Origin of the sequence: Qipengyuania vulgaris, from assembly GCF_009827325.1 — a bacterium.
In the GTDB taxonomy this organism is placed as follows: Bacteria; Pseudomonadota; Alphaproteobacteria; order Sphingomonadales; family Sphingomonadaceae; genus Qipengyuania; species Qipengyuania vulgaris.
In genome coordinates, this window is record NZ_WTYC01000003.1 from 1 (window position 1) to 54,095 (window position 54,095).

Annotated in this window: 64 protein-coding genes (1 of these 64 running past the window's edge); 27 read left to right on the top strand and 37 right to left on the bottom strand. The window is 60.6% G+C overall.

Annotated elements, in window-relative coordinates; all coding sequences use genetic code 11:
• Positions 1-121: 121 nt before the first annotated feature.
• Together GRI69_RS06735 and GRI69_RS06740 are read left to right on the top strand one after the other, a co-directional pair.
• Positions 122-1,030 (top strand): tyrosine-type recombinase/integrase, encoded by a 909-nt coding sequence (locus tag GRI69_RS06735; protein ID WP_160726971.1) that lies wholly within the window; start codon positions 122-124, stop codon positions 1,028-1,030.
• Positions 1,031-1,036: 6 nt separating this feature from the next.
• Positions 1,037-2,230 (top strand): IS91 family transposase, encoded by a 1,194-nt coding sequence (locus GRI69_RS06740; RefSeq protein WP_160726970.1) that lies wholly within the window; start codon positions 1,037-1,039, stop codon positions 2,228-2,230.
• A 557-nt stretch (positions 2,231-2,787) separates the two neighbouring features.
• Here the strand turns inward: GRI69_RS06740 and GRI69_RS06745 are convergent.
• On the bottom strand, positions 2,788-3,783 hold the full coding sequence (locus tag GRI69_RS06745) for an adenosine kinase (protein WP_160727514.1): 996 nt from the start codon (positions 3,781-3,783) through the stop codon (positions 2,788-2,790).
• A 118-nt stretch (positions 3,784-3,901) separates the two neighbouring features.
• Here GRI69_RS06745 and GRI69_RS06750 point away from each other — a divergent pair, with 118 nt between their 5' ends.
• A complete protein-coding gene (locus GRI69_RS06750) occupies positions 3,902-4,588 on the top strand; it encodes an EI24 domain-containing protein (RefSeq protein WP_160727515.1) in 687 nt (228 codons plus the stop codon).
• Entirely contained in the window at positions 4,581-5,009 is a 429-nt protein-coding gene (locus GRI69_RS06755; RefSeq protein ID WP_160727516.1) for a hypothetical protein, read from the top strand. Before GRI69_RS06750 ends, GRI69_RS06755 begins: the two co-directional genes overlap by 8 nt.
• A 6-nt stretch (positions 5,010-5,015) precedes the next feature.
• On the opposite strand, the gene GRI69_RS06760 is transcribed toward GRI69_RS06755, so the two are convergent.
• From GRI69_RS06760 to GRI69_RS06815, 12 genes are all read right to left on the bottom strand, one after another.
• Complete coding sequence (locus GRI69_RS06760; protein WP_160727517.1) at positions 5,016-5,375, bottom strand: HesB/IscA family protein; 360 nt, start codon at positions 5,373-5,375, stop codon at positions 5,016-5,018.
• Positions 5,375-5,878, bottom strand: a complete 504-nt coding sequence (locus GRI69_RS06765; RefSeq protein ID WP_202391899.1) for an SUF system Fe-S cluster assembly protein — start codon at positions 5,876-5,878, stop codon at positions 5,375-5,377. Before GRI69_RS06765 ends, GRI69_RS06760 begins: the two co-directional genes overlap by 1 nt.
• A complete protein-coding gene (locus tag GRI69_RS06770; RefSeq protein ID WP_160727518.1) occupies positions 5,875-7,092 on the bottom strand; it encodes a SufS family cysteine desulfurase in 1,218 nt (405 codons plus the stop codon). Before GRI69_RS06770 ends, GRI69_RS06765 begins: the two co-directional genes overlap by 4 nt.
• Positions 7,089-7,844 carry a SufD family Fe-S cluster assembly protein gene (locus GRI69_RS06775; protein ID WP_160727519.1) on the bottom strand — a complete coding sequence of 252 codons (756 nt, stop codon included), beginning with the start codon at positions 7,842-7,844 and terminating at the stop codon, positions 7,089-7,091. Before GRI69_RS06775 ends, GRI69_RS06770 begins: the two co-directional genes overlap by 4 nt.
• On the bottom strand, positions 7,841-8,236 hold the full coding sequence (locus tag GRI69_RS06780) for a hypothetical protein (RefSeq protein WP_160727520.1): 396 nt from the start codon (positions 8,234-8,236) through the stop codon (positions 7,841-7,843). The genes GRI69_RS06775 and GRI69_RS06780 overlap by 4 nt, the downstream gene beginning before the upstream one ends.
• Positions 8,233-8,982 carry a Fe-S cluster assembly ATPase SufC gene (gene sufC / locus GRI69_RS06785; RefSeq protein WP_202391900.1) on the bottom strand — a complete coding sequence of 250 codons (750 nt, stop codon included), beginning with the start codon at positions 8,980-8,982 and terminating at the stop codon, positions 8,233-8,235. Before sufC ends, GRI69_RS06780 begins: the two co-directional genes overlap by 4 nt.
• Complete coding sequence (locus tag GRI69_RS06790) at positions 8,975-9,493, bottom strand: endonuclease domain-containing protein (RefSeq protein ID WP_160727522.1); 519 nt, start codon at positions 9,491-9,493, stop codon at positions 8,975-8,977. Before GRI69_RS06790 ends, sufC begins: the two co-directional genes overlap by 8 nt.
• Positions 9,490-9,738: a hypothetical protein gene (locus GRI69_RS06795; protein ID WP_160727523.1), complete on the bottom strand. Its 249-nt coding sequence runs from the start codon at positions 9,736-9,738 to the stop codon at positions 9,490-9,492. Before GRI69_RS06795 ends, GRI69_RS06790 begins: the two co-directional genes overlap by 4 nt.
• Entirely contained in the window at positions 9,735-11,216 is a 1,482-nt protein-coding gene (gene sufB / locus GRI69_RS06800) for a Fe-S cluster assembly protein SufB (protein WP_160727524.1), read from the bottom strand. Before sufB ends, GRI69_RS06795 begins: the two co-directional genes overlap by 4 nt.
• Positions 11,213-11,623, bottom strand: a complete 411-nt coding sequence (locus GRI69_RS06805) for an RrF2 family transcriptional regulator (protein WP_160727525.1) — start codon at positions 11,621-11,623, stop codon at positions 11,213-11,215. The genes sufB and GRI69_RS06805 overlap by 4 nt, the downstream gene beginning before the upstream one ends.
• Before the next feature lie 118 nt (positions 11,624-11,741).
• The gene (locus tag GRI69_RS06810; protein ID WP_160727526.1) at positions 11,742-12,650 is read right to left on the bottom strand and encodes an AraC family transcriptional regulator; all 909 of its coding nucleotides are present in this window, start codon (positions 12,648-12,650) and stop codon (positions 11,742-11,744) included.
• A gap of 17 nt (positions 12,651-12,667) precedes the next feature.
• Complete coding sequence (locus tag GRI69_RS06815) at positions 12,668-14,473, bottom strand: DUF885 domain-containing protein (protein ID WP_160727527.1); 1,806 nt, start codon at positions 14,471-14,473, stop codon at positions 12,668-12,670.
• 337 nt (positions 14,474-14,810) lie between these two features.
• Here GRI69_RS06815 and GRI69_RS06820 point away from each other — a divergent pair, with 337 nt between their 5' ends.
• The 4 genes from GRI69_RS06820 (at position 14,811) to GRI69_RS06835 (ending at position 19,833) form a co-directional block, all read left to right on the top strand.
• Positions 14,811-15,839, top strand: coding sequence for a quinone-dependent dihydroorotate dehydrogenase (locus GRI69_RS06820; RefSeq protein ID WP_160727528.1), 1,029 nt, complete (start codon positions 14,811-14,813; stop codon positions 15,837-15,839).
• A gap of 11 nt (positions 15,840-15,850) precedes the next feature.
• Positions 15,851-17,551 carry a gamma-glutamyltransferase gene (gene ggt, locus GRI69_RS06825; RefSeq protein ID WP_160727529.1) on the top strand — a complete coding sequence of 567 codons (1,701 nt, stop codon included), beginning with the start codon at positions 15,851-15,853 and terminating at the stop codon, positions 17,549-17,551.
• Between the two features lie 96 nt (positions 17,552-17,647).
• Positions 17,648-19,450, top strand: a complete 1,803-nt coding sequence (locus tag GRI69_RS06830) for an AMP-binding protein (RefSeq protein WP_160727530.1) — start codon at positions 17,648-17,650, stop codon at positions 19,448-19,450.
• A 2-nt stretch (positions 19,451-19,452) separates the two neighbouring features.
• Positions 19,453-19,833, top strand: coding sequence for a cupin domain-containing protein (locus tag GRI69_RS06835; protein ID WP_160727531.1), 381 nt, complete (start codon positions 19,453-19,455; stop codon positions 19,831-19,833).
• A gap of 18 nt (positions 19,834-19,851) precedes the next feature.
• On the opposite strand, the gene GRI69_RS06840 is transcribed toward GRI69_RS06835, so the two are convergent.
• Genes GRI69_RS06840 through GRI69_RS06855 form a run of 4 tightly spaced genes read right to left on the bottom strand, consistent with a single transcriptional unit; the run spans position 19,852 to position 22,312 of the window.
• Positions 19,852-20,322 carry a hypothetical protein gene (locus GRI69_RS06840; RefSeq protein ID WP_160727532.1) on the bottom strand — a complete coding sequence of 157 codons (471 nt, stop codon included), beginning with the start codon at positions 20,320-20,322 and terminating at the stop codon, positions 19,852-19,854.
• 15 nt (positions 20,323-20,337) lie between these two features.
• Entirely contained in the window at positions 20,338-20,865 is a 528-nt protein-coding gene (locus tag GRI69_RS06845) for a hypothetical protein (RefSeq protein ID WP_160727533.1), read from the bottom strand.
• A gap of 58 nt (positions 20,866-20,923) precedes the next feature.
• Positions 20,924-21,895, bottom strand: a complete 972-nt coding sequence (thiS, locus tag GRI69_RS06850) for a sulfur carrier protein ThiS (RefSeq protein WP_160727534.1) — start codon at positions 21,893-21,895, stop codon at positions 20,924-20,926.
• A 12-nt stretch (positions 21,896-21,907) separates the two neighbouring features.
• A complete protein-coding gene (locus GRI69_RS06855; RefSeq protein WP_160727535.1) occupies positions 21,908-22,312 on the bottom strand; it encodes a MerC domain-containing protein in 405 nt (134 codons plus the stop codon).
• A 141-nt stretch (positions 22,313-22,453) separates the two neighbouring features.
• Here GRI69_RS06855 and GRI69_RS06860 point away from each other — a divergent pair, with 141 nt between their 5' ends.
• From GRI69_RS06860 to rpsI, 4 genes are all read left to right on the top strand, one after another.
• Positions 22,454-23,476, top strand: coding sequence for a COX15/CtaA family protein (locus GRI69_RS06860; protein ID WP_160727536.1), 1,023 nt, complete (start codon positions 22,454-22,456; stop codon positions 23,474-23,476).
• Complete coding sequence (gene cutA / locus GRI69_RS06865) at positions 23,473-23,799, top strand: divalent-cation tolerance protein CutA (protein WP_160727537.1); 327 nt, start codon at positions 23,473-23,475, stop codon at positions 23,797-23,799. The genes GRI69_RS06860 and cutA overlap by 4 nt, the downstream gene beginning before the upstream one ends.
• A 177-nt stretch (positions 23,800-23,976) precedes the next feature.
• A complete protein-coding gene (gene rplM / locus GRI69_RS06870; RefSeq protein ID WP_160727538.1) occupies positions 23,977-24,456 on the top strand; it encodes a 50S ribosomal protein L13 in 480 nt (159 codons plus the stop codon).
• Entirely contained in the window at positions 24,456-24,980 is a 525-nt protein-coding gene (gene rpsI, locus GRI69_RS06875; RefSeq protein WP_160727539.1) for a 30S ribosomal protein S9, read from the top strand. The genes rplM and rpsI overlap by 1 nt, the downstream gene beginning before the upstream one ends.
• A 92-nt stretch (positions 24,981-25,072) precedes the next feature.
• Here rpsI and GRI69_RS06880 read toward each other — a convergent pair whose 3' ends face one another.
• The 4 genes from GRI69_RS06880 to GRI69_RS06895 form a co-directional block, all read right to left on the bottom strand.
• Entirely contained in the window at positions 25,073-25,270 is a 198-nt protein-coding gene (locus tag GRI69_RS06880) for a hypothetical protein (RefSeq protein WP_160727540.1), read from the bottom strand.
• A 65-nt stretch (positions 25,271-25,335) separates the two neighbouring features.
• A complete protein-coding gene (locus GRI69_RS06885) occupies positions 25,336-26,196 on the bottom strand; it encodes a metallophosphoesterase family protein (RefSeq protein ID WP_160727541.1) in 861 nt (286 codons plus the stop codon).
• Positions 26,186-27,043 carry a diacylglycerol/lipid kinase family protein gene (locus GRI69_RS06890; RefSeq protein WP_160727542.1) on the bottom strand — a complete coding sequence of 286 codons (858 nt, stop codon included), beginning with the start codon at positions 27,041-27,043 and terminating at the stop codon, positions 26,186-26,188. The genes GRI69_RS06885 and GRI69_RS06890 overlap by 11 nt, the downstream gene beginning before the upstream one ends.
• A 39-nt stretch (positions 27,044-27,082) precedes the next feature.
• Complete coding sequence (locus GRI69_RS06895) at positions 27,083-27,346, bottom strand: hypothetical protein (protein ID WP_237452990.1); 264 nt, start codon at positions 27,344-27,346, stop codon at positions 27,083-27,085.
• A gap of 201 nt (positions 27,347-27,547) precedes the next feature.
• Here GRI69_RS06895 and GRI69_RS06900 point away from each other — a divergent pair, with 201 nt between their 5' ends.
• Positions 27,548-27,838, top strand: coding sequence for a UrcA family protein (locus tag GRI69_RS06900; RefSeq protein ID WP_160727544.1), 291 nt, complete (start codon positions 27,548-27,550; stop codon positions 27,836-27,838).
• 67 nt (positions 27,839-27,905) lie between these two features.
• Here GRI69_RS06900 and GRI69_RS06905 read toward each other — a convergent pair whose 3' ends face one another.
• The 3 genes from GRI69_RS06905 to GRI69_RS06915 form a co-directional block, all read right to left on the bottom strand.
• Positions 27,906-28,643 (bottom strand): LytR/AlgR family response regulator transcription factor, encoded by a 738-nt coding sequence (locus GRI69_RS06905; RefSeq protein WP_160727545.1) that lies wholly within the window; start codon positions 28,641-28,643, stop codon positions 27,906-27,908.
• The gene (locus tag GRI69_RS06910) at positions 28,636-29,850 is read right to left on the bottom strand and encodes a sensor histidine kinase (RefSeq protein WP_160727844.1); all 1,215 of its coding nucleotides are present in this window, start codon (positions 29,848-29,850) and stop codon (positions 28,636-28,638) included. The genes GRI69_RS06905 and GRI69_RS06910 overlap by 8 nt, the downstream gene beginning before the upstream one ends.
• Positions 29,851-29,949: 99 nt before the next feature.
• The gene (locus GRI69_RS06915; protein WP_160727845.1) at positions 29,950-31,467 is read right to left on the bottom strand and encodes a fumarate hydratase; all 1,518 of its coding nucleotides are present in this window, start codon (positions 31,465-31,467) and stop codon (positions 29,950-29,952) included.
• A 161-nt stretch (positions 31,468-31,628) separates the two neighbouring features.
• Here GRI69_RS06915 and GRI69_RS06920 point away from each other — a divergent pair, with 161 nt between their 5' ends.
• From GRI69_RS06920 to GRI69_RS06940, 5 genes are read left to right on the top strand one after another with little or no spacing between them, the layout of a single operon-like run.
• Positions 31,629-32,222: a protein-L-isoaspartate O-methyltransferase family protein gene (locus GRI69_RS06920; RefSeq protein ID WP_160727546.1), complete on the top strand. Its 594-nt coding sequence runs from the start codon at positions 31,629-31,631 to the stop codon at positions 32,220-32,222.
• Positions 32,223-32,240: 18 nt separating this feature from the next.
• Positions 32,241-33,731: a TolC family outer membrane protein gene (locus GRI69_RS06925; protein ID WP_337191040.1), complete on the top strand. Its 1,491-nt coding sequence runs from the start codon at positions 32,241-32,243 to the stop codon at positions 33,729-33,731.
• A gap of 51 nt (positions 33,732-33,782) precedes the next feature.
• Complete coding sequence (locus GRI69_RS06930; RefSeq protein ID WP_160727548.1) at positions 33,783-34,277, top strand: DUF2497 domain-containing protein; 495 nt, start codon at positions 33,783-33,785, stop codon at positions 34,275-34,277.
• 42 nt (positions 34,278-34,319) lie between these two features.
• The gene (locus tag GRI69_RS06935) at positions 34,320-36,428 is read left to right on the top strand and encodes a dipeptidyl-peptidase 5 (protein WP_160727549.1); all 2,109 of its coding nucleotides are present in this window, start codon (positions 34,320-34,322) and stop codon (positions 36,426-36,428) included.
• The gene (locus GRI69_RS06940) at positions 36,421-36,795 is read left to right on the top strand and encodes a (2Fe-2S) ferredoxin domain-containing protein (RefSeq protein ID WP_160727550.1); all 375 of its coding nucleotides are present in this window, start codon (positions 36,421-36,423) and stop codon (positions 36,793-36,795) included. The genes GRI69_RS06935 and GRI69_RS06940 overlap by 8 nt, the downstream gene beginning before the upstream one ends.
• Here GRI69_RS06940 and GRI69_RS06945 read toward each other — a convergent pair.
• Positions 36,792-37,088 carry a hypothetical protein gene (locus tag GRI69_RS06945; protein WP_160727551.1) on the bottom strand — a complete coding sequence of 99 codons (297 nt, stop codon included), beginning with the start codon at positions 37,086-37,088 and terminating at the stop codon, positions 36,792-36,794. The genes GRI69_RS06940 and GRI69_RS06945 overlap by 4 nt on opposite strands.
• 110 nt (positions 37,089-37,198) lie before the next feature.
• On the opposite strand from GRI69_RS06945, the gene GRI69_RS06950 reads away from it, so the two are divergent.
• Genes GRI69_RS06950 through xth form a run of 3 tightly spaced genes read left to right on the top strand, consistent with a single transcriptional unit; the run spans position 37,199 to position 38,815 of the window.
• On the top strand, positions 37,199-37,630 hold the full coding sequence (locus GRI69_RS06950) for a CBS domain-containing protein (RefSeq protein ID WP_160727552.1): 432 nt from the start codon (positions 37,199-37,201) through the stop codon (positions 37,628-37,630).
• Between the two features lie 31 nt (positions 37,631-37,661).
• On the top strand, positions 37,662-37,991 hold the full coding sequence (gene erpA, locus GRI69_RS06955; RefSeq protein ID WP_160727553.1) for an iron-sulfur cluster insertion protein ErpA: 330 nt from the start codon (positions 37,662-37,664) through the stop codon (positions 37,989-37,991).
• A gap of 38 nt (positions 37,992-38,029) precedes the next feature.
• Entirely contained in the window at positions 38,030-38,815 is a 786-nt protein-coding gene (xth, locus tag GRI69_RS06960) for an exodeoxyribonuclease III (RefSeq protein WP_160727554.1), read from the top strand.
• A gap of 62 nt (positions 38,816-38,877) precedes the next feature.
• Here the strand turns inward: xth and GRI69_RS06965 are convergent, their stop codons facing one another.
• The 9 genes from GRI69_RS06965 to GRI69_RS07005 all read right to left on the bottom strand — a co-directional run bounded on the left by GRI69_RS06965 (position 38,878) and on the right by GRI69_RS07005 (position 44,748).
• Positions 38,878-39,519 carry a cell wall hydrolase gene (locus GRI69_RS06965; RefSeq protein WP_237452991.1) on the bottom strand — a complete coding sequence of 214 codons (642 nt, stop codon included), beginning with the start codon at positions 39,517-39,519 and terminating at the stop codon, positions 38,878-38,880.
• 198 nt (positions 39,520-39,717) lie between these two features.
• Complete coding sequence (locus GRI69_RS06970; RefSeq protein WP_160727555.1) at positions 39,718-40,059, bottom strand: DUF1491 family protein; 342 nt, start codon at positions 40,057-40,059, stop codon at positions 39,718-39,720.
• Positions 40,056-40,514 carry a PaaI family thioesterase gene (locus GRI69_RS06975; protein ID WP_160727556.1) on the bottom strand — a complete coding sequence of 153 codons (459 nt, stop codon included), beginning with the start codon at positions 40,512-40,514 and terminating at the stop codon, positions 40,056-40,058. The genes GRI69_RS06970 and GRI69_RS06975 overlap by 4 nt, the downstream gene beginning before the upstream one ends.
• Before the next feature lie 20 nt (positions 40,515-40,534).
• Entirely contained in the window at positions 40,535-41,107 is a 573-nt protein-coding gene (hpf, locus tag GRI69_RS06980; RefSeq protein ID WP_160727557.1) for a ribosome hibernation-promoting factor, HPF/YfiA family, read from the bottom strand.
• Positions 41,108-41,184: 77 nt separating this feature from the next.
• The gene (gene dnaQ, locus GRI69_RS06985; RefSeq protein WP_160727558.1) at positions 41,185-41,874 is read right to left on the bottom strand and encodes a DNA polymerase III subunit epsilon; all 690 of its coding nucleotides are present in this window, start codon (positions 41,872-41,874) and stop codon (positions 41,185-41,187) included.
• A 30-nt stretch (positions 41,875-41,904) separates the two neighbouring features.
• Positions 41,905-42,519: a dephospho-CoA kinase gene (gene coaE, locus GRI69_RS06990; RefSeq protein ID WP_160727559.1), complete on the bottom strand. Its 615-nt coding sequence runs from the start codon at positions 42,517-42,519 to the stop codon at positions 41,905-41,907.
• Complete coding sequence (locus GRI69_RS06995; protein ID WP_160727560.1) at positions 42,516-43,367, bottom strand: shikimate dehydrogenase; 852 nt, start codon at positions 43,365-43,367, stop codon at positions 42,516-42,518. Before GRI69_RS06995 ends, coaE begins: the two co-directional genes overlap by 4 nt.
• A complete protein-coding gene (locus GRI69_RS07000) occupies positions 43,364-43,960 on the bottom strand; it encodes a Maf family protein (protein ID WP_160727561.1) in 597 nt (198 codons plus the stop codon). The genes GRI69_RS06995 and GRI69_RS07000 overlap by 4 nt, the downstream gene beginning before the upstream one ends.
• Positions 43,957-44,748: a pyruvate, water dikinase regulatory protein gene (locus GRI69_RS07005; RefSeq protein ID WP_237453009.1), complete on the bottom strand. Its 792-nt coding sequence runs from the start codon at positions 44,746-44,748 to the stop codon at positions 43,957-43,959. Before GRI69_RS07005 ends, GRI69_RS07000 begins: the two co-directional genes overlap by 4 nt.
• 373 nt (positions 44,749-45,121) lie before the next feature.
• On the opposite strand from GRI69_RS07005, the gene hemE reads away from it, so the two are divergent.
• From hemE to rho, 3 genes are all read left to right on the top strand, one after another.
• The gene (gene hemE / locus GRI69_RS07010; RefSeq protein WP_160727562.1) at positions 45,122-46,147 is read left to right on the top strand and encodes a uroporphyrinogen decarboxylase; all 1,026 of its coding nucleotides are present in this window, start codon (positions 45,122-45,124) and stop codon (positions 46,145-46,147) included.
• Between the two features lie 31 nt (positions 46,148-46,178).
• Positions 46,179-46,622 (top strand): CopD family protein, encoded by a 444-nt coding sequence (locus GRI69_RS07015; RefSeq protein WP_160727563.1) that lies wholly within the window; start codon positions 46,179-46,181, stop codon positions 46,620-46,622.
• A gap of 159 nt (positions 46,623-46,781) precedes the next feature.
• Positions 46,782-48,047 (top strand): transcription termination factor Rho, encoded by a 1,266-nt coding sequence (gene rho / locus GRI69_RS07020; RefSeq protein WP_160727564.1) that lies wholly within the window; start codon positions 46,782-46,784, stop codon positions 48,045-48,047.
• Between the two features lie 60 nt (positions 48,048-48,107).
• On the opposite strand, the gene GRI69_RS07025 is transcribed toward rho, so the two are convergent.
• From GRI69_RS07025 to GRI69_RS07035, 3 genes are all read right to left on the bottom strand, one after another.
• Complete coding sequence (locus GRI69_RS07025; protein WP_160727565.1) at positions 48,108-48,506, bottom strand: nuclear transport factor 2 family protein; 399 nt, start codon at positions 48,504-48,506, stop codon at positions 48,108-48,110.
• On the bottom strand, positions 48,485-50,038 hold the full coding sequence (locus tag GRI69_RS07030) for an FMN-binding glutamate synthase family protein (protein WP_419957066.1): 1,554 nt from the start codon (positions 50,036-50,038) through the stop codon (positions 48,485-48,487). The genes GRI69_RS07025 and GRI69_RS07030 overlap by 22 nt, the downstream gene beginning before the upstream one ends.
• An 80-nt stretch (positions 50,039-50,118) precedes the next feature.
• Positions 50,119-50,817 (bottom strand): dienelactone hydrolase family protein, encoded by a 699-nt coding sequence (locus tag GRI69_RS07035; RefSeq protein ID WP_160727567.1) that lies wholly within the window; start codon positions 50,815-50,817, stop codon positions 50,119-50,121.
• A 101-nt stretch (positions 50,818-50,918) separates the two neighbouring features.
• Here GRI69_RS07035 and GRI69_RS07040 point away from each other — a divergent pair, with 101 nt between their 5' ends.
• The 3 genes from GRI69_RS07040 to mnmG form a co-directional block, all read left to right on the top strand.
• The gene (locus GRI69_RS07040) at positions 50,919-51,182 is read left to right on the top strand and encodes a DUF6489 family protein (protein ID WP_160727568.1); all 264 of its coding nucleotides are present in this window, start codon (positions 50,919-50,921) and stop codon (positions 51,180-51,182) included.
• 13 nt (positions 51,183-51,195) lie between these two features.
• On the top strand, positions 51,196-52,470 hold the full coding sequence (gene mnmE / locus GRI69_RS07045; RefSeq protein ID WP_160727569.1) for a tRNA uridine-5-carboxymethylaminomethyl(34) synthesis GTPase MnmE: 1,275 nt from the start codon (positions 51,196-51,198) through the stop codon (positions 52,468-52,470).
• 73 nt (positions 52,471-52,543) lie between these two features.
• On the top strand, positions 52,544-54,095 hold the 5' portion of the coding sequence (gene mnmG / locus GRI69_RS07050; protein WP_160727570.1) for a tRNA uridine-5-carboxymethylaminomethyl(34) synthesis enzyme MnmG. It continues 302 nt past the right edge of the window; the window shows 1,552 of its 1,854 coding nt (coding positions 1-1,552); the start codon lies at positions 52,544-52,546; its stop codon lies beyond the right edge, outside the window.

The window sequence follows — 54,095 nt, forward strand, 5'->3', positions numbered from 1 at the left end:
CGATGCACGAACCCGCTTCGCGGGATGGTTGCTTGTGGTGAGGGTGATGTAGAACGACGGGCGTAGCGTCTGGTCCGAGAGAGGCAGACGATCGTGGCTCCTTCAACCGAGGAGTCGAACGATGAACGAGATTATTCCGATTGGGCCTGTCAGCCCGCTGCGCCAGCGGCTGATCGAAGATATGACCCTGCGCCGGTTCAGCCCGGAGACGCAGCGCAACTATCTGCGCGATGTCGGGCGGTTCGCGACCTGGCTGGGGCGCTCGCCCCACACCGCGACCGCCGAGGATGTCCGGCGGTTCCAGATCGAGCAGCGGGACGCCGGCATCCCGGCGCCGACCATGAACAGCATCGTGTCGGCGCTGCGGTTCTTCTTCACTCACACGCTCGACCGTCCCGAGCTTGCCCGTAAGCTGGTCCGCACCGCGCACGCCCGCAAGATCCCGGTGGTGTTGACGCAGAGCGAGGTGAAGCGGCTGCTCGATGCGACCACCTGCCTCAAGCACCAGGCCGCGTTGTCGGTCGCCTATGGCGCGGGTCTGCGCGTCGGCGAGGTCGCGGCGCTCAAGGTGCGCGATATCGACAGCAAGCGCATGCTGCTCAGGATCGAACGCGGCAAGGGCGGGCGCTATCGCAATGCCATGCTGCCCGAAGGGTTGCTCGTGCTGCTGCGCGACTGGTGGCGCGCGGGCCGGCAGCAGGGCGTGCTCCACGCCGATGGCTGGCTCTTCCCCGGTCGAGGCGCCATGCTGCCGATCAGCACACGGCAGCTCCACCGCGTCGTCGTCGAAGCCGCCGAGGCAGCCGACATCGCCAGGCGGGTCGGACCGCACACCCTGCGGCACAGTTTTGCGACCCACCTGCTCGAGGACGGGGTCGATATCCGCGTCATCCAGGTGCTGCTCGGCCACGCCAAGCTGGGCACCACCGCGTTCTACGCCCAGGTGGCGACCAAGACGATGCGGGCGGTGGTCAGCCCGCTCGATCGGCTCGCGCTCGCGGCACCGGACAAGAAGGCGCCAAGCGGCTGAGAGCCGGTGCGCGCCTCACTCGAGGTCGCCGATGTCTTGCGTGCCGCCGGGCCAGCTTATCGGGCTACCCATGCCGGGCATCTGAGCCTGCAGCAGCTCAAGGTCATGTCGGCGATCGAGCACTGCCGCACCGCCGCGCTGGGCGGGCATGTCGAGGCCTGCACCGACTGCGGGCACTGGCGGATCGCCTACAACTCCTGCCGCAACCGGCATTGCCCCAAGTGCCAGGGCGCCGCCGCACGGACCTGGCTCGCCGCGCGCGAGGCCGACCTGCTGCCGGTCGGTTACTTCCATGTCGTGTTCACGCTGCCCGCCGAGATCGCCGAGATCGCGTTCACCAACAAGGCGCTCCTCTACGACCTGCTGTTCAAGACCGCCTCGGAGACGATGCTGACCATCGCCGCCGATCCCAGGCATCTCGGCGCCCGGATCGGCATCACCGCCGTGCTTCACACCTGGGGTTCGGCCATGACCCACCATCCGCACATCCACATGATCGTGCCGGGAGGCGGCATCGCGCTGGACGGGGAGAGATGGATATCCTCCCGCCCGGCTTTCCTCCTTCCGGTGCGAGTGCTGGGTGCACTCTTCCGCCGCCTGTTCCTCACCCGGCTGCTGGCGCTGCACGATGCCGGTAAGCTCGCCTTCTTCAGCCAGCTGGCACCTCTTGCTGACCGGCGCGCGTTGCTGCGCCACCTGTCGCCAGTGCGCAAGAAGCGCTGGGTGGTCTATGCCAAGCCGCCGTTCGCCGGTCCCGAGGCAGTGCTCGCCTATCTGTCGCGCTACACCCACCGGATCGCCATCTCGAACAGCCGTCTCCTCCGGTTCGGCGAGAGCGGCGTCACGTTCCGCTACAAGGATTATCGCCGCTCCGCGCCAGACCGTCAGCAAGTGATGACGCTCAGCGCCGACGAGTTCATCCGCCGCTTCCTGCTGCACTGCCTGCCGCGCGGGTTCCACCGCATCCGCCACTACGGCCTGCTCGCCGCCAGCACCCGCAAAGCCCATCTCGAACGCGCCCGTCAGCTGCTAGCGATCGCACCGCCGGCGACGGACGAGCCCTCCATCGAACCGCCCGATCCGCGTCCGGCATGCCCTTGCTGCGGCGGGCGCATGGTCGTCATCGAGACGTTCCAGCGCTGCCACCTGCCGCGCGGTCCGCCATACCCGATCGTCCCATCCGGCATGCCCACGCCGTGATCCGGCACGGCCCGACACCCTCGCGCCCCGCCGCAGCCACGCTTCCGGCGACAAGGACGTCTGCATATCGTCCGTCCAAGAGCGGTCGTCCCATCGCCAAAATCGGACGGACGCGCTTCCCACGGCTGCTGTGTCTCCACAAAATCGGACAGGCTGCTCTCAGGCACGTCCGCTTATCGGCACCGTCAGCAGACGCCCGGACAAACCCGAAATCAAAATCCCCATAGCTCATCGCGTGCGGCCCGCGGGTTCGGGCACCGTCGACTTTCCGACGCCTCACGGCGTCCGAAACTCTAAACGTTTGCAGACGGTCAGGTTCTAGCTTGAATCAGTTTGAAAGCGGACGTTACGCCTAACCTAATTCTCCGGGTCTTCTCGCAATCGGACTTTCCTACACTATCGACCGCGCGCTATAGGTCGAACCGCTCTTTGAAATAATGCATCGCTCGCAAAAAAAGCCCCGCCTTCGCAGCGGGGCTTTCCTGTTTTCCGGGTGGCGCCTTTTCAAATTACCCGGCCCATATGCATGAAGTTGATCAACTTGCGCGGCGCGCAACTCAGCCGAGCTTCTCGGCCACCAGCGCGTTCAGATCCTTCTCGCTGCGCGCGCCGATGTGGCTGATGATCTCGCCAGCGCAGATAGCGCCCATGCGCAGGCAGGTCTCGAGGTTCTCCCCCCGGGTATGACCGGTAAGGAAGCCGGCAGCGAAGAGATCGCCTGCTCCGGTGGTGTCGACCACCTTGGCGATCGGTTCGGCGGGGACTTCGGCGCGCTCGCCATTGGCGATGGCTACTGCGCCCTTGGCGCTGCGGGTGGCGACGAGGGTGGGGACCTTGTCCTTCAGCGCGTCGAGACCAGCTTCGAAGTCGGTTTTGCCGGTCAACGTTGCCAGCTCGTGTTCGTTGACGAAGAGGATGTCGATCTTGCCCTCTTCGATCAGCGCGCGGAAATCGTCGCCGTGGCGCTCGATCACGAAGCTCTCGCTCGCGGTGAAGGCGACCTTGCGGCCAGCATCCCGCGACACGTCGATCGCGCGGCGCATGGCGCTGCGAGGCTCTTCGGGGTCCCAAAGATAGCCTTCGAGGTAGAGCACGCCCGCGCTGGCGATCAGCTCTTCATCGAGTGCGGCAGGCGGAAGGAATTGGGAAGCACCGAGGAAGGTGTTCATCGTCCGCTCGCCATCGGGCGTCACGAAGATCAGGCAGCGCGCAGTCGGCGGGTCGCCTTCGCGGGGCTGCGTGTCGAAATCGATTCCCACGGCGCGAATGTCGTGCGCGAAAATGTCGCCCAGCTGGTCTTTCGCGACCTGGCCGACGAAAGCGCATTGCGAACCCAGCGCCGCCATCCCGGCGAGTGTGTTCGCAGCCGATCCGCCTGAAATTTCCGTGGCGCGGCCCATCGCGTCGTAAAGCTCCTGCGCGCGCTCGGTATCGACCAGCGTCATCCCGCCCTTGGCAAGGCCGAGCTCTTCGATCAGTTCGTCTTCGCAGGGGGCCATCACATCGACGATGGCATTGCCGATCGCGACGACGTCGTAACGGGGGTCGGTCATGTATACTCCGGGAGGTAAGCGAAACGGGTAATGTGTCGGGCGCGGTTAGCGGTTCGTCGCACAAAGGCCAAGGGCGGCGTTGACTTGTCGGCGTGTACGGGCGATTCGAGCTTGCAAGATGACTTCGCTACCGCGCGCCCTTGCCCTGTCCTTCAGCCAGTTGGGCGATCCGGCGATCCTCAAGGTGCTAGGCAAGAGCCTGCTAATCACGCTGGCGATTTTCCTCTTGCTCGGTTGGGGCCTGAGCTTCGGATTCGAAGCGGCGCTGGAATGGGCCGGGCTTGAAGAGGGGAGCGATGCCGGAGCGCTGCTGGCCGTTCTCGCCACTCTGATCGGCGCGTGGCTGCTGTTCCGTTTCGTCGCCCTGTTCGTGCTGCAGTTCTTTGCGGAGGAAGTGGTCCGGGCGGTCGAGGCGAGGCATTATCCGGAAGCCGCGACCGCAGCACGGTCGCTCGGCTTTTACGAAGAGATGAGGAATGGCGTGCGCTCCACCCTGCGCGCCTTGCTCGTCAATCTCGTCGCGCTGCCGTTCGCGATCCTGCTGCTGGTGACCGGAATCGGAACCGCATTGCTGTTCTGGGCCGTAAACGCATTTCTGCTCGGTCGCGAGCTGCAGGACATGGTGTGGCTGCGGCATCGCAGGGATGTGGCCGAGATCGCACCTCTAGGCCGAGGCAGGCGCTTTCTGCTTGGCGGAGCAGTCGCGGCGCTACTCATGGTGCCGTTCCTCAATCTGCTCGCCCCGGTTCTTGGTGCAGCGAGCGCGACCCACCTTGTGCATCGCAGGAGAGCCACCCTTGCATAAGATCTTCGCCCTTGCGGCACTCTCCGCAAGCCTCGCAGGCTGCGTAAGCGCACCCAGGACCTATACACCGGCAGAACAGCGGCCCGTGACGAGTACTCGCCTACCTCCGCAACAGCCGGTGCGCCCTGCGCCTTCGACCGGTGCATTCATCGCGCCTAAGGTGATGAACCTGCCGGGTCTCGAGGGGGTTATCGGCCGGAACGCGACGGCACTCGCCAACATCTTCGGCCCGCCGAGGCTAGAGGTGAAGGAGGGCGACGCGATGAAGCTCCAGTTCAGCGGCAGCCCCTGTGTGCTTGATATCTATCTATATCCGCTGCGACCTGGAGCAGAACCCAGCGCCACACATGTAGATGCTCGGCGTGCAAGCGATGGCGAGGATGTGGACCGTGCGACCTGCGTGCGGGCTCTCCGGCGCTAGTCAGCTTCAGACCATGAAGCTTTCGCCGCACCCACAGGCACCCTTGGCGTTGGGGTTTTCGAAGACGAAGCCGGCGGAGAAATCATCCTCGACCCAGTCCATGATGCTTCCGATCAGGTAGAGCACGCTTGCCCCGTCGATGTAGAACACGCCGCCGGGAGTTTCGATCTTCTCGTCGAACTTGGCCTCTTCGGAAACATAATCGACCGAATAAGCCAGGCCCGAGCAGCCGCGGCGCGGCGTCGAGAGCTTGACGCCGATCGCATCCTCCGGCGCCTTGGACATCAGTTCGGCAATGCGTTCCTCTGCACGTGCCGTCAGGACGACAGCGGCCTTGGGTGCGGGGCGGGTGGTTGTTTCGACCATCAGAGCATCCCCAGTTCGAGACGGGCTTCGTCGGTCATCTTCTCGGGGCCCCAAGGCGGGTCCCAGACGAGATTGACTTCGGCATCGCGTACACCAGGTACGCTGGCGGCGCGCAGTTCGACTTCGCCGGGCATACTTTCGGCAACGGGGCAATGCGGCGTGGTCAGCGTCATGATGACGGTAACATCGCAATCGTCGTCTACTTCGACGCCGTAAATCAGGCCCAGATCGTAGATATTGACCGGAATTTCGGGATCGTAGATTTCCTTGAGCGCATCGACCACTGCCTGCTGCAGCTTGCCGCCCGCGCCCGAAGCACCTTCCTCTTCGGGTTTCTTGGCGAGGAAGCCTTCGAGATAATCGCGCTTGCGCTCAAGCTTCGCGCCTGCGGTCTCGTCGGGATCGACAGCGTCAGCAACGCGCGCCCGCGGGGGTTTGCCGACAATCGTATCGGCAGGCGAGGGGGCGGCGATGAAATCCTTGTCGTCGCTGGGTTTGTTCATCCGAAGATCCTCCGGGTCCTTTCGATTCCGCGCATCAGCGCGGCTATGTCATCTTCGTCGCTATAGAGGCCGAAACTGGCGCGGGTCGTGGCCGGAACGCCGAGGTGCTCCATCAAGGGCTGTGCGCAGTGATGTCCGGCGCGGATGGCGACGTGTTCTTCATCCAATATGGTGCCCAAATCGTGCGGGTGAACCCCATCGAGCGCAAAGGACACGATTCCGGCGCTTTCCTCAGGCCCGAACAGCGTCACGGCGTTCAGCTTGCGCAGCTCGGCGCGCAATTGTGCGGCAAGGGCCGCTTCATGTGCGAACAATCGATCCGGTCCGAACGCGTCGACATAATCGATGGCGGCATGCAGCGCGATTGCTTCGGTAATCATTGGCGTGCCCGCTTCGAAGCGCTGCGGCGGCGGGGCGTAGGTCGTGCCGTCGAATGCGACCTTCTCGATCATCGCGCCTCCTCCTTGGTAGGGGGGCATGTGGGCGAGAATATCCTCGCGAGCCCAAAGCACGCCGATACCGGTAGGGCCGTAAAGCTTGTGACCGGAGAAGACGTAGAAATCGCAATCCAGCGCGGCCATGTCGAGCTTCATGCGCGGGGCGGCCTGACATCCATCGAGCAGGATTTTCGCGCCGACCGAATGGGCGAGTTCGGCGGCCCTGCGCGCATCGAGCACCGAACCAAGTACGTTCGAAACATGTGCGAGCGCCACCAATTTGGTTCGCGGCGAGAGGAGAGCTTCCAGCCCGCCTAGATCGATCTGTCCATCAGCGGTCAGCGGGCAAACTTCGATTTCTGCTCCGGTGCGTTCGGCAAGCATTTGCCAGGGAACGATATTCGAATGATGTTCAAGCGTGGAAAGGATGATCCGATCGCCCTGACCGATGCGGGTCATGCCCCAGGCCGCGGCCACAAGGTTGATGGCTTCGGTCGCACCGCGCACGAACACGACCTCGTTCTCCGACCGCGCACCGATGAAATCGGCGACACGGCGGCGGGCTGCTTCGTAGCCAAGCGTCATCCGGGCCGAGCGACCATATACTCCGCGATGTACGGTCGCGTAGTCGCGGCCGAGCGCCCGGCTCATCGCGTCGACGACTACCTGCGGCTTCTGCGCCGATGCGGCGGTGTCGAGATAGTGCCAAGGCTTGCCAACTTCGGTGACAAGGCCGGGAAAATCCGCCTTCCGCGTAAGGGTGGCAGCTTCGCTCACAAGTGCTTGTCCAGCTTGTCCAGCGCGATCTGCATCAGCCGCTCATGCGTTTCCTCCTCATCGAGCCCCACCAGCGCATCGCCGATGAAGGCCTGGACCAGAAGGCGACGAGAAAGGTCGGGCGAAAGGCCGCGTGCTGCCATATAGAAGCGTGCGCTCTCGTCGAGTTGGCCCACGGTGGCGCCATGCGCGCACTTCACATCGTCGGCGAAGATTTCCAGCTGCGGCACGGCATTCACGCTCGCTCCCTTTTCGAGGAGCAGACCCTTGAAGTCCTGCGCCGCGTCGGTCTTCTGGGCGTTTCGCACCACGTCGATGCTGCCGAGGAAATTGCCGGTCCCCTTGCCCCAATGGACGCTGCGCACGGTCTGGTTGCTCGTTCCATCGGGTTCGGCATGGGTCACATGCGTAACGAATTCGCGGACGGTGTCGCGACCGCCGACGGTGATGCCGCCCATCTCGAAATGCGCGCCCCTGCCGAGCGTCACTTTCACTTCGACCCGGGCATATTCGCCCGAAGCAATGACGCCAAAAATCTCGCAGCGGGCATTCTCGCCGAGGTTCACACGCAACTGCACCAGTTCCGTTTCGCCAGAATCATCGTCGCTTATGACGATAAGTTCGCGCACTTTCTCGCCTGCCGCCACGTCGATCTGACGCCACGTTCCGAGATTGTCCGCGCGAAGCTTTTCCACCGCGGCATAGCGCCAGGCTTCATCCTTGCGGGTTGGTAGGTCGATCGTCCCGGTCATTCAGCTGCCCTCACGATAGCGATCCGGCGCCTGCCCTCGCGGTGGGCCTTCTCGATACACGGCTGAACCTCGTCCATCACTTCCTGCATCTGCGCCTTACGGTCTTCTACTGACACGTCGGAAGCCGCGATCGTGTCGAGTTCTTCCGCGCGGGGCGCGTAGCAGCCGATCATGGCACCGCAACGCAGCAGGTCGACGGCCTGATCGCCCGAACTCTGCTTCATGCGGCACGTCAGCTTGCCGTCTTCCTTCTTGTAGATTCCGCCCTGCCATTCATCGAAGACTTCATCAATGACAGCAGTTTCGCGCGCGACGTCTTCTTCGGTCGGGGTAGAAGTGGCCTCAGGAGCGCCCGATTGCGCGAGCAGGAGGGTGAGTGCAGCGATGATCATGCGGCCTCCATCACGGCGTCATAGCCTTCGCTTTCGAGTTGCTGCGCAAGTTCCGGTCCGCCGGTTCTGACGATCCTTCCCTTGCTGAGGATCGACACGCGATCGGGCCTCACCACTTCGAGCAGGCGCTGGTAATGGGTGATCAGCAGCACGCCCTTGTCGGGATTGCGCATGATTGCGTTGATTCCTTCGCCCACGACGCGCAATGCGTCGATGTCGAGACCACTGTCGGTTTCGTCGAGGACGGCAAAGGCGGGATCGAGAATGCCCATCTGGACCATCTCGGCGCGCTTCTTCTCTCCGCCGGAAAAGCCGACGTTCACGTGGCGCTTGAGCATGTCCATGTCGAGCTTGAGCAAAGCGGCCTTTTCCTTGGCCAGCTTGAGGAACTCGCCCCCCGTCAGCGGTTCTTCGCCGCGCGATTTCAGTTGTGAATTAAGCGCTTCACGAAGGAACTGAACATTCGAAACACCCGGGATTTCGACCGGATACTGGAAGCCAAGAAACAGGCCGGCGCCGGCGCGTTCGTGCGGCTCCATGTCGAGCAGGTCCTGCCCCCGAAAGGTGACTGATCCACCCGTCACCTCATATCCCGGTCGACCGCCCAGAACATAGGACAGCGTCGACTTGCCGGCGCCATTCGGGCCCATGATGGCATGGACCTCTCCGGCAGGGACTTCGAGACTTAGGCCGTCGAGGATTTGCGTGCCGCCGACTTCGGCGGTGAGATTGTCGATCTTAAGCATTGTCATTCCTGGTGTAGCGGGGCCGCGGCGCGCTGCTGCGCTGGTGCTCGCGGCGGGCCTGCTGCTTGTCGGCTATGCGGCTGCGCATGCCGAGGGTTATGCGTTCGAGAACCGCGTCGATATTCTCGAGAATTTCCTTGGCGGCGATCCGCATCACGCGGATGCCGACCGATTCAAGACTCTTGTCGCGGCGCCTGGCGAGAGCATCGTCCTGCCCGTCCTCGTCGATCATGATCGCCATGCCGAGATTGTGGCAGTTGAAATCGACGATCGCGCTGCCGACGACGGCGTGACGCTTGAAAGTGTATCGGCCCATGTCGGCCTTGGCGAAACGCTCTGCCAGCGCCTTGTGCGCTTCGGTCGAATAGCGGCGCATCTCGCGAGCCTGTTCGTGCAGGGCGTCGAGCCGCTTCTCCGAGATTTCCCACCCGCGGCCCTTCTTCTTGATCGAAGGGGCCTCGTCGGCGGTCTCGGACGGATCGCGAAGCTGGAGGGTCTTGCGGTCAGTCATTGGACGAAGGATCCTACCGAAGTCCAAACCACCGAGAGTGGCAGGTAGATGAAAATAACGATGCCGATCGCCTTCAGCATGATGTCAAACCAGAACATGCGCGGCTGAACCTCGCGATTGGTCCAGTAGCCTAAGACATAGCTGCGGCCCGTGCGCAGCTCCACGCTAATCCTATAAGCCAGAAATGCGGCTACCGCGGCGGGGAAACCAATCAAGAAAAGCATCGACAAGAGTCCGAGCATCACCCCACACTCCCCTCAAGCGAAATCGCCAGCAGTTTCTGCGCCTCGACGGCAAACTCCATCGGTAACTGCTTCATCACGTCCTTGGCAAAGCCGTTGACGATCAGCGCAATCGCCTCTTCCTCGTCCAGCCCGCGCTGCATGGCGTAGAAGAGCTGGTCGTCGCTGATCTTGCTGGTGGTCGCCTCGTGCTCGATCTGGGCCGAGGGGTTCTTCACCTCGATATAGGGCACCGTATGCGCGCCGCACTGGTCGCCGATCAGCAGGCTGTCGCATTCGGTGCGGTTGCGAACGCCGTCGGCATTGGCCGCAACGCGCACCAGTCCGCGATAGGTGTTGTTGCTCTTGCCTGCCGAAATGCCCTTGGAGATGATCGTCGAGCGGCTGCCCTTGCCGTTGTGGATCATCTTCGTGCCGGTATCGGCCTGCTGGTAATTGTTGGTCACCGCGACCGAGTAGAACTCGCCCACGCTGTTTTCGCCATTGAGTACGCAGCTGGGGTATTTCCACGTCACGGCGCTGCCAGTTTCGACCTGCGTCCAGCTGATCTTGCTCCGCGCGCCCTGGCACAGCCCGCGCTTGGTGACGAAATTGTAGATCCCGCCCTTGCCCTCGGCATTGCCGGGGTACCAGTTCTGGACGGTCGAATACTTGATCTCCGCGTCCTCCATCGCGACCAGTTCGACCACGGCGGCGTGGAGCTGGTTTTCATCGCGCATGGGCGCGGTGCAGCCCTCGAGATAGCTGACATAGCTGCCCTTTTCGGCAATGATCAGCGTGCGTTCGAACTGCCCGGTATTCTCCGCATTGATGCGGAAATAGGTGCTGAGCTCCATCGGGCAGCGCACACCTTCCGGGATGTAGACGAAGGTGCCGTCCGAAAAGACCGCGCAGTTGAGCGTGGCGAAATAATTGTCCTTCTGCGGCACGACCTTGCCGAGCCACTTCTTCACCAGATCGGGATATTCCTTGATCGCTTCGCTAATCGAAAGGAAAATGACGCCTGCCTTCTTCAACTCCTCGCGGAAGCTGGTGGCGACGCTGACACTATCGAACACGGCATCGACCGCGACCTTCTTGGCGCCCTTCACGCCCGCCAGGACTTCCTGCTCTCCAAGCGGGATGCCAAGCTTGTCGTAGACCCGCTTGATCTCGGGATCGAGTTCGTCGAGCGACTCTAGTTCCACCTTCTTCTTCGGCGCGGCGTAATAATAGGCATCCTGGTAATCGATTGCCGGATAGCCGAGCTTCGCCCAGTTGGGCTCGTCCATTTCCTGCCAGATGCGGAAAGCCTTGAGACGCCAGTCGAGCATCCATTCGGGCTCGCCTTTCTTGGCCGAGATGAAGCGAACCGTGTCCTCGTTCAGGCCCTTCTCGGCGAATTCGGTCTCGATGTCCGACGACCAGCCATGCTCGTATTCCGCAGCCTTCGCAGCGGCTTCCTTCGCTTCGCGGTCCTGGATGTCCACCTGTTCGTTCACGCTACTTCCTTTTCCTGCGCCAGTTGCGTCAGCGGGATACCCGCCAGCGCACCGCGCAGAGCTTCGTTGACCATCGGCCAGTGCGGCCTGATGCGACATTCGTGTTCCACCACGCATTCGGCACCTTCGATGCAGGCAGTGAGTGCGATCGGCCCCTCTACCGCCTCGACAATATCGGCAAGGCTGATCGCGGCGGCCGGGCGAGCCAGTTGCAGCCCGCCACCAGCGCCGCGCACCGACCGTAGCAGCCCTGCGCCAACCAACTTGCTCACCAGTTTCTGTACTGTAGGGGCCGGAAGCCCGGTTTCGGCTGCAAGATCCGACGCACTAACCCTGCCCCCACCGCAATGGCGGGCTGCCTGGCTCATCGTGACGACGGCATAATCTGCAAGGTTCGAAAGGCGCATAGTTTCAAATCGGACGAATTCGCTCCGATTAACCAGCTATGGGCCGAACCTTCAAAATTCAACGTAAAACCGCCAATTGCGAGTCGTTAGCAATTGGCGAAATTTGGGAAAGCGAGCTTTAGCTCTTTCCGAGGACCTCGTCCTGATTGCCGCCGAACAGGTCGACCGAGCCATAGCCCGGTTCGCCCAAAGTCTCTTTGACGACAGAATTCTCATTCGGCAGCAGGCGTTTCGGCGTCCGGCCGGTGAAGTGGCGTATTTCCTTGATCATGTGCGCCTGATCGTAAAACGCATCGCGAATCTCCGCCTCGAGTTGCGGGGGAAGGTCCGGCATGGCAAGCAAGGTTGCTGTCCGGATTGCGCGGTACCGCCGGATGAGCCGAACCGGCGGCTGACCGAAAAATCGTGTGACCAGTCGCTGCACCTGCCGCTCGGAATAGGGCAGGATATCATAGAGAGCGGCAATCTCTGGCTTGAAGGAAGACGAAAGCCAGTCAAGTGTCCGATCGATGACCTGCCTATGCCGTTCCGAAAGTGGCGAAAGCCCGTCGCGGACGATAGAGGCTAGCTCTTCGAGTGCCATCTGATCGGTAAGCGCTCCGGACCGAATGCCAGGCGCGATAGAATGAAGCCGTTCGGCCAGCGACTCGTCGAGTGCCTCTCGGGCTGATAGGGCGCGATCGCTGTATTCATCGACCGGAAGCCCGGTCAGCGCGGTCCAGCCGCGGAAATTGAGCGAAACCCCCATCATCACGGTATGCGGTTCGATCTCGAACCGGTGCGCCTGTGTGAAGGGGCACTGGAAGAAGGCGGGGAGGGCCTTGGCGGTAGTTCCATCGGCAAAATACATGGTGCCGCTGCCCTGCAGCAAAATGACGAGCTGCCCCGAGTAGGCAGGCATCATGTCTTCGACCGTCGAACCGCCCGACCGCAAGATGTAGAGCGAGTTAAGATAAGATGCGATGTCATCGGGCGATTTGACCCATTCGAAAGCGTAATTTTCCTCCCCCTCGTGCCCCTGTGCCATCTGCCCCGGTCCCCGCTTCAGCCCGCAGACCGCTCTTGCGCGATCCAGCTATCGACATTCTCTTCCATGATCGAGAGTGGCACCGGGCCGCTGGTGAGAATTACATCGTGGAAAGCGCGGATGTCGAAGTCTTCGCCCAGGGCGGTTCGGGCGCGATCGCGCAGTTCCATGATCTTCAGCTTGCCGATCATGTAGGCCGTAGCTTGCCCGGGATAGACGACGTAGCGCTCGATCGCCTTCCGGATATCGCCATCGGGATTGGGCGTGTTCTCGGTCAGATAGGCAATCGCTTCTTCCCTGCTCCAGCGCTTGTGATGGATACCGGTATCGACCACCAACCTGGCGGCGCGCCACAGCTCCATGCCCAGCCGTCCGAAATCGGAATAGGGATCGGTATAGAAACCCATGTCCTTGCCCAGTTCCTCGGTATAGAGACCCCAGCCCTCGCTATAGGCCGTCACTCCGCCGAAACGCCGGAACGGAGGCACATCGCCCAGTTGTGTCTGGATCGAAAGCTGCAGGTGATGACCCGGAAGACCTTCGTGATAGGCGAGGGCCTCGAGCTCGTTCTTCGACATGTCGTTCAGGTTGTAGAGGTTCACGTAATAGGTGCCTGGCCGCGAGCCATCGGGGGCGGGGCGCTGGTAGAATGCCTTGCCTGCGCTCTTCTCGCGGAACGCTTCCACCGGCTTGATGACCAGCGGGTCGGTGGGAAGCGTGTTGAAGTATTCCGGCAGCCTGGCCTCCATCGCATCGAGCTTCGCCTCTGCATCGGCCAGATAGGCTTCGCGGCTGTCGTAGAAGAAGCGGTCGTCGGTACGCGTGTACTGGAAGAAATCCTGCAGGCTGCCCTCGAAGCCGACCTGCTCCATGATTGCGCGCATTTCGCCGTGGATCCGGTCCACCTCGCGTAAACCGATATTGTGGATCTGGTCGGCGGTCAGGTCGGTGGTCGTGTAGTTGGCCAGCAGCGCCTCGTAATAGTCAGCGCCTTCGGGGAAGCGCCAGATGCCGTCATCGGTCGGGGCGATGGCCTGCTGGCGCTTCATCTCGGCGAGAAGACGCTGGTAGGCAGGGCGGGCGCTGCCATTCCATGCGGCTTCCGCCGCGGTGATCATTGCCGTCCTACCGTCAAGCTCTGCAACCTTCGAACGGAAATCTTCGAGAATCGCGTTGTCGTTTCCGGCGGCGAGCAGGTTCTCGATATCGGAGATAACGTAGGGGTATACCCAGTCGGGCGGCATGATGCCTGCTTCCGCCCGATCGCGCGATTGTTCTGTCAAAGTGTCCAGTCCCGGACCGATGCCCTCGATCCTGCTGACATAGGCTTCCGCATCAGAAGCATTCGTGACGCGGTGAATATTGATGAGGAAAGCCGGCAGCTGGCTTTGCGCACCGTTCATCTGGTCGAAGATATAGTCATAGTCGCGATAGGGGAATCGCGCCGCGCTGCGCTCGGCCATGGCATTGAACAGGCGGTAGCTCAGGGCATCTTCTTCCGAGAGCCCCGCCAAATCGAAGCTGGCGCGCATCCTTGCGGCGGTCGACTGCAACAACTCCTCTTCGCGCACTTCGGCCGCTTCCGAGAAATCTCCCCATTCCCCGTAATCCTCGTCCCGAATGCCGCGATAGGCCTTGCTCAATGGCGACAGTTCGAGTGACGCCTGATCATATTCCTCGAAGAGCGCTGCAAGCGATTCACTCTCGGCTTGCGACACCGTCGGTGCTTCAGCGGCATCGGCGGGCATATTCTGCGTTGTAGCGCAGGCCGATAGCGCCAGCGCCGACACACTCGAAGCGAAAAACTTGCTGAAAAGTCGCATATTTACCCTCACACATTATCTTTGGACGACGTCCAAGCATGTCGGCGGTCAGCAGTAAATAGTATAAATTCGACAACTGCCGCCCGATTGCGTGCGCATTGGGTAAAAAAAGGGCGGCCCCAAGGGAGCCGCCCTTTATAGGTGAGAACTCGTTGCATCGCTGCTTCGAGCCCTTCGGGTCGCAAAAATGGTGATACCGATTCTACGTTACAATTGATTGTATGCACGCGACATGGTTGTGCCGAGAAATGCATTTTGGCGGAATTTTACAATAGCGTCCCGCCGCAGGACAATCGGCGCGCTCGACACTGTCCCAGGCTTGGGTCATAGGCCCGCCATGCTGTTCGATCTCGCACGCCCCGCGCTGTTCGCCCTGGATCCCGAGACCGCTCATAGGCTGACATTGGCCGCCCTCAAGGTTGCACCGCTTGTTGCGGAAAAGGACAGGACTGCGCTCGAAACCGAAGTTGCGGGCATCCGCTTTCCCAACCCGCTTGGAATGGCTGCTGGGTTCGACAAGGACGGGGAGGTTCCGGACAAGCTCCTCGCGCTGGGTTTCGGTTTCGCCGAGGTCGGTTCGATCACCCCGCGCCCGCAGGCAGGCAACCCTAAGCCCCGACTTTTCCGGCTGGTCGAGGATCGCGCAGTCATCAACCGCATGGGGTTCAACAATGGCGGTTCAGAGGCTGCCGCTCGCCGTCTTGCGAGGCGCGCCGCCAAGCCGGGCGTGCTCGGCATCAACATCGGTGCGAACAAGGACAGCACGGATCGCATTGCCGATTATGCGGAAATGACGCGGGTCATGGCCCCGCTCGCCACTTACCTCGCAGTCAACATTTCCAGTCCGAACACACCGGGTCTGCGTGCCTTGCAGGACGAAAACGCGCTCATCGACCTGCTCGATGCGGTCTTCGAAGCCCGTGGGCCTGACGGACCGCCTGTATTCCTCAAGGTCGCACCCGATCTCGAAACCGCCGACATCGATGCCATCGCAAGGATAGCAGTCGACAAGAGACTCGGGGCGCTGATCGTCTCCAATACAACCATTTCGCGACCGGCTCTGCAGTCGACCCATGCCAATGAGGCAGGCGGCCTGTCCGGTGCTCCTCTTCATGATTTGGCGCTCCAGCGACTGCGCGATTTCCGGAAGGCGACTGGAGGCGAAATGCCGCTCGTGGGCGTGGGCGGAATTGTATCGGCGGAGCAGGCCTGGGTCCGCATCCGGGCGGGCGCCAGCCTTGTCCAGCTCTACAGCGCCATGGTCTACGAAGGTCCGGGTCTGCCGCGCAAGATTACAAGCAGTCTGGAGCGCCTGATGCGGCGCGACGGCTTTTCATCGATTGCGGAGGCGGTAGGAAGCGAATAGCGACACGCGTCATGTTTCGTATTACCGCCATACCACTCGCCGCGCTGTTCCTTTCTGCCTGCGCTACCGTACCCGCACAAACCGGCCCCTCTGCCTTTTCTGGTGCTGTCAGTGCTGCCGATCCGCGCGCGCAGGCTGCAGGAGAGGAGATACTGACCAAGGGCGGCAGTGCCACCGACGCGGCAATTGCGGTGATGCTGGCCCTTAATGTCGTCGAGCCCCAGAGTTCGGGCATCGGAGGCGGAGGCTTCCTTGTGCGGGGAGAGGCGGATGGCGACGTTACGACCTACGATGGACGGGAAACTGCCCCAGCCGGTGCGACACCGGACTGGTTTCTTGACGAAGAAGGAGGTGTGCCTCCCTTCATGGTTTCGGCCTTGAGCGGATTGAGCGTGGGCGTTCCGGGAAATATCGCACTCGCCGCCAAGGCGCATGACGCGCATGGCAAACTCGCATGGCCGGAGCTGTTCGCCCCCGCTATCCGCTTGGCGCGCGAGGGCTTCCTCATCAATCCTCGACTGAACAACTCGCTCTCCAGCGCAAAGAACCGCGCGGCCTTCGGCGAAACCGGACGGGCACTCTTTTTCGACGCTTCCGGCGAGCCGCTCTCCGTGGGCACCCGCGTGCGCAACGAGGAGCTGGCTCGCACTCTCGAGCGAATTGCCAACGAAGGTCCGGAGAGTTTCTATTCGGGTAAATTGGCACAGGAGCTGGCAGCCACGGTTGCTGCTGCAACCCCTCGCCCGGGAGCGATGACCCGCGGCGACATCTCCGCTTACAAGGCCAAGCAGCGCGATGCCGTGTGTACTCCATACCGCGAGTATCGGATCTGCTCGATGGGCCCGCCGACCTCCGGCGGAGTGGCGGTGCAGCAGATACTCGGACAGTTGGAACGTTTCGATCTTGCCGCACTCGGCGCGGACAATCCGGTGACATGGCACCTCTTCCTCGAGTCCCAGCGCCTCGCTTATGCCGATCGCGAACTCTATCTCGCCGACAGCGACTTTGTGCAGGTTCCGGTCGAAGGTTTGATCGCCGAGGATTACTTGGCGCAGCGCAGCATGCTGATGTCGAAAGACCGGTCGATGGCCACCGCAGAAGCCGGGCAGCCGCGCGGTGCCTCGATGACACTGGCCGACGGCGACGAGCCAGAGGAGAAGGGCACCTCGCATCTCGCCGTAGTCGACCGCGACGGGACTATGGTCAGCTACACTTCGACGATCGAAGGTGCCTTCGGCTCTGGGCTGATGGTTGGCGGGTTCTATCTCAACAATGAGCTCACCGATTTCAGCCGTTCGCCTGAAGTCGGCGGGAAGCCTGTCGCCAACCGGGTCGAGGGCGGAAAGCGCCCGCGCAGTTCGATGTCTCCGACGGTGGTTTACGATCCGCAAGGAGATCCATTCATGGTCGTCGGTGCGGCTGGAGGCAGCACCATCCCCGTGCAGACCGCGCGTAGCATTATCGCCGCGATCGACTTCGGGCTGGATGCCGAGGCGTCATTAGGCCTCCCTTTCACCATGGCCTTTGGAGACCAGATTTTGCTCGAGGAAGGCACCTGGCTCGAAGAAGCAGCCGAGGCCTTCCGCTCCCTCGGACACGCCGAGTTGCTGGTTCGCCCGGCCCCGGTCAAGGGCGGCGCTCTGCTGTATCGGCAGGGGCAATGGCAAAGCGCGCGCGATCCGCGTCTCGCGAGCCAGTTGGAAATGCCTTGAGGAGGCGGAGGCCTCTCTTGCCGTAGCGGCAGCGGGAGCTTAAGCATCCGCGCTCAGTTGGTCGCACAACAAAAACATAATCTTGAGGAGCCTGCCGTGCTGTCGGACATCGATTCCGCCAACAACCTTGTCGAACTCTTCCTGAAGCGCGGTGACGAACGGCCCGACCGCGCCTTCCTCGGCGCGAAGCGTGACGGAGCGTGGCAGACGCTTAGTTGGAGGGAAGCAGCCGAACAGGTTTGTCTGCTGGCGGAAAACCTCCGTACGCTAGGGCTCCAGGCGGGCGACCGGGTGTGCCTCGTTTCCGAGAACCGCCCCGAATGGTGCATCGCCGATCTCGCGATCATGGCAGCGGGCTGCATTACCGTTCCTGCCTATGTCACCAATACCGAACGCGATCATGTTCACATCCTCGACAATTCAGGTGCGAAGGCAGTCATTGTCTCGGACCAGAAGCTCTTGGGCCCCTTGCACGGCGCGCTGCAGGCAACCGGCATTGCCGATCATGTGATCGGCATCGAAGATCTCCACCGGCAGCAAGCGGGGAGCTTCAGCTTTTACGACTGGTCGAGAATGCTCGAAGGCGATGCTGTGACCGCGCGCAAGGCCGTCGAGGATCGTATTGCCAAGATCGGTCGCGGTGACACCGCCTGCATCATCTACACAAGCGGGACTGGCGGCGCGCCCCGCGGCGTGATGCAGCATCACGGGGCGATTCTCTGCAATATCGCGGGCGCGGCCGAAATCCTGATCGAGGATTTCGGTATCGACGACGAAGAGCGCTTTCTCTCCTTCCTTCCTGCCAGTCACGCCTACGAACATACTGGCGGACAATTCCTGCCGATCAGCGTGGGCGCTCAGATCTATTATTCCGAAGGCCTCGAAAAGCTGGCTAGCAATATCGAGGAAACCAAGCCGACCATCATGGTCGTCGTTCCGCGCCTGTTTGAAGTCTTGCGAACGCGTATCATGAAGCAGGTGACGAAGCAGGGCGGCCTAGCCGAGAAGTTGATGATGACCGCGCTGGAAGTCGGTGAACGACGGGCGCAGGGCAATCCGAAGTTCGGGGACGGGATCAAGGATGCGATCGTCGGCCGGCTGCTGAAACCGAAGATCCGCCAGCGCTTCGGCGGACGCATCAAGGCTATGGTTTCGGGCGGTGCGCCGCTCAACCCCGAAGTCGGCATCTTCTTCGAAGCGATGGGACTGACCATGTTGCAAGGCTATGGCCAGACCGAAGCGGGACCAGTAGTCGCCTGCAATCGGCCAAGCGCCGGAATCGCCATGCATTCGGTCGGTCCGGCCATGCGCGGAGTCGAGGTCCGGATTGCGGAGGACGGCGAAATTCTCTGCCGCGGCGAACTGGTGATGCATGGGTATTGGCAGAACCAGGCGGAGACCGAGCGCACGATCAAGGATGGCTGGCTGCATACCGGCGACATCGGACATCTCGACGAGAAGAACCGCATCGTCATCACCGACCGCAAGAAGGACATGATCGTCAACGACAAGGGCGACAACATCGCCCCGCAAAAGGTCGAAGGTATGCTGACGCTGCAGCCCGAAATCGGTCAGGCAATGGTCGCCGGTGACAAGCGCCCCTATATCGTGGGCCTGATCGTGCCCGATGCCGAATGGTCACTCGAATGGGCACGCGAGAACGACAAGAAGTTCGACATGGCAATGCTGCAGGATGATCCCGAATTCCGCAGTGCGGTGCGAAAGGCGGTCGACCGGGTGAACAAGGACCTGTCGGTGATCGAAAAGGTCCGCCAGTTCACATTTGCCGACGAAGGATTCACTATCGAGAACGAGGAAATGACCCCTTCAATGAAAATCCGCCGCCACAAGATCAAGGCCCGCTATGGGGTGCGGTTGGATGGGCTTTATCGCAGCTAACCATGCGAAATGTTAGAATAATAATCGCCGCCCCGCTCCTTCTTGGGAGTTGCGAAACCGTCCAACATGTTAGTGAGACGCTGCCCTCGGCACTCGAAGCGGGCTGGCAAGGCGAGCGTGTCTGCACACTCCAGCACCAAGCCGAAACCCACCGGGTGCTTCGTTGCACCTTCCCGCCTGGCGTGGGGCATGAACGCCATTACCACCCTCGTCACTATGGATATGCATTGAGTGGTGGCACTATGCGGCTGACCAGCGCAAGCGGGACGCGCACCGTGACACTCGCGGAACGATCGGACTATTCAAGCGATGGCGTGGATTGGCACGAGGTGGTTAATGTTGGCGAGACCACCGTGGTCTATCTGATTGTGGAAGAGTTATAAGTAGACGAGCGGCAAAAGCTACTTTTGCTGAATGCGCTTTCTAAAATGTCCAAGCTGTCCGCTCATTGCTTTGAACGCATTGGTGAGATCGGTTGCAAAATGTTCGGCTTCTTTTTCCCGTACAGCCCAACGGGTGAAACTAGCCACGTTGCTGCGGTAAGAATTGACGTCGAGCAACAACAGCCAATCACCGTTTTGCTCATGAGCGAGTGGGCCCACTCCGTGTGCCAAGAATTGGCGCTTGGGTTCAATAATCTGCCATGCGTTGAGTGCATTGGAGAAAGCTTTGAGCTGCTTGCTCGTGCCTTCAACTTCTTCTGACAGAACGATGAGGTCTGCGAGTTGCTGGCCTGCAAGGTGCCGGATTTTTGCGACGCGCCCTGCCTCCTTGGCCACCTCGAGGGATTTGGATACTGCAGCCTCGAACCGAGCAAAATAATTTAGGCAGTGCCCACGCCATTCATCCGGCGAGAATCGTGCAGCCGACATCAGACAAAGCCGACGCTAGGCAGCCACTTCCTCGATAAATTCTGGAAAGAAGCTCGGCGCGCGGTCACTCCACCCGGGGGCCGTCGCTGCGGCTTCACTCAATGACTGCAGCAACATCTTTCGGCGTTCGGGGCGAATCTGCGGCAGCGCGGCGGCGGCACAGAAGGCGCTGGGTAGCCACGGACGTGCATCGGGACCAAGCAAGCGCTCGTATAGGAAGCGGAATGCCGAGAAACACTCGATCCGTTCCTGTGCGAGATCGAAGGCAGCGACGCGGGTGATCTTCCCGATGAAGCTTTCGATGGCATCGAAGCCCGATTCGTGCGGGATCGCACCGCGTAGCGCCTTTAGCTCCTGATAGGCGACATACTGGCTACGGATCGCTGCGGTTTCGCCCTGAGTACGGCCCCAGATGCGAAATGCATCGCAACGGCTCAGGCCGATATCCAGACTTCGGCGGATGTAGCGCTGCTCGGCGGCGGTGAAGCCGGCAAATTCGCGCATCTCGGCAATGGTCAGCGACGCTGCATTGGTAACGGCCATGATTCGACTCCCTGTCGAATCGAAGTGTCCGCCAATATGGTTAATTTTCTGTGCGGGGTCAGATCAGCCCCGCCAGGGGGCTCGAAGGATCGGCGTATCTGCGGCGGCCCATACGGCCAGCGAGATAGGCCTCCCGGCCCGCCTCTACGGCAAGCTTCATGGCGCGCGCCATCCGGATCGGGTCCTTGGCTTCGGCAATCGCGGTATTCATCAGCACCCCGTCGCAGCCCAGTTCCATGGCTACTGCTGCGTCCGAGGCGGTACCTACTCCTGCATCGACCAGCACGGGGACATTTGCGCCTTCGACGATGAGACGGATCGTGACCTGGTTCTGGATACCAAGACCCGAGCCAATCGGTGCACCCAAGGGCATGACCGCTACCGCACCCGCTTCCTCAAGCTGCTTGGCAGCTATTGGATCGTCTACGCAGTAGACCATCGGATGGAAGCCTTCCTTGGCCAGCACCTCGGTGGCCTTCAGCGTCTCGCGCATATCGGGATAAAGCGTCTTCGCCTCGCCTAGAACTTCGAGCTTCACGAGGTCCCACCCGCCTGCTTCTCGCGCGAGGCGCAGCGTGCGAATTGCCTCGTCTGCAGTGAAGCAACCTGCGGTATTGGGGAGATAGGTGACCTTCTCCGGATCGATATGATCTGTCAGCATAGGCGCGCTCGGATCGCTCACATTGACACGGCGGACAGCCACGGTGACGATTTCGGCCCCGCTGGCCTCGAGTGCGGCAGCGTTCTGTTCGAAATCCTTGTACTTGCCCGTTCCGACTATCAGGCGGGAATGGAAGGTATGTCCGGCGACACTCCAGCTATCGTCGGCCTGTCCCCCGCCGACGAAGTGCACGATCTCGAGCACGTCGCCATCGGCAACCTTGTGTTCGGAGAGCTCGCTGCGCGGAGCGATGGTGCCATTGTGCTCCACCGCGACCTTGGCGGGGTCGAGATCCAGTTCGCGCACGAGATCGGAGATGGTAGATGCGGCGGTGCGGCGGGTTTCGCCATTAACGGTCAGGCTTATCATAGCCCGCGTCACTTAGTCCCCGCAGCGCTCCTTGCAAGCCGCAGAGTGGCAGTGACGAAGGTTGAGGATGTGACCGAGCGAGACGAGGCCGACCCCGATGATCGTCAGGATCGCCTCTTTGTAACCATGCGGAACGGCAAGAGCGCCGCCCATGAAGGTCAGACCGGTCATCGCGATGACGAAGGGCATGGCCATCCGATGACGCAATGCACCCCAACCGATCGCAACGGCAGCAACCAGCGTTGCCACGACCAGGCCCCAACGGTGAATATCGGGCGCGAAGAAGAGTTCCCCCCCGATGCCGAGTCCGGAAACCAGCACGATACTGGCAAGGCAATGCAGCGCACACAGACCGGAGAGCCCGATACCGATACGATCGAGCCGCTGCCGAATCGGATTGATGGCGCGTTGCAACATGTCATGGCAGATATGTGATAGTATCACCTGTTACAAGAGCCAGTTTCCTATCGGGACGTATTTCGTCGCTTGCCCGGGCCGCTACGTCGATTGAGGCATTTGCACTTGCGCAAACCCGCCGTGGCGGCGAACACGCACGCCATGACCGATGATACATCGCGTGCCCGTCCCGGCCTGCTTGCCAACTGGTTGTTCATCGTTGCCGCCCTAGTGGTGGCAATCGTCACGGTCGGCGGCATAACCCGCCTGACCGAAAGCGGGCTGTCCATCACCGAATGGAAACCGCTTCTGGGTGCATTGCCGCCCCTTAGTCAGGCAGACTGGCAGGCCGAATTCGAACTTTACCAGCGCATTCCAGAGTACCAGCAGATCAACGGGCCTGCGGGAATGGACCTGGAGTCCTTCAAGTCGATATACTGGTGGGAATGGATTCACCGACAGCTGGGCCGCCTTATCGGTCTCGCGCTGGTTGTGCCGCTCGCGATCTTTGCGGTGCGCAAGGTAATCCCCCAAGGCTACTTCTGGCGGCTTTTCGCACTCGCAGCACTGGTGGGTTTGCAGGGAAGTTTCGGTTGGTGGATGGTGGCTTCCGGTCTCGAGACGCGGACGGACGTGAGCCATTTCCGCTTGGCCATACATCTATGTACTGCGCTGATACTGCTCGGCGGGCTGATCTGGACTGCGCTGGATCTGCGTACACTGGCATTGCGTCATCACCGTCCGGCACGCCTGCAACCGGTTGCGATATGGACGGGCATCATCCTTTTTGTCCAACTGGTGCTCGGTGCTTGGGTGGCGGGCCTCAACGCCGGGCTCGCCTCGGATAGCTGGCCACTGATGCAAGAACAGCTCGTTCCCGAGTTCGACCGCTCGAATGGGCTCTTCTGGGCGCTTACGAACGACCCGTTCCTGATTCACTGGATGCACCGCTGGTGGGCCTGGGTGGCGGTGGCTGCGCTCGTTCTCATGGCTCGAAAGGTAAAGCCGCTCGACCGGCGTGCATCGATTGCAATCCATTCGGCCTTCGGCATCCAGATCATCCTTGGCATAGCTACCGTAATGACCGGCGTGGATTTCTATCTGGCTGTCTTGCATCAACTCGTCGGTGCACTGCTGGTGGCAGCCTATGCGTGGGGAGCCCATGTGCTGGGGCGAGCAGGATGAGCGCCCTTATCTACTGTCCCTTCCCGGATGCCGAGAGCGCCCGCAATGTCGGTGAGCAGTTGCTGGACGAAGGCCTGATCGGCTGCATCAATATCGGCGGGCCGATCCAGTCGTTCTTCGCCTGGGGCGGAGAAAGAGGCGAGGGCGAGGAATGTCCCGCACTCCTGAAGACCGACGCACAGTTGTTGGAACTGGCAATCTCTCGACTTGAGGAACTGCATCCCTACGACTCGCCTGCCGTACTCGGCTGGCCCTGTGTCGCAGGGAAGGCGACTGAAAGCTGGCTCCGAACTCTCGGCGGCGGTGGAAGTGTCCGGCACTGATTCCACGCCCTAATAGGGTGACGTATTATTTTACCCCACGCGAGACCCCCGGAATAGCTTGACGAATCGCGGATTGGGCGCCAATTGGCCCGCGCTTTGCAGTTCCGTTTATGCGGGTCTGCCAGACAATACGCATCCCCAAGATGCGACAAACTCGAGCAAACGGACATCAAGCCCATGAAGGCTCTCACGAAGATGACCCAGTCGGCGAAGCCGGCCGAGGTCGAAAAGGAATGGCATATCATCGACGCCGAGAATCTCGTCGTCGGTCGCCTCGCCGCGATCATCGCCAACATCCTGCGCGGCAAGCACAAGCCGAGCTACACGCCGCATGTCGATTGCGGCGACCACGTCATCGTCATCAATGCCGACAAGGTGAAGTTCACCGGCAAGAAGATGGATGACAAGATCTATTACAAGCACACCGGCCACCCCGGCGGCATCAAGGAAACCACCCCGAACAAGGTTCTGGGCGGGCGTTTCCCCGAGCGCGTCCTGGAAAAGGCCGTGCAGCGCATGATCCCCCGTGGCCCGCTGGGCCGCGACCAGATGCGCGCGCTCCACCTCTACAACGGCACCGAGCATCCGCATGACGGGCAGAAGCCCAAGACGCTCGACGTTGCTTCGATGAACCGCAAGAACAAGGCTGTTGCATGATGGCTGACGAAACCAAGAACGACACCGTCTCGGATCTCGCCGATCTGAAAGACATCGCTTCCGACGCGCCGCAAGGCGATTCGGCAGACATCGCCGCCAAGGCCGACGTTCCCCTGCGTGAGCAGGAATTGGACGGCCAAGGCCGTGCTTACGCCACCGGCCGCCGCAAGGACGCCACCGCACGCGTATGGCTCGTCCCGGGCAGCGGCAAGATTACCGTCAACGGCAAGGACCAGGAAATCTATTTCGCACGTCCGACCCTGCGTCTCGTGATCGACCAGCCTTTCGCCATCACCGAGCGTCAGGGCCAGTACGATGTGATCGCCACCGTAAAGGGCGGCGGTCTTTCGGGCCAGGCAGGTGCGGTCAAGCACGGCATTTCGCAGGCGCTCACCAAATACGAACCGGCGCTCCGTTCGACGGTCAAGGCTGCCGGGTTCCTTACCCGAGACAGCCGCGTGGTCGAGCGTAAGAAGTACGGCCGTGCGAAGGCACGCCGCAGCTTCCAGTTCTCGAAGCGTTAATTCGCCGAGAGACGGATCTCAGGATTAACAGAAAGGGCGGTTCCGCAAGGAGCCGCCCTTTTTCATGTGTAGGCCGTGCACGACCGTTCCGCTTAGCGCTGCAGCATCATGATGCCCCAGGCCAGTGCCACACCCGCGAAGAAGAGCGGCCAGCTCCACCAGACATCATATTGATAGATCTCGGCGCGGAAGATGGCCAATTGGCCACCTTTCGAACCTTGGCTGCCGATGACCAGCGCCAGCACGCCTGTAAAAATCCCGCCAAGTGGGATTGCCTTGAAGAGTTCCATTCGCTCCCCCGAAAATGCTCCGGAATAGTCGGCGCGAATGATTGAGGAAGCGCAATTGCCCTTGGTTAATGCACCGGCGGATCAACCCGGGGCACCTGCCGGACCGGAGCTACCGGGTCGCTCGGCCCGCGCGGAGGCATGGCATCTTCGGGTACGTCGTCGATCTGCATTGCGCGAGTGTCGATGTCTTCGAGATTGCGGACGCGGACCCTCAGCGTCTCTCCGTCCCAATCGATTTCGTTGAAACTGGGCGGAGTCGAGCGGGTTCGCTTCGACAGCGTACCAGCGCCAATCATGCGCACCGGACCATCAACGGTGTTTTCCAGAATATCGAAAGCGTCGTGGACATGGCCGGACAACACCGCGGCAACGGGGCGTTTTGCGAGGGCGCGGAGCGCCTTGCCACCATTCTTCGTGAGCGCAGTTCCCTCTGTCCCGACTTCGCGCAAAGGATGGTGCACGGCAACCAATGCTTGTGTGCCATCGGGTAGTGAATCGATGGCGGCAAGACATTTCTCGAGTGCCGCGTCGGTCACCCACCCCTTGGACCAGTTAAAGCGTGGCTGGGCACGGACTGCTGTCTTGAGGGGCACAACCGCAAGACTGCCCAGATCGAGTTCTTTTTCGACCTTCTCCGCCATCCCGCGGAACCGCTTATAAGGTGAGAAAAAGCGTTCGATCGGATTGAAGTAAGGCATGTCGTGATTGCCCACTTCCACGGTGACAGGCGCGGTCAGCGAGTTGATCCAGTGCGTCGCCGCCCTGAATTCCCGGTGACGCGCCCGCATGGTGAGGTCGCCCGTAATCGCCACGGCATCGGGACGCTTCTCTTCGATCTCCTGCTTTACCCAATCGAGCGCTCGATTGTTCTCGAGCCCGAAGTGAATATCGGAGAGGTGGAAAATGCGCCGCGCGTCAGAAGCCATAGTGAGTCGCTAGCAGATCGACCTCGCAGGGGGCCACCGTGAACTTGGCCTTGGCGGGCAAGGTAGCCGGCTCTCCATCGATTAGTATCTTGAGCGGGGTTCCGTCGCGGGTTTCCAGCGTGACCTCGTCTACCAGGCCCAGCCGTGTATGCGGGCCTTCACGAAAGCTTCTGCGAAGCAACGCAAGGCTTTGCTGTAACACCTCGCTCGCACCTTCTGCGTGAAATGCGTCGAGCTGGAGCCCACGGTGGCTAGGAGTGAATTCTATCAGCGGATAACCTTCGTCGCGGCCAAGCGAAGGAGAGCAGCAACGTATCATCGATCCGCCGATCGTTTTCGCCCATGCCTCGCTCGTCCCCTCGGCCATCGCCGGAATGTCGAAATCGCGCATAGCTTCGCGGACGCTTGCCCAAGAGGTGCCCGGCCCGGCCAGCAAACCCGCCAGCGCGTCACCAGCCTCGCATCGAGCCATGAGGGGCCGGACTGGACGGGAAGCGCCCTGCGCCACGCGCTCGACGATCGTTTCGAGTTCCGCTTCGGGACCGTGCAGACGCTTGCAGAGGAGATTCATCGTACCGCCTGGCAGGACGATCACCTCACCGCCCCAACCACTGAGATTCGTGATTGCCGCATTCAAAGAACCATCACCGGTGAAGATCGCCAGTCGCCCGACCCCCGCAGCGTCCAAGTCTTGGGCACTCGGCAGTTCTTCATCGGGAAAACGAATCTTCCGCTCAATCTCGAAACCTTGCTGAAGACAATGCATCTCCAGCGCCTCGACCGCGGCATCACTGTTGCTGCCGCTTCGCGTGTTGACGAGCAGCCAGATCGGTTTGTCTTTGAGCATGCTGCAGAAGCGCGCGCTTGTCGGGGAGGTTCCCGCCGCTCAAATTCGTCCGGACAGAAGGAGCCAGCCCGTAGCGAAATTCAGTATGCTGTAGATGCCGTAAGCTATCGCCATCCCGGGCCAACCGTTTCCGGCCAGCAACATGGCTGCGAGCAGAATGAGAAACTCGAACCAGAGCGAAAAACGTCCGCCCCCAGAGCGGTAAAAGCCAGGAAGTGCATCCAGCATTGGGTGGCGGCTTTCAAGCACTGCCTTGTGTACGGCGAAATTGCCGATCCCCAATATGAAAAGGGCGAAAAGCACCATGACCCCAAGGTAGGTATGCCGCTCGCCGATTGCCAATCGCGTTTAGTCGGCGATTCTCCGCATTCCATCAAAATTCTCAATCCGCCGGTCGAGTGATACGTGAAATTACAGTTGTAGCTGTGCAATACAGTTTGGGCGGCGGGCCCAATACTTCAGTCCCCCAGACCTCGGGTCCGCCGCAAACCGGGAGAATGTGTCATGAAAGCGATTATCGCCGCCGCCGCACTCGGAAGCATCGGACTACCGGCCACCGCGCAGGAAGTTCGCTTCGAAGTACAATATCGTGACCTCGACCTGACTACGGCCGAAGGTCAGGATAGGCTTGAGAAGTGGATCGAGACTGCGGCTCGCAAGGCTTGCGGGTTAGATGCTCATGCCACGGGCACTCGCATCCGATCACGGCAAGCGCAGGGATGCGTAACTGAATTGCGGGCCAAGGCACGCGCGCAATTCGCCGTCATCGTTGCGAGCGAAGGAAAAGGCGGCTGACAAAACAGTCCGCCCGCCTTGCGCCTCGGCCGGATTGCAGTCCCCCGGCCGGGGCGCTCTTTGTTGATCAGCGCCCTGCCATCGCCTTGACCTTCGGCAGATAGGTCCGGCCGATGCGCAGCGCTTCACCACTCTCCACTTCGGCCGACCAGACTCCGAGACCGTCGTGGCGAAGGCCTTTGATACGATCCTTTCGCAAAATTGTGGATCGATGGATGCGGATGAAATTGTCCGGATCGAGGCGCTTTTCGAGGCCCGCAATGGTCTGAAGCAGCAAATAACTACGGTCCTCTACATGCAGGCGTACGTAATCGCGCTCTGCATCGATCCGCGACACTTCCTGCGTGTCTATGCGGATCAGTTCACTCCGGTGAGGAATCCAGAGTTCTTCCAGCCATTTGCTGTCTTGCGGCCCGCCCTCACCGCGACGCGCCAAGGCGCGCTGGATGGCGCGATCGAGGCGTTCAGGCTTGACGGGCTTGAGGACGTAGTCGACCGCGTCGAGATCGAAAGCCTCGACCGCATAATTGTCATGGGCGGTGACAAAGACCACCGCCGGACTTGGCGTCTGCTTGGCGAGCGCCCTCGCAACTGACAGGCCGTCGACTTCGGGCATGGTCATGTCGAGCAGGATCAGGTCGGGTTTGAGCGCCTCGACGAGACGCAGTGCCTGCGCCCCGTCGCTTGCTGTGCCAACGACATGGAGATCATCCATCTTGGCGCAAATTACCTGCATACGCTCGACCGCTAGCGGTTCGTCGTCCACGATCAGCGTGCGTAGCCTGCTGTCTTCGTCGTCAACCATGTCTCACCATCGGTAACCTGAGTTCGGTTTCGTATCCGTCGAGCGATTGCCCCGACGTTATAGATGCTTCTCGTCCAAATCGAGCCTCGAGCCGGTCGCGAACATTGGCGAGCCCGATCCCAAAACCGCCTGAGTGCCCGCTTGGCGAACCGGGGCCGTCATCGCTCACACGCAGGACCAGGCGGCCATACTCTTCGCGGGCCACGATGCTGATCGTGACGGGCCTGCTGCTTGCCGATACTCCGTATTTTACGGAATTTTCGACCAGCGGCTGCAGGATCATGCCAGGCACCTGCAACTGCGCCAGTTCAGCGGGCAGATCGACACGCGTCTTCAGCCGTTCGGGAAAGCGGACCGCTTCGATCTCGAGATAGTGTTCCTGCAGATCGATCTCGTCCTCCAGACTCACGTCGCCGGTGGAATCGTCTGCCAGCGAGTTGCGATAGAAGCGGGATATCGACTGGATCATCTGCTCCGCGCGATCTTCCTTGCCGGTCAGCACCAAGGCAGAGAGCGAGTTGAGCGTGTTGAAGAGGAAGTGCGGGTTTACCTGATAGCGCAGGCTGCGCAGCTCGGCAGCCTTCGCTGCACTCCTGAAGCGCTCACCGCGCCGTTCGGCAGCGCGAGCACGGGCACCGGCCACGATGGCAAGGTAAAGTGCGGCCCATGCCAGAAGGAGGAAGTATCGGCTCAGCGCAAGATCGGTCAGTCGGCGCCAATAATCCGCCAGTGTCGGCGCGGGCTCGATGACGATAGATGTCGGCGCGGAGGAACGTGCACCGCCTTCCTGCACTCCCGCTGCCGTCATCTGACCAGGGATGTCGAGCAGGAGGTTGCCCGATTCGTCGCGGCGGATGTTCAAACCGCGTTCTTCGCCAATCTTCTGGCGAACCTGATCCTCGATCGGCGCGAAGATCATGGTGTTTATTTGCGCGATAGCGAGCGAGGCGGGCACCGCAGCCACGATCGCCACGGCAACTTTGATGCCGAGGCTGCGATCATCGAACAGCCGCAAGAACAGCCAGAGGAGGATCGTGATCCCGCCTCCGGCAACGCAAACAATCACGCGGCGCCACAGCAGTTCGTCCTGTAGCTCCAGCCCGACGACTGCTCCGCGTGCGGTGATCAACAGGAAGTACGCCACCCACAGGCCGAGGATGGAAAAAAGCACGACCTTGGCTGGTACGCGCGGCGATTCCGAATGCATCAGGGATTCACTGTCCAAAACAGGCTGTTTCTGCACCGCACGGCCACGAATGACCAGCGCCGCCATCGACGACGCTAGGGCGTTGGTCGAGAGGGGCAGCTATTCGGCGGGTTCAACCTGACCGTTCGCTATTTTCTCGCGCCAGCGCGCCGGGGCAAGCGTATGGACGTTGTTTCCTTGCGCATCGACCGCCACGGTAACGGGCATGTCCTGCACCTCGAATTCGTATATCGCCTCCATGCCCAGGTCACCGAAAGCCACCACTTCGGCACCCTTGATCGCACGGCTGACAAGATAGGCAGCGCCGCCCGTCGCCATCAGATAGGCGACCTTGAAGCGGCTGATCACCTCCACCGCGTCATGCCCGCGTTCGGCCTTGCCGATCATCGCGAGCAATCCGAGATCGAGCATCATCTCGGTGAACTTGTCCATCCGCGTTGCGGTGGTGGGGCCCGCGGGACCGACGACTTCGCCCATTACCGGATCGACGGGGCCGACGTAATAGATCGCGCGGCCCTTGAATTCGACCGGCAGTTCCTCACCATTCTCAAGCATATCGTGGATGCGCTTGTGGGCTGCGTCGCGGCCGGTCAGCATCTTGCCCGACAGCAGCAGGCGGTCGCCATGCTCCCAGCTGGTGACCTGCTCGGGGGTGAGATTGTCGAGATCGACCTTCTTCGCAGCCGCGTCGGGCTGCCAGGTCACGTCGGGGTATTCCTCGAGCTTGGGGGGTTCGAGATAGGCCGGGCCCGAACCGTCGAGCGTGAAATGCGCATGGCGCGTTGCGGCGCAGTTGGGGATCATCGCCACCGGCTTGCCCGCCGCGTGACAGGGTGCATCGAGAATTTTGACGTCTAGAACGGTGGAGAGGCCCCCCAGGCCCTGCGCGCCGATGCCCTGCGCATTGACGGCGTCGAAGATGTCGATGCGCAGCTGCTCGAGGTCGGACTGCGCGCCACGTTGCTTGAGCTGGCCCATGTCGATCGGCTCCATCAGGCTCAGCTTGGCAAGCTTCATGCAATGCTCTGCCGTGCCGCCGATGCCGATGCCGAGCATGCCCGGCGGACACCAGCCTGCCCCCATCGAAGGAAGCTGTTCGACCACCCAATCGACGATATTGTCCGACGGGTTCATCATCTTGAACTTCGACTTGTTCTCGCTGCCGCCGCCCTTGGCCGCGACGTCGATGTCGATCGTGTCGCCGGGCACCATTTCTACCGACAGGACGCAGGGTGTGTTGTCGCGGGTGTTGCGGCGAGTAAAGGCCGGATCGGCAAGGATCGAGGCGCGCAGCTTGTTGTCCGGGTGGTTGTAGGCCTGACGCACGCCTTCATCGACCACTTCCTGCAAGCTGCGCTGCGTGTCGAGACGGCAGTTCATCCCCCATCGGACAAAGACGTTAACGATGCCCGTGTCCTGGCAGATCGGACGGTGGCCTTCGGCGCACATGCGGCTGTTGGTGAGGATCTGCGCGATCGCGTCCTTTGCTGCCGGCCCCTGCTCCGCTTCGTAGGCTACTCCCAGCGCGCGGATGTAATCCATTGGATGATAATAGGATATGTACTGGAGCGCGTCCTTCACGCTCTCGATCAGGTCTTCTTCCTTGATTACGGTCATGTCGCTCATCGCTGCGCGTTCCCATGTTGCAGATTTGCGCTCCCCGATAGGCGGCTTACCGGCCATCGGTCAAAGCGCTTGGAAGCAAAAGGTCTTGCGCCTAAGGCAACGGGGAGCTTGCAAAGCCGTGTTATAGATGTAATACAGCGTTCGGATTTATCATGACCACCACAAAGACTCGCCCCGACTACACCGCCGCCCGCAAGGCGATGATCGACAGCCAGCTGCGCACCAGCGGCGTCAACGAAGCTTTCGTACTCGAGCGCATGGGCACCGTCCCGCGCGAAGATTTCGTGCCCGAAGGCGCAAAGGGCACGGCCTACATGGACCGGGCGATCCGGCTCGGAGATGGAGGTTCGCTGCCTGCACCCGTTTTTCATGGTGCCATGCTGGCCGAAGCCCGGCCTACCAAAAATGACAGCGTCCTCGTGATCGATGGCGGCAGCGGATATCTGACCGCATTGGTCGAACCGCTTGTGGCTTCGGTCAAAACCATATCACCGTCCGAGGCTCTCAAGGCGAAGAAGGGCGACTATTCTCTCGTTCTCGTCGATGGTGCCATCGAACATGTGCCGGCAAATATGGCGAAATTGGTGGCTGAGGGCGGCAGGATCGTGACCGGGATCGTAGAGCGCGGAGTTACCCGCATCGCCACAGGGCGTAAATCTGGCAATGCCCTTGCTTTGCTGCCTCTCGCCGAAATGGGAGTGCCGCGCATGGGCGCGTTCGACAAGCCGGAGAGCTGGAGTTTCTGAATGCTTAGGGGAGGGGTCGTGAAATACCTGAAGGTTTCGGGCAGTCTTATCGCGCTCGCGCTCGTTGCGGCTCCTGCATCCGCAGATACGCTGCAGGAAGCGCTGACCGACGCGTATTTCAACAATCCCAATCTCGAGGCGGCGCGCGCAGGACTGCGTGCGACCGACGAGAACGTCCAGATCGAACGGTCCTCCGGCCTTCCCTCTGCCGAAGCGAATGCCAATGTCACCGAATTCATCAAGCAGCGGTCGACCAGCTTTTTCACTCCCGAGCGAGCGCTCACTGCCGGAATAGATCTCGGCGTGCCGATCTATTCGGGCGGGGCGGTGAAGAATTCGGTGCGGGCTGCGAAGGAGCGGGTAGATGCTGGCCGGGCAGATCTTCGTGCCACGGAAAGCGCGATCTTCACCCAGGTAGTGGCCGCCTATATGGATGTGCTGCGCGGCCAGGCGCTCGTATCCCTGTCGGCAAATCAGGTCGACGTTCTCTCAATCGATGTCGAGGCCACCAGCGATCGTTTCGAAATCGGCGATCTGACCCGCACCGATGTGGCCCAATCCGAAGCGCGTCTCGCCCTGGCGCAAGGTGATTTGCGGAGTGCCGAAGCAAATCTGATCGCGGCGCGGGAAGACTATATCGCCCTCGTTGGCGAGGCACCGACCGATTTGCAGGCCCCGCCCCCGCTTCCGGGTTTGCCGGACGACGTGACCACTGCTGTCGACGTCGCCCTGGAAAACAATCCCGACCTCATCGCGGCACGCGAATTCGCGCAGGCCGCAGGTTACGATATCGAAGTGGCCGGTTCCAGCCGGCTCCCCACCGTTTCGGTCTTTGCCGGATATGATTACGACAATTACCTCGGCAGTGTCGCGGATGGCCCGCTCGATCCTACGGACCCGGGTAGTCCTGTCGTCCCCAGCGACCAATCGGCCACAGCCGCCTCTGCGGGTGTGTCTCTGCGTATTCCGCTGTTTCAGGGTGGGCGGCCCGCAGCATTGCAGCGTCAGGCGACTGCCCGCGCGACCGCCGCGCTGGAGCAAGTCATTGCCGCAGAGCGCGACGTGATCGCCCAGGTCAGGTCGGCCTATTCGAGTTGGCAGGCCTCTCTTGCAATCATCGAAAGCTCCCAGAGCGCCGTATCGGCTGCCGAACTGAGTCTGGAAGGCGTTCGCGCAGAAAATTCCATCGGGAATCGCACCATCCTGGATGTACTGAACGCCGAACAGGAATTGCTTCAGAGCCGCGTCCAATTGGTGACCGCGCGGCGCAATGCCTATGTCGCGGGCTTTTCCCTTCTGGCTGCCATGGGCCGTGCAGAAGCGCGGGATCTGGGCCTGGCGGACGAGGGCGTCCTCTACGATCCGATCGACAATTACGAACGCGTGAGCGGCCGCATCTGGGATTGGGATCGGGACCCCGCTCCTCAGGCTACCAGCACCAGCACGGTAGGCGTGGACGCTCCCACGGCGGAAATTCCCGAGATTGTCGAGCCGGAAGATACCCCTTAACACTGGCGCAGTCCCGATTCGGGATCACGACATAAGCAAGGTAGGGCGCGCATGCAGAATCACGGCGAACCATCGGTCGATGAAATACTCGAATCGATCAAGAAGGTGATCGCGCGGGATTCGGAAGTCCGAGCCGAGGTGCCGCAGCGCCGCCGCAACCTGATCGCGGGCGGGGCCGAACCGGTCGATTCCGACGAGGCGGAAGACGTCCTCGAGCTCGGAGCAGGTCTCGGAGAGGAACTCATAATCGAGGACGATGCCGGTCTCGACGCCGTCTATGGCGAGGAACCGGGCGAAGGCGAGGACGAGGGGCTGATAACCGACGCCACGCGAAGTGCGATGCAGCAGAACTTCGCTGCGCTCACCATGCTGTCCAAGCCCGGCAAGCAGCCCCAGATCGTCCGACAGGGCGAGACTTCGCTCGAAGGGCTGGTGCGCGACATGCTGCGCCCGATGCTTTCCAAATGGCTCGATGAAAACCTGCCCGGCATGGTCGAAGACCTCGTCAAGGCTGAGATCGCCCGGATCGCCGGGAAGAAGCGCTAAACCCCTTACCTTGCGCACGGTTGCGCGCTACACCGCGCAGCCATGACAGCACGCAACAGGGTCGCATTCCCGCTCGCCAGCGCATTTGCGCTTTTCGCCACGCCGCTTGCCGCGCAGGACTCCGCCGAGCCAATGCAGGCCGAGGACCTGGTGACGATGCCGCGCCTCGGCAGCCCGAGTGTCGCGCCCGACGGGTCCATGGCAATCTATTCCGTCACAACGACGGACAGCGAAACCTTCGAACGCTCCGGGCAGATGTACCTGCGCTCGCTCGCGAATGAAGACGCGGCACCGATTGCGCTCGATCTGGAAGGAAGCAGTGCGAGCTTCGCTGGCGACGGCTTGCTCTACTACATGGCAAGCGATGCCGACGGCGAAACCATGCAGGTCTGGCGGGCGCGTGTTGGCGCAAACGGGGCGATCACGGGCAAGAGACAGGTGACCGATGTCGCTCGCGGGGTGAACGGCTTCAAGGTTGCAAACTCCGGAACGAGGATCGCGATCTGGACGGACGTGGCACGCAGCTGTGTCGAATTGTCGTGCGACGATAGCGTCAAATCCTACCTGCCCGGCCCGGGAGACGCGCGTCTGTACGAAGGCGACGGAGGTTTCTATCGCCATTGGGACAGCTGGGAAACGCCGGGGACCTATAGCCGCGTGTTCACCGCCGATCTGGTGAATGGCGTGGCCGGGAGCCGCTTTACGCCGGCCGATGGACCGCTTGGCGCAGGTGGTCCGCAGGGCGATACCCCGACCATGCCGTTCGGCGGCGGTGAGGATATCGCCTGGGCGCCCGATGGGTCCGCCCTGTATTTCGTGGCGCGCGAAGGCGGGGCAAACGAACCCTATTCGACCAATCTCGATATCTGGCGGTCCGATCTTTCCGGTGCGGCCCCGATCAACCTGACCGATGCCAATGAAGCGCTCGACGCGATGCCGAAACCGTCGCCCGACGGGCAGTATCTCGCCTATGTCGCGATGACGCGACCGGGCTACGAGAGCGATCGGCAAGTGATCATGCTGCGCGATCTTCAGAGCGGCGTAACCACCGCACTGACCGCCGATTTTGACCGCAGCTTCGGTTCGCTCGCCTGGACACCCGATTCGCGCTGGCTGGTCGCAACGGCGCAGGACGTTCTCGACACCCCGGCCTACCGCATCGATCCGCGCAGCGGCTCCGTCGAAGAGCTCGACCTGATGGCGGGCAACGAAGCCCATATCGGCAATGTCGCACCGCTGGCGGACGGAAACTTGCTCTTCACTCGCGATTCCATCGGCGCACCCGCCGAGATGTTCCTGTCGAGCGATTGGGGCCAGGCGGAACCGCTCACGCAGGTTGCCAGTCCCACGGTTGGCAAGTTCGCACCGGTAGCGGTCGAACGGTTCAGCTTCCCCGGCGCAAATGGCGACACGGTTTGGGGCCAGATCACCAAGCTGGAAGGGCAAACCGGCAGGATGCCAGCCATCCTGTACGTCCACGGCGGACCTCAGGGTTCCTTCAACGACGGCTGGTCCAGCCGCTGGAATCCGCGCGTCCTCGCAAGCCAGGGCTATGCGGTGATTTCCGTCGATTTCCACGGCTCGACCGGATACGGGCAAGCCTTCACCGACAGCATCAATCGCGACTGGGGCGGCAAGCCGCTCGAAGACCTCCAGCTTGGCCTTGCGGCGGCGCTCGAGCGAGACAGCCAGATCGACGGCAGCCGTGCCTGTGCCATGGGGGCAAGCTACGGCGGCTACATGATGAACTGGATCGCAGGCAACTGGCCCGACCGGTTCGACTGCCTCGTGCAGCATGACGGCCTCTTCGATATGCGCAGTTTCTATTTCACGACCGAAGAACTGTGGTTTCCGAAGTGGGACTTCGGCGGCAGCTATTCCGAAAACAGCGAACTTTACGAGCGCTGGAACCCGGTGAACCATGTCGACAAATGGGAGACCCCGATGCTCGTCGTCACCGGCCAGAAGGACTTCCGGGTTCCCTATAGCCAGGGACTGGCCAGTTTCACCGCATTGCAGGAGCGCCAGATTCCGAGCCAGCTGCTTGTCTTCCCGGAAGAAAATCACTGGGTGCTCGGCGCGAAAAACTCGCTGCAATGGCACAACACGGTCTTTTCCTGGCTCGACCGCTGGCTGAAGCCGGATGAGTAAGAAGGGCCTCGCAAAGGCCGAAAACGCACTCTCCAAGATCGGCGGCGAGACGGTCGAACGCCAGATCTTCCTCTGCGCGGTCAGCGAAAAGCAGAAATGCTGTTCGCGCGAGGAGGGCAAGGCTGCCTGGGCCTATTTGAAGAAACGGCTCAAGGAGCTGAAGCTGGTCGGACGCGGCGAAACCATCCAGCGAACCAAGGCCGACTGCCTGCAAATCTGCGCGCACGGACCCATCGCAGTCGTATGGCCGGAGAATGTCTGGTACCATTCCTGCACCGAGGAAGTGCTCGAAGCGATCATCCAGCGGCACCTTATCGGCGGCGTTCCGGTGGAAGAGTACCGCCTGCGGGGGTCGGAGGAAGCTTAGTCTTCGTCGTTCCTGTTGTCCGGCAGGCGGTTGTCGACCGCTTCGTCATGCCCCGTTCCCGAGGACAGGAATACCAGTCCCATCAGCGCGCCGGTCAGCAACATCGTGAAGCCGATGCCCAGCGCGGTCGCGATGTAGAAATGCACCGACACATCCTCGAACTTCCATAGCAACGCCATGGCGATTGCGACGAGGCCGACCGTCAGCAGGAACAGGAAACGCATTATCCTGCGATAACGCGCCCAGGCGTAAGCGGCTGCCTTGGGATCGTCGAGTGGTGATTTGTCTGCCATGCCCGCTCTAATGGCGCGCCGAGAGCAAGCTTTCAACGGGGAGGCTGTGCCCGGCTGGCCAATTTGTGATATCGATGGCATTCTGGAGCGCGCAACAAGAGGAGGCAGGCATGAACATCGGGAAACTTATCGAGGGTCGCACGAGTGCAGACATTATTTCGATCGATGTCGACCGGCCGGTCCGCGATGCGGTCAGCCTGCTCGCCGCCAAACGCATCGGTGCCCTTCCGGTAATGGCCGGCGGGTCCGTTGCAGGGATTTTTTCCGAACGCGACGTGATTTATCGTCTGGCCGAAGAAGGACAGGCCTGTCTAGACAAGCCGGTCGGCCAAGTGATGACGTCCCCCGCCATTACTGCCAATCGCGAGACGGCAATCCTCGATGCACTGGCACTCATGACCAAGCGGCGAATTCGCCACCTGCCAATCCTCGACGGGTCGGCGATGTGCGGCTTCATATCCATCGGAGATCTCGTGAAGGCGCGCCTCGACGAGATACAACACGAAGCCGAAGCCATGCGCGAATATATCCGCACTGCTTGAGCCCGGGCCCCACACTTCCTACATCGCCAGCATGGCCGAAATGCTCACCCTCACCCAAGCCGCTGCGAAGCGCGTTGCCACCATTGCCCAAAAGCAGGCAAAGCCGGCAATCCTTCGCCTGTCAGTGGAAGGCGGGGGATGCTCCGGCTTCCAGTACAAGTTTGATCTTGCCGAAGGTGCGGAGGAAGACGACTTGGTCAGTGACACCGATGGCGTTCGGCTCGTCGTCGATCCCATAAGTCTCGATCTTGTGGCGGGAAGCGTAGTGGACTTCGTCGAATCGCTTGGCGGTGCCGCTTTTCGGGTCGAAAATCCCAACGCAGCCGCCGGATGCGGCTGCGGTTCCAGTTTCGGGATTTAGGTTAGACCCGCGACGCTGCTTGGGGCATGGACCGATCCATGCGTATTGCCAGCTTCAACATCAACGGAATCAAAGCCCGCCTGCCGCGGCTGCTCGAATGGCTCGAGGAAACCCGTCCAACCGTCGCCTGCCTGCAGGAGATCAAGACGATGGACGACGGCTTCCCGGCCGAAGAATTCGAGAAGATCGGCTATCAGGCCATCTGGCATGGCCAGAAAAGCTTCAACGGTGTCGCAATTCTTGCCGACGGAGTGAAGCCGATCGAAGTCAAACGCGGGCTGGGCATCGATGGACCGAAGGACGGCGAGGGCGAGCAGGCGCGATACATCGAGGCAGAGGTGAACGGGGTCCGCATCTGCAATCTCTACCTGCCCAACGGGAATCCGCATCCTGGTCCGAAATTCGATTACAAGCTCGCCTGGATGGAATTGCTGCGCGATCGCATGCGCACCATCTGGGATGAGGAGGTCCCTGCTGTGGTTCTAGGCGACTATAACGTGATTCCGGAAGACAAGGACGTCTGGTCGCCCAAGGCTATGGCCGGCGACGCGCTGATGCAGCCGGAATCGCGCAATGCCTACCAACGAATGCTGTCCGATGGCTGGACCGACGCGATCGAGACGCTCAACCCGCGAGGAGGCGTGTGGACCTATTGGGATTATCAGGCCGGTGCATGGCAGCGCGACCACGGGTTCCGGATCGACCACTTGCTGCTTTCGCCAGAGCTGGCCGACCGGATGATCGCTGCCGGTGTCGACAAGGAATGTCGCGGCCGGGAGAAGGCCAGCGACCACACACCGGTCTGGGTCGAAATTTCCGATTGATGTAACAACGCGGAAGGGCCGCCGCTTGGTAGCGACGGCCGCTTGGCAATTGGCGCATTCAATCAGCGATAGAAGATGTGCGTATCGATGGTCGCGCGGGCGACTTTCTTGCGAGCCCAGCTGGGCCTTACATATTTCGCGTGAAAATAGAGCGAATCGTCTGCTTCGCTATCCCACAGGCCCTGGTGCGCAATCCGCGCGATAGCGGTGGCGCGCTTCCATGCATCCGATCCAGTCTTGATCCGCGGCATCGTGCCGCCGCGAACGAAGCTGAACTGTGCGCGCTGGTAGACCACGCCGCAATAGCTGGAAGGAAAGCTGCTGGATTCGCTGCGGTTGATGACGACCTGAGCCACGGCCAGTTGGCCGGAAAGCGGTTCACCGCGCGATTCGAAATAGACTGCGCCGGCAAGGCAGCGCATCTCATCGGAAAGTTCACCCGAAGCCGGCATTTCGGCCACGAGTTCGCGCAGGCTGTCCGCCTGCGACACGTTTCCTGTAAATTCTGCTGTAGCTTCCTCGGGAAGCTCCTGGACCACTTCTTCGCTGACGAAGACCGGAACCACCTCTTCGGTGAGGGCGGCTTCTTCGGTGGTGGTCTCTACGGTCGCTTCAGCGACCTCTGCGCCGGTTTCTTCCGCACCGGCAAACGTTGCAATCATAGTCGCGGCGGCAGCCGCAATACCAAAAAGTGATTTACGCATGATCCCGCTTATCTGGGCGGTGAGTAGCTGCGCAGGCTGGGATCCGATGCGCGTTATGTGCGTCTTTAAACTTGGATCCGTTAACGGGCCTGCCGCTTGCTCCCCGTCTGCGCGCTAGTCCGTCGACACCATTGCCAACTCGACCGCCTGCGCATCGAAGCTGGCGGGCCAAATAGTCTCATTTGAAACCGTGTCAAGTTAACGGTGGCCTGGATCTATCAGTCGTTCCACATCGGGACCGTCCAATTCCAGGAACCAGCAATCCGGATCCTGACGCTGCCTTTTGGCCACATATTCGTCGAATTCTCTAGTGTTTTCGTCGTCTTGTTCGCGAATGCATACGAAGGCCCGTGAACCATCCATCTGCGGCATCCGCTCCCATAAACGGGTATTTTTGCCACCATTCGTGGTTAATATCGCCAGCGTTCCAGCATCGCGTTCGCCCTTCTGCAAAACCATTCCGAAACCTCCGAGGGCTTGGACGAGTTTGAGCAATCCCGCGACTTCCAGGTGTGCCGGAAGTCTTTGATCGGCCGTCACGCGGTATATCCCGGTAAGCTCGAGAGCGGGATGCGGGATTTCATAAAGGTGCCGGTGCCGCGGCCAATTTCCTCACCTTCGGAATCGACGAGCTTCGATTCGGCTACGAAGACCCGGCGCCTGCCGCTGACCCAGCGCCCCTCCGCCACGACTTTCCCTTCGCGGACCGGCTTCGTGAAGTGAAGATTGAACGAGGTCGTTAGCAGGAACCGGTCGGTCACCAGCGTATTTGCGGCGTAGAAGGCGGCATCATCGAGCATCTTGAAATAGATCGTTCCGTGCGCCGCACCTGCAGCGTGAAACGCCGATACGGTGACTTCGAACGTAATTCGTGCCGACCCTTCACCGGTGACTTCGAGAGACGAATCGAAGAGCGCATTGACCGGGGCAGAAGAATAAAGGCCTTCGAGCGCACGCCAATGAAGTTCGGCTCCGCTGCCTGCCGCTCCGCCCATCGTCGCTCTCGATTCCCTATTCAGCTTCGGGGCTCGACCCAGCCGATCGAACCATCCGCACGTCGATAGACCATGTTGTGCACCTCGGTCGCCCCGTTCTTGAACAGCAGCGCATTGCCATTCTGAAGGTCCAGCAGCATGACCGCGTCGGCCACCGAGCATTCGGGGATCATGGCACTGGTTTCAGCGATAACCGGCGGGCTGTCATGCTCGACCTCGTCTTCATTGTCGGCCTCGGGCGCGGCGAAGATCGTATAGGCGGCTTCCTGTTCGCGCATTGCATGGTCGGCCTGCTCGTGCCGATCCTTGATCCGGCGCTTGTAGCGGCGCAACTGCTTTTCGATCTTTGCGGCCGCCTGGTCGAAAGCCTGGTGGACATCATGAGCCTCGGCATGACCCTTCAGGACCAGTCCCTGCATGACGTGCGTGACGATGTCGGAAGAAAATGCGCCGCCTGCCGCCTTGCCGAAAGTGACATTGGCCGAAATGGCGCGATTGAAATACTTCTCGACGATGCCCTGCATTCGGTCCTCGACATGGGTCTGCAAGGCTGCGCCGGTGTCGATCTGGTGGCCCGAAACACGGATATCCATAAAGTCTTTCTCCTTATATCGCGCCCCGATTTTCCTATCGTCCGGATCGGTCAGTCCAGAATGCGCGGGCCTTGACCTTACCCCCAGAGAGGATTTTCGATCCCGGCCATGAACTGCCTGTGCCGAAGGAGTTCTTCAGCCGTCGGAGCGTGGGGCCGTGGTTCGCGTCGCGGTCCTTCCGGAGCCCTGCGTACCGCGATCAGATCCGCAGTGGCAAATGAATTGGCCGTTTCGGCCGCAAGTTCCAGTCCGATCTGGCGACCACCCTTCAGTTCGACATAGACCTGGGCAAGCAGCTCGGCATCGAGCAGGGCGCCGTGCTTCACGCGGTGACTGCGGTCGATTCCGTAGCGGGTGCAGAGTGCATCGAGCGAAAGCTTGGCTCCGGGATGACGCTTCTTGGCCAAGGCTACCGTATCGATCATCCGGGTCATGCAGACCGGCTCGCATTGGCACAGCGTCAGTTCGGCGTTGAGAAATCCGAAATCGAACCCGGCGTTGTGCGCGATGAGGGGAGCATCGCCGATAAATTCGAGGAGTTCGCGAAAGGTTTCCCGAAACAGCGGCTTGTCGGCAAGAAAAGCGCTCGAAAGACCATGCACCGCCTCTGCGCCCGCAGGCATGTCACGCTCTGGATTGTAATAGGCGTGGTAAGTTTTCCCGGTGGGGACGAGATTGAACATCTCGACGCAGCCGATTTCCACCATCCGGTCACCCGTCTTCGGGTCGAGGCCGGTGGTTTCGGTGTCGAAAACGATTTCACGCATCGGGTAATCTATCGGACGCGCGGACGAAGATTACAAGGGCAGTTCGCCAGCTATCTCGGTGTGCAGCAGCTCGATCAGAGCGATGACCTCGCGCTCGGTTTCCGCGAGCGGCTGGCCGGTATCGATGATGTAATCGGCCCGTTGGCGCTTTTCGGCGTCCGGCGTCTGAAGCGAAAGGATGTGGGCGAATTTTTCTGGCGTCATGTCCGGCCGGGCCAACACGCGGAGGCGCTGGACTTCGGCGGGGGCCGATACGACCACAACGCGGTCGACGGCGTTGTGCCCACCCTTCTCGAACAATAGGGGGATATCGAAGACGACGAATGGTGTTCCGTAATGTTCGAACAGGAAAGCCTCGCGCTCCTTCGCGACGGCCGGATGTACGATCGCTTCCAAACGGGCGAGCGCGCGTTTGTCGCCGAAAACCTGGTCTCCCAGCTTGTCACGCAGGACACCATCCGTCCCGGTACTACCAGGAAATGCAGCCTCTATTTGCTCGACCAGTCTGCCACCCGGTCCCTGCATGGCGCGTACTTCGGCATCGGCATCGAAGACAGGCACGCCAGCCGCCTCGAACATGGCGGCAACGGTAGACTTCCCCATGCCAATGGAGCCGGTAAGGCCGAGGGTGAGGGGCTTGGTCATGCGATCAACCTTTCCCGCAGTTCGGCATCGAACTCGCGAGGCGGACGTACTCCGAAGAAATGCACGAATGCCTCAGCGGCCTGGCCGATCAGCATGGCGAGCCCATCAATGGTCTCGAACCCCGCTTCTCGCGCAGTTCTGAGGAAATCCGTTTCGACGGGATCGGTGACAATATCATATGCGATCGAGCCGGGCGGGGCATGGCTCCAGTCGAAGGCAAGCGGCGGCTGGCCGCGCATGCCCAAGGGGCTGGCGTTGACGACCAGATCGCAGCAGCCTTTGCGGTCGTCGAAAGCGAAGTCGGTCGGCTCGGCAAAATGAGACAACGGGGTAACGTGGTGCTCGCCTTGGCTCAATTCATTCAGCAGTGCCTGGGCTTTGTCCGGATCGCGGCCTGCCAACACGAAGGTAAAACCGGCTTCATCCAATCCGGCCACGATTGCCCGCGCGGCACCGCCTGTTCCCAGCACTCGCGCCATGCGGAAATAATGCTGGCGGCCCAGACGCTGTTTCAAGGGCTCCAGGAATCCTGCAACATCGGTGTTGCGCCCCGCCAACGCCCCGTCTCGGCCGCGGTGCACTGTATTCACCGCAGCCACCTGTTTCGCCAGATCATCCAGCCCATCGAGCAGTGGAATGACCGCCTGCTTGTGCGGCATGGTGACATTGCATCCGCGCCAGGACGGATCCCCCCTGCGATCCGTCAGATAATCGGCCAAGTCTTCGGCAGCTACGTGATGAGCCCGATATGCAGCATCGAGACCCAGTTTCTCGATCCAGAATCCGTGGATCGCAGGCGATTTCGACTGTGCAATCGGATCGCCGATCACTTCCGCATAGGGAGTCACGCCAGGAGCACGCCTTCTTCGCGAAGCGCGGCGAGCACCTGAAGCAGCGGCATCCCGAGCACCGTAAACTGATCACCCATGATGCTTTCGAACAACTGGACGCCTGGTCCCTCGATCCGGAACACGCCGACGCAATAGGAAACTTCGGGCCACTCGGCGCGGAGATAGGCTTCGATGAACTCGTCCGAGAGCTCTCGCACTCTTAGCCGAGCAAAATCAGAACCAACCCAGACGATGTGACCGCCTTTGGCTAATGCCGCGGCGCTATGAAGCGTCATCACCTTGCCCGAGGAGTAGCGCAGGTGTTCAACCGCTTGTTCGCGGCTGGTCGGCTTGTCGAATCTCCGACCATCTACCTCGACCAGCGAATCGCTTCCGAGGACGAGCCGCTCGTCCCGCACGGCGACTGCCTTGGCTGCAGCCAGAGCCTGAGCCACCTCCGCGGGATCGGCATCTTCCATCTCCACTTCGAGCCCGCGCTCGTCCACGTCTGCACCCATTGCTTCGAAGTCTACACCTGCCGCGCCAAGCATTGCTTTACGAGAAGCAGAATTGGACGCGAGCACGATACTGCGAACAGACAAGCCGGTCATATTGCCTTCACCCCTTCAAACAGATCGCCGTCGCGCGACTTGCGCTCTCCGAGTAGACGTATGATGGCAGCTGCCGTTTCCTCGATGGATCGACGGGTCACATCGATCACCGGCCAGCCGTTGTCTGCAAACATCCGGCGCGCGAAAGCGACCTCGTCCTTGACCTTTCGGTTGTCGACATACGATGTTTCGGTCTTTTCGTTGAGAGTTAGCAGACGGTTGCGGCGAATTTGGACCAGCCGTTCGGGCGCGGTGGTGAGGCCGACCACTAGCGGTTTCTTCAATTCGAAAAGTTTGGCCGGCGGCGGGCTTTCTACCACCAGAGGAATGTTGGCGACCTTGTAGCCGCGATTGGCGAGGTAGATGCTGGTAGGTGTTTTGGAACTCCGCGAGACGCCCGCCAGAACGATGTCTGCCTGCTCCCAGTTTTCCCAGGCGATGCCGTCATCGTGCGCGATGGTGAACTGGATTGCCTCCACGCGTTCGAAATAGGCCTTGTCCATTTGATGCTGCCGGCCCGGGCGACCATGTGCCTCTTGGCCAAGCGCTTTCTCGAGCGCCTCGGTTACTCGATCGAGAATGGGCACCGCAGGCAAGCCGTTTCGCGCGCAGACTTCCTCCAATCTCGCCCGTGCCTCCTGGTTCACGAGTGTGTAAAGAACGAGGCCCGGATTGGCGTTGAGTTCCGGGACGATACGATCGAGGTGTTGTCTACTCCTGACCATGGGCCAGAAATGGCGCACCACATTGGCATCATCGAACTGCGCCAGCGCCGCTTTAGCCAGCATTTCCAGCGTTTCGCCGGTACTGTCGGAAAGCAGGTGGAGATGGATGCGATCGGTAATAATTCCTCTCCATGTGGGTGTGGACAGTCTTGGGATAAACCACGGCACAGGTCTGCCGACAAGTTCGGGGATGAATTCGCTCCCCACTAAGAGTCAGGCAAGGGGGTGATTCCCGCACACCAAATGCGAAGTTGTGCGCAGGCTGGGGACAGCGGGGAGAAGTTTGACTCGACTCAAACAGTCAGCCGATTCGGGTTGCGCCAACCGACCCTTTCCACGCCGGGATAAATAGGGCAGTAGCAGCTTGTGCCCGATATCCACAGGGCCAACAGACTCCATCAAACCTTATATATACTTAGTATTATTGGACTCCTGAATGCCCGGTCTCCTTCTCGATACGCTGAACGGCAAGCGCGCTACGCAGGTCCCACTCTGGCTCATGCGCCAAGCGGGACGGTATCTTCCCGAATATCGCGACCTTCGCGCGCGAAAGGGCGGATTTCTCGCAATGGCTTACGATAGCGAGGCAGCGTGCGAGATTACCATGCAGCCGATCGATCGGTTCGGTTTCGACGGGGCAATCCTGTTTTCCGATATCCTGATCGTTCCTCACGCGCTTGGTCAGAAGCTTGAATTCCTGGCGGGAGAAGGACCGAAACTCTCACCCCCACTTGTCGACCGTTCGCTCGATGAATTGACTCGCGATCCTTCGCGCTACCTGCCGATCTACGAGACCGTTCGGCGGTGCCGTCAACGGCTTCCGGAAGGTGTCACTATGTTGGGCTTTGCGGGAAGCCCTTGGACTGTTGCAACTTACATGATTGCGGGTGAAGGCAGTCACGACCAGCACGACGCCCGTGCCTTGGCCTATCGTGATCCCGAAGCGTTGCAGGTGATCATCGATGCGATAGTTGATGAGACGATCGTCTATCTGTCGGGACAGATCGAGGCTGGTGCCGAAGCAGTTCAGCTCTTCGACAGTTGGGCGGGCAGTCTGGCCCCCGACGAATTCGAGCGCTGGGTAATCGCGCCCAATGCACGGATCGTGGCGGCCCTAACGGAGAAGCATCCCGAGGTTCCGGTAATCGGTTTTCCGAAGGGATCGGGCGAGAAACTGCCTGCCTATGCCCGGGAGACTGGTGTGAAGGCCGTCGGCATCGACGAGACGCTCGATCCCGTGTGTATAGCACGAGAACTCCCTGAAAACATGCCGGTGCAGGGGAACCTGGATCCCCTTCTCCTGCTGGCGGGATCGGACCATCTGGAGAAGCGGGTAAAGATAATACTCGAAGCATTTGCCGATCGTCCGCACGTTTTCAATCTCGGTCATGGAATCGACCGCCGCACGCCGATCGAGCACGTCGAGCGGCTTATCGCGGCTGTGCGCGGCTGGCGGGGATGAAATTCCCGGATCGATCCACTAAGTCGCGGCCATGCAGGATATGCTTTCGATGATCTATCTCTGGCTCAAGGCCGGCCATATCATTTTCATGGTATTCTGGCTGGCGGGCCTGTTCATGCTTCCACGCCAGATGATCTATCTGCATCCCGCCAGCCCGGAATCGGAGGAATCTGCACTCTGGGCCAAGCGAATGGGCCTCCTGCGCAAGGTGATCCTCACGCCCAGTATCATCGTGGTGTGGATTCTGGGCCTGCTGCTGGCCCAAACCGTGCACGCATGGGGTGAGGGGTGGTTACACGCCAAATTGCTGCTTGTCGTCGTTCTGAGCGGCTTCCACGGGTATTTGGTTGCTCAATCGAAGAAGATGGCCGCGGGGAAGCGTCCGCTGAGCGAGAAACGGCTCCGGTTGCTGGGCGAAGTGCCCGGAATACTGCTTGCGTTGATCGTGGTTCTCGTGGTGGTAAAGCCGTTCTGAACCTCCATCCATCGCTTTGCCGATTGACGCCGGCTTCGCACCAAATTATTTGAAGCTCACCTACCGGCTAATGGCCCCTAGCATCAGCAAGGGCCGGGTCCGCTTTCTCCAAGCCCATACCGACCTGCCGGCCACCCACATTTGAATTCGAGAATAATAATGCATCTCAAGGACTTGAAAGAAAAAGCGCCTGCAGACCTCGTGGCCATGGCCGAGGAACTGGGCGTCGAAGGCGCGTCGACCATGCGTCGGCAGGACCTGATGTTCTGCATCCTTCGCGAACTGGCCGAAGACGAAGAGTACGAAGAAAAGATAATGGGCATCGGCACCATTGAGGTGCTGCAGGATGGTTTCGGCTTCCTGCGCAGCCCCGAGGCGAACTATCTCGCCGGTCCTGACGATATCTATGTCTCGCCCAATCAGGTCCGCAAATGGGGTCTTCGCACCGGCGATACGGTCGAAGGTGAAATCCGCGCTCCCAAGGAAGGCGAACGCTATTTCGCCCTGACCAAGCTCTACAAGGTCAATTTCGACGATCCCGATGCGGTCCGCCATCGTACCAATTTCGACAACCTCACGCCGCTTTATCCGGACGAGAAGCTGTCGCTCGATACGCTTGACCCGACGGTCAAGGACAAGTCCGCACGGGTGATCGACATTATCTCGCCGCAGGGCAAGGGCCAGCGTGCCCTGATCGTCGCCCCTCCGCGTACCGGTAAGACGGTGCTGCTGCAGAATATCGCGAAAGCCATCACGGACAATCATCCGGAGGTCTTCCTCTTGGTCCTGCTCGTCGACGAGCGCCCGGAAGAAGTCACGGACATGCAGCGCAGCGTGAAGGGCGAGGTGATTTCCTCCACCTTTGATGAACCTGCCAACCGACATGTCCAGGTTGCCGAAATGGTGATCGAAAAGGCCAAGCGTCTCGTCGAACACAAGCGCGACGTGGTCATCTTGCTCGATTCGATCACGCGCCTCGGCCGCGCTTACAACACCGTGGTGCCCAGTTCGGGCAAGGTGCTGACCGGCGGTGTCGATGCCAACGCCCTCCAACGCCCGAAGCGTTTCTTCGGTGCAGCGCGTAACATCGAGGAAGGCGGTTCGCTCTCCATCATCGCGACCGCGCTGATCGATACCGGCAGCCGCATGGACGAGGTCATCTTCGAGGAATTCAAGGGCACGGGTAACAGCGAAATCGTGCTCGACCGCAAGGTGGCGGACAAGCGTATCTTCCCGGCACTCGATGTGGGCAAGAGCGGAACCCGGAAGGAAGAGCTGCTGGTCGAGAAGGACAAGCTCTCCAAGATGTGGGTCCTTCGCCGCATCCTCATGCAGATGGGTACAATCGATGCGATGGAATTCCTGCTAGACAAGATGAAGGATTCCAAGACCAACGAAGATTTCTTCGCCACGATGAACCAGTAAACGGTCCACACGTAAGGGATAAGAAAGACCGCCGGCATCGCGCCCGGCGGTCTTTTCATATCAGCTTTTCATCGTCTCGAGCATGGCGGCCATTTGCTCCCACACCTTGTTCATCGCTTTCAAGGGTCGCACCATCACTTTGAAATCTGAGATCATTCCATTTTCATCGAAGCGGATGATGTCGACGCCATTGACGTGAACACCATCCATTTCCGTGGTGAACTCGAGCATGGCATTCTCGCCATCGACCACTTCGCGGATATATTTGAAGCTGTCGTTTCCGAGAGTTTGCCCCGCAGCGGCAAGATAGGCGACCACGAGTCCGCGGCCTTGCTGGGGTGTATGGACCACGGGTGAATGGAAGACTGCGTCTTCGCGGATAATGGCAGAGAGTTCGTCCCGTCGATTGCCGTTCTCGACGACGGAGTGCCAGCGTTTCAATCCCTGTTCTGCGGACATGTTACGTCTCCGAAACTGTGTGCTTGGGCAGCTGCCCAGTCCCTTGCATATTGGGTTGTTTTTGGATCGGAAAGCAGCTGCTCCCCTTCGATGAAACCATAGATATTGTCGATGGTATCGCTTCGTGCTGAATTCAGTCGTTCGGATATGTGGCAAGGCTCGATTTGCCAGGGATTTTCGAGACCCATGGCTACAACCATCTCGCGCAAGGCATGAAGCGTATGGCGCTGGAAGCGGGCAACGCGTTCGGCTTTCGTCGGTACGACCAAGCCACGCTGTCTGGTCACGTCCTGGGTCGCAATGCCGGTAGGGCAGCGGTCCGTATGGCATTGCATCGACTGAACGCATCCGAGCGCGAACATGAAAGCGCGGCCAGCATTGCACCAATCTGCGCCGAGACCGAAATTCATCGCGAGGCCGGCGCCCGAGTGGACCTTCCCCGCAGCCGCGATTTTGATTTCGTCCTTGAGTCCGGTTCCCACAAGCGCATTGCGCACTAGGATCAGCCCTTCGCGGAGCGGCATGCCCACACGGTTGGAGAATTCCACCGGAGCAGCGCCGGTACCGCCCTCTGCGCCGTCTACTACTATGTAATCGAGGCGAATCCCGGTTTCGAGCATAGCCTTGCAGATTGCGAAGACCTCATGCGGCTTGCCAACGCATAATTTTATGCCAACCGGTTTACCGCCAGACAATTCGCGCAGTTCTGCAGCCCACTCAAGCAGTTCGATCGGGGTCGAGAAGGTAGAGTGAGCCGCTGGAGAAATGACATCCCGTCCTTGGGGGACACCCCGGGTTTCGGCGATTTCCTTTGTTACCTTGGCTCCCGGAAGCACGCCGCCGTGGCCGGGTTTGGCTCCTTGGCTGAGCTTTACTTCGATCATTTTGACTTGGGCTTCCCGAGCAGTTTCGGCAAACTTGCCTGCGTCGAAGGAGCCATTGCTGTCGCGGCAGCCGAAGTATCCGCTGCCGATTTCCCATACGAGGTCGCCGCCATGCGATCGATGATACCGCGACAATCCACCTTCGCCGGTATCGTGGTAGAATCGGCCTGCGGCAGCTCCTTTGTTCAGAGCCATGATTGCATTGGCGGATAGCGATCCGAAGCTCATCGCCGAAATGTTCAGGAGAGACGCGGAGTAGGGCTGAGAACATTGGCTCGATCCTACGTCGACCCGCCATTCGTGCGGCGCCTGCTCGTTCGGTACGATCGAATGGGCGAGCCACTCGTATTCATCCGAATAAACATCGAGTTCGGTACCAAACGGGTGGGAATCGAGCTGCCCCTTTGCGCGGGCATAGACGAGACTGCGCTCGTCATGATTGAAGGGACGACCTTCGAGATCCCCTTCGACGACATAGGCCCGGGCAAAGGGACGCAGGTCTTCCATGATCCACCGAATGCGCGCCACCAACGGATAGTTACGCCTAAGTGTATGTTTGCGCTGAAAGAAATCCCATATTGCGGTGATTAGCAGGGGTACAGACAGCGCCAGGCCCCAACGCAGCCACGAAACCGCAGTGAACAGAATAGTAAGCGCGAGAAGTGAAAGCGGTACCCCGAAGCGAGTGAGCAGTTCGGCGGAATCTCGCCACTTTGCTCTGTTCGGTATCAAGCCAGATGCTCGGCAAAGAAATCGGAGCTTCGGTTATCCGCTAAGTTCGCTGCTTCTTCGCTCCGACGCTGGCCAAACTCGGTGGCGAAGCCGTGATCGAGCCCTTCGTAATCGTAGAGTGTAACCTTGGGGTGGTCGTCCAGGCCCTCATGCATGGCTCTTTGCGTGTCTTTGTCGACGAAGCCATCTTCGGTGGGCACGTGGAGCAGAAGTGGGTGCGCAATCGCGTGCTTCTCGTGGAGCAACCCGTCGATGCCGACGCCGTAATACCCCACCGAAGCGTTCACATCGGTACGTGCAGCCGTCATGTAGGCGAGGCGGCCGCCCAGGCAGTATCCGACACACCCGACCTTGGCGATGCGCTCCTCGCGGCGTATGTGGTGAAGGGTGGCTTCGATGTCGCGAATTCCCTGATCCTGGTCGAATTTACCCATCAGGTCGAGTGCACGTTGGAATTCAGGTTCGACATCCGGATCAAGTTCGATACCTGGCTCGAGCCTCCAGAACAGGTCGGGCGCAATTGCGAGATATCCATCTTCTGCCAAGCGGTCGCATTTGCGGCGGATACCGGCATTTACGCCGAATATCTCCTGAATCACGACAATCGCGGCACGCGGTGCTTCTGCGGGACGTGCGACATAGGCCTCAAATGTCTTTTCGCCGGTGAGGGTGGCAATCGTAACGGTCTCGGTCATGGTGGTGGAATCTCCCTCGCGGTTCAATCGGTGTCCTATGCTTGCACGACGCGGCATGCAGGCCCAAATAGGGGCTTGCAAGGTGTAACGGAGGAAACCGCATGAAGGTCCATATCGAAATTGATTGCACGCCCGAGGAGGCGCGTTCCTTCATGGGATTGCCGGATGTTGGCAAGGCAAACGATGTCTATGTGGACATGATGTCCAAGGCAATGAAGGGCGTTTCGAACACCGATCAGTTGCAGGAATATGCTCGGCAATTGGCGCCGATGGGGCAAGCCGGTTTCAAGCTGTTCCAGAGCTTTATGGAGAGCGCCAACACTGCGCGTACCAGCGGCACGAAATCCGATCCTTCCGGCGATTGAATACTCCTGAGAGATGACGGATACGATCTTCGCACTGTCGAGCGGAGCCCCGCCAGCTGCGATCGGAGTGATACGCATTAGCGGGCCGCGCGCGGGCGAAGCGGTTATCCGACTTGCCGGAGCCTTACCTGAAGCTCGACAAGCGCGCCTGAGGTCATTGAGGGATAGAGAAGGAAGCGTGCTCGACAAGTCGCTCGTTGTCTGGTTTCCGGGTCCGCGTACGGCGACCGGTGAAGATCTAGCCGAACTTCATTGCCACGGGGGCAGGGCGGTAGTCGGCGCTATAGAAACTGAACTGAATTCCATGAAGGGACTGCGCGGTGCCGAACCGGGCGAGTTTACCCGGCGGGCATTCGCGAACGGGATTATCGACCTTGCGGAGGCGGAGGGGCTTGGGGATTTACTTGCAGCCGAAACCGAACTGCAGCGCCGCGCTGCGCAAGCGGCTGCTGGCGGCGGACTTTCCCGCCGTGTAGAGGAATGGCGTACCCAAGTCCTCAGTCTTTCCGCGCATGTCGAAGCGCAGCTTGATTTTGACGATGAGGACGATGTCGGCGGATTGACTGAAGTGTTCCACGTGGAACTCGGTGATTTGCTGAGGAACTGGCAGAATGCGCTTGAGGCTCCAAGGGCCGAGAGACTTCGCGACGGGATTCGCGTAGTTTTAGCCGGCCCGCCGAATTCTGGAAAGTCGTCGCTTTTCAACGCTATACTTGAAGAGGGCGCCGCGATCGTATCGGCTGAGGCGGGAACTACCCGAGACGTCATCGAGCGCCCAGTTGCCCTTTGCGGGGTACCGTTTGTATTGGTGGATACCGCTGGTCTGAGAGATGAGGGGGCGGGGGAGATCGAAAGCATCGGCATTGACCGTGCGCGCATGGAAGTAGCGCGTGCGGATATCGTGCTTTGGTTGGGGCCGGAGGGGCAGGGACCAGAGGATGCTTTGGAGGTCGCCTCTCGCGCGGACGTTGAAGCTGACGCAAAGCAAGCAGCAGCTTACACGGTTTCATCTGTAACCGGGTTTGGACTGGACCGATTGGTTGACGGCTTGATTGAGCAGGCTCGCCGCCTCTTGCCCAGACCCGGAGATTCAGTCTTGAACGCCCGTCAGTCATCAGCCTTGGCCGAGGCCTTCGAGATTCTCGCGGAAGGGAGTGAAAGTGAGGATCTTCTGGTAGTTGCCGAGAGGTTGAGGCTTTCCCGGCTTGCTCTTGACCGGCTGCTGGGCCGGCATTCGACCGAAGACATGCTCGACGCATTGTTCGGACGCTTCTGTATCGGCAAGTAAAGACATCAGATTGTTCCACGTGGAACAGTGATTGCCCTTTAATGCCAACCCAGATTGGGTTATCGGCGCCACCATGCAGAATTTCGATATCATCGTAATCGGCGGCGGCCACGCTGGCGTCGAAGCGGCCTGCGCCGCAGCCAGGATGGGCGCAAAGACGGCACTTGTGAGTTTCGACCTTTCCAAGATTGGTGCGATGAGCTGCAACCCTGCGATCGGTGGGCTTGGTAAGGGTCACCTCGTCCGAGAAGTGGACGCTCTTGATGGCGTGATCGGGCGTGCGGCCGATGCGGCTGCGATCCACTACCGGATGCTCAACCGCTCCAAGGGAAGCGCGGTTTGGGGTCCGCGCGTGCAAGCGGATCGAGCGTTGTTTGGCCGAGCCGTACAGCAAATTGTCGCTGGGCAGGAGCATCTGACGCTAGTTGAAGGTGAGGCAGCCTCACTCACGATTATCGGGGGTATAGTGGCTGGTCTGAGGCTGGCTGATGGTTCGAAGATTGGCGGATCGGCGGTAGTGCTGTGTACCGGGACATTTCTTGGAGGATCTCTCTTCCGTGGGGAGGAGCGTTTCGAGGGTGGCCGAATAGGAGAAGATGCAGCGCGGGTTCTGGCAGGTCAATTACGTGAGGCCGAACTCCCGATGGCCCGACTCAAAACCGGCACCCCGCCACGGCTCGATGGTCGAACCATCGATTGGGGTTCATTGGAAGAGCAGCCTTCTGACGACGAAGAGTGGACCATGTCGTCGCTCTGGGAACGACGCATGAATCCTCAAGTATTCTGCGCGATTACGCGCACCAACCAGCGTTCGCATGATATCATCCGCGGAAACCTGGATCGCTCACCTCTTTTCTCAGGTGCGATCGGCGCGGCGGGGCCCCGATACTGTCCTTCGATCGAGGATAAGATCCACCGTTTTGGCGATCGCGATGGTCATCAGATTTTTCTCGAGCCGGAGGGACTAAGTACACATCTCGTCTACCCAAACGGGATCAGCACTTCGCTCCCTGTTGAGGTTCAGCACGACATGCTTCGGACCATGAAGGGGCTGGAGCGCGTTGAGATGGTTGTTCCCGGATACGCCGTGGAATACGATCACATCGATCCGCGCGCTTTGAGACCGAGCCTCGAATTGAGGTCGATCCCGGGCCTATACTGCGCCGGACAGATCAACGGTACAACCGGCTACGAAGAAGCGGCGGCCCAGGGATTGGTGGCGGGAATGAATGCCGCCGCCACGGTACTGGGCCGAGAACCCGCCGCGCTAAATCGAGCGAACTCCTATATGGCCGTGATGGTCGACGATCTCACTCTCCAGGGTGTCAGCGAGCCTTACCGCATGCTGACTGCTCGGGCGGAATACCGCCTTCGGCTGCGTGCCGCCAATGCCGACACACGTCTCACGGGAATCGGAATTGCAGCAGGACTGGTTGGCAAGGTACGAACCGACTGGTTTGTTACACGTGAAGCTCGTCGATCTGTGATTGATAGTCTTCTGGAACAGGAGGTGCATGCGACCCAGCTTATCGACGGTGGTCTCAAGGTCAAGGCTGATCGTGGGTCGCAGTCGCTGCGTTCATGGCTTAGGGGGGGACAAATCTCCCTTGAGGAGTTAGCGGGTT

Coding starts and splice junctions, on each gene's coding strand:
- erpA (WP_160727553.1), top strand. CDS start 37,662: ATGGCCGAAATGCTCACCCTCACCCAAGCCGCTGCGAAGCGCGTTGCC.
- coaE (WP_160727559.1), bottom strand. CDS start 42,519: ATGACCAAGCCCCTCACCCTCGGCCTTACCGGCTCCATTGGCATGGGG.
- GRI69_RS06775 (WP_160727519.1), bottom strand. CDS start 7,844: ATGACCGGGACGATCGACCTACCAACCCGCAAGGATGAAGCCTGGCGC.
- GRI69_RS06950 (WP_160727552.1), top strand. CDS start 37,199: ATGAACATCGGGAAACTTATCGAGGGTCGCACGAGTGCAGACATTATT.
- GRI69_RS06745 (WP_160727514.1), bottom strand. CDS start 3,783: ATGACCGACCCCCGTTACGACGTCGTCGCGATCGGCAATGCCATCGTC.
- GRI69_RS06760 (WP_160727517.1), bottom strand. CDS start 5,375: ATGGTCGAAACAACCACCCGCCCCGCACCCAAGGCCGCTGTCGTCCTG.
- GRI69_RS06840 (WP_160727532.1), bottom strand. CDS start 20,322: ATGTCGGCTGCACGATTCTCGCCGGATGAATGGCGTGGGCACTGCCTA.
- GRI69_RS06905 (WP_160727545.1), bottom strand. CDS start 28,643: ATGGTTGACGACGAAGACAGCAGGCTACGCACGCTGATCGTGGACGAC.
- cutA (WP_160727537.1), top strand. CDS start 23,473: ATGAGCGCCCTTATCTACTGTCCCTTCCCGGATGCCGAGAGCGCCCGC.
- mnmE (WP_160727569.1), top strand. CDS start 51,196: ATGACGGATACGATCTTCGCACTGTCGAGCGGAGCCCCGCCAGCTGCG.
- GRI69_RS07025 (WP_160727565.1), bottom strand. CDS start 48,506: ATGTCCGCAGAACAGGGATTGAAACGCTGGCACTCCGTCGTCGAGAAC.
- rho (WP_160727564.1), top strand. CDS start 46,782: ATGCATCTCAAGGACTTGAAAGAAAAAGCGCCTGCAGACCTCGTGGCC.
- GRI69_RS06935 (WP_160727549.1), top strand. CDS start 34,320: ATGACAGCACGCAACAGGGTCGCATTCCCGCTCGCCAGCGCATTTGCG.
- GRI69_RS06965 (WP_237452991.1), bottom strand. CDS start 39,519: ATGCGTAAATCACTTTTTGGTATTGCGGCTGCCGCCGCGACTATGATT.
- xth (WP_160727554.1), top strand. CDS start 38,030: ATGCGTATTGCCAGCTTCAACATCAACGGAATCAAAGCCCGCCTGCCG.
- GRI69_RS06790 (WP_160727522.1), bottom strand. CDS start 9,493: ATGACTGACCGCAAGACCCTCCAGCTTCGCGATCCGTCCGAGACCGCC.
- rplM (WP_160727538.1), top strand. CDS start 23,977: ATGAAGGCTCTCACGAAGATGACCCAGTCGGCGAAGCCGGCCGAGGTC.
- GRI69_RS06945 (WP_160727551.1), bottom strand. CDS start 37,088: ATGGCAGACAAATCACCACTCGACGATCCCAAGGCAGCCGCTTACGCC.
- GRI69_RS06885 (WP_160727541.1), bottom strand. CDS start 26,196: ATGGCTTCTGACGCGCGGCGCATTTTCCACCTCTCCGATATTCACTTC.
- GRI69_RS06975 (WP_160727556.1), bottom strand. CDS start 40,514: ATGGGCGGAGCGGCAGGCAGCGGAGCCGAACTTCATTGGCGTGCGCTC.
- GRI69_RS07035 (WP_160727567.1), bottom strand. CDS start 50,817: ATGACCGAGACCGTTACGATTGCCACCCTCACCGGCGAAAAGACATTT.
- GRI69_RS07040 (WP_160727568.1), top strand. CDS start 50,919: ATGAAGGTCCATATCGAAATTGATTGCACGCCCGAGGAGGCGCGTTCC.
- GRI69_RS06880 (WP_160727540.1), bottom strand. CDS start 25,270: ATGGAACTCTTCAAGGCAATCCCACTTGGCGGGATTTTTACAGGCGTG.
- GRI69_RS06815 (WP_160727527.1), bottom strand. CDS start 14,473: ATGCGACTTTTCAGCAAGTTTTTCGCTTCGAGTGTGTCGGCGCTGGCG.
- dnaQ (WP_160727558.1), bottom strand. CDS start 41,874: ATGCGTGAAATCGTTTTCGACACCGAAACCACCGGCCTCGACCCGAAG.
- rpsI (WP_160727539.1), top strand. CDS start 24,456: ATGGCTGACGAAACCAAGAACGACACCGTCTCGGATCTCGCCGATCTG.
- GRI69_RS06900 (WP_160727544.1), top strand. CDS start 27,548: ATGAAAGCGATTATCGCCGCCGCCGCACTCGGAAGCATCGGACTACCG.
- GRI69_RS06940 (WP_160727550.1), top strand. CDS start 36,421: ATGAGTAAGAAGGGCCTCGCAAAGGCCGAAAACGCACTCTCCAAGATC.
- GRI69_RS06805 (WP_160727525.1), bottom strand. CDS start 11,623: ATGCGCCTTTCGAACCTTGCAGATTATGCCGTCGTCACGATGAGCCAG.
- GRI69_RS06810 (WP_160727526.1), bottom strand. CDS start 12,650: ATGGCACAGGGGCACGAGGGGGAGGAAAATTACGCTTTCGAATGGGTC.
- GRI69_RS06860 (WP_160727536.1), top strand. CDS start 22,454: ATGACCGATGATACATCGCGTGCCCGTCCCGGCCTGCTTGCCAACTGG.
- GRI69_RS06890 (WP_160727542.1), bottom strand. CDS start 27,043: ATGCTCAAAGACAAACCGATCTGGCTGCTCGTCAACACGCGAAGCGGC.
- GRI69_RS06780 (WP_160727520.1), bottom strand. CDS start 8,236: ATGATCATCGCTGCACTCACCCTCCTGCTCGCGCAATCGGGCGCTCCT.
- ggt (WP_160727529.1), top strand. CDS start 15,851: ATGTTTCGTATTACCGCCATACCACTCGCCGCGCTGTTCCTTTCTGCC.
- GRI69_RS06835 (WP_160727531.1), top strand. CDS start 19,453: ATGCGAAATGTTAGAATAATAATCGCCGCCCCGCTCCTTCTTGGGAGT.
- GRI69_RS06750 (WP_160727515.1), top strand. CDS start 3,902: ATGACTTCGCTACCGCGCGCCCTTGCCCTGTCCTTCAGCCAGTTGGGC.
- sufC (WP_202391900.1), bottom strand. CDS start 8,982: ATGCTTAAGATCGACAATCTCACCGCCGAAGTCGGCGGCACGCAAATC.
- GRI69_RS06855 (WP_160727535.1), bottom strand. CDS start 22,312: ATGTTGCAACGCGCCATCAATCCGATTCGGCAGCGGCTCGATCGTATC.
- GRI69_RS06820 (WP_160727528.1), top strand. CDS start 14,811: ATGCTGTTCGATCTCGCACGCCCCGCGCTGTTCGCCCTGGATCCCGAG.
- hemE (WP_160727562.1), top strand. CDS start 45,122: ATGCCCGGTCTCCTTCTCGATACGCTGAACGGCAAGCGCGCTACGCAG.
- GRI69_RS07005 (WP_237453009.1), bottom strand. CDS start 44,748: ATGCTGGCTAAAGCGGCGCTGGCGCAGTTCGATGATGCCAATGTGGTG.
- hpf (WP_160727557.1), bottom strand. CDS start 41,107: ATGGATATCCGTGTTTCGGGCCACCAGATCGACACCGGCGCAGCCTTG.
- GRI69_RS06915 (WP_160727845.1), bottom strand. CDS start 31,467: ATGACCGTAATCAAGGAAGAAGACCTGATCGAGAGCGTGAAGGACGCG.
- thiS (WP_160727534.1), bottom strand. CDS start 21,895: ATGATAAGCCTGACCGTTAATGGCGAAACCCGCCGCACCGCCGCATCT.
- GRI69_RS06845 (WP_160727533.1), bottom strand. CDS start 20,865: ATGGCCGTTACCAATGCAGCGTCGCTGACCATTGCCGAGATGCGCGAA.
- GRI69_RS06735 (WP_160726971.1), top strand. CDS start 122: ATGAACGAGATTATTCCGATTGGGCCTGTCAGCCCGCTGCGCCAGCGG.
- GRI69_RS07000 (WP_160727561.1), bottom strand. CDS start 43,960: ATGACCGGCTTGTCTGTTCGCAGTATCGTGCTCGCGTCCAATTCTGCT.
- GRI69_RS07015 (WP_160727563.1), top strand. CDS start 46,179: ATGCAGGATATGCTTTCGATGATCTATCTCTGGCTCAAGGCCGGCCAT.
- GRI69_RS06765 (WP_202391899.1), bottom strand. CDS start 5,878: ATGAACAAACCCAGCGACGACAAGGATTTCATCGCCGCCCCCTCGCCT.
- GRI69_RS06920 (WP_160727546.1), top strand. CDS start 31,629: ATGACCACCACAAAGACTCGCCCCGACTACACCGCCGCCCGCAAGGCG.
- GRI69_RS06910 (WP_160727844.1), bottom strand. CDS start 29,850: ATGCATTCGGAATCGCCGCGCGTACCAGCCAAGGTCGTGCTTTTTTCC.
- GRI69_RS06930 (WP_160727548.1), top strand. CDS start 33,783: ATGCAGAATCACGGCGAACCATCGGTCGATGAAATACTCGAATCGATC.